The following is a 57671-nucleotide window of genomic DNA, read 5'->3' as shown; positions in this document are numbered from 1 at the left end:
CGCATCGCTAGCGTTGGCAAAGATGGACTGCATCAGGGAAAGCACTTCACTCGACGTACCCATGCGTTCCTCCTTTTGAGACAATCATCCTATCGTTATTGTAAAGTTTCCATAAAAGAAAGTGTATCAGGGAATTCCCTTATCATCATTCGAATTGACATTTTATTAAATTAGAATATTATCTAATTAGACAGATGACAAATATACTGAAAGGAGCTTTTGACATGCCAAGCACCACTCCCTTCCCAGCCCATAGCGCTCGATTGGTTTTTCAGCCCGTCACGGAACACGATTTCCCCGAGCTGCTGACGGTGTACAATTCAAACCCCGATTATATGGAGTTTGCCTTTGGACAACGAGTCGTCACTCTACAGACAGTAGCAGATGACCATCAAGATAATCTGAAGTTTGCGGACTCCTACAGCTTTTCGATAAGAGAAGTACACGGTACCGAGATCATCGGGATCGCCCAGTTCATTTTGTGCAACCCACGAGATGGCCACCCTTGGCTAGGCCTCATTATGCTGCACAGTGAGTACCAAAGTCACGGCTACGCCAAGGAATTTCTGGATACCTTGCTAAGCTGGTACCAGGAGAATGGCTATACCTCCCTCCATTTGGCTGTTCTGGAAAAGAACAAGCGGGTCATCCCTTTTTATGAAAAGTACGGCTTTGTCGCCTATGAGGAGCGAGAGCACGAAAAGCTCGGTCTGGTCATCTGTATGGCATATCCTATTCAATCATGACAGGAAAAAACCCGCTGCCTAACAAGCAAGCAGCGGATTAGAAAAAAGGGACGGCAGCTGCCATCCCTTCTCTCACTTATTCTACTACGATTTTCTCAGCCGCAGCGATTGCCGGCAGGCTGCGCGTCATCATTGGGCTATAGAATGCAAATACTTTACTGTCTTCTTTCAGTTCTTCTGGCTTGAGTACTTTATTGTCTTTTGCGCTCACAATAACTGTTTTTTCGCTAATCGTCAGCATGATTTTTTCTTGAGATTTTGTTGTAATCGCTTGACCCTCTACGAGCATTTTGTAGGTTCCTTCTTTGTCAGAGGAGATGCTTGCTACTTTGCCCGCTGTTCCCAATACTTCCTCAGCTTTCAAGCTGTCTTTCACTACGATGCTGATTGCACCGGATTGAGGCGGCAAGCTCATAGTCATGAATTTTTGGGATGTTCCCTCAACTTCCATACCCAGCTTCAAATCTTCTGGCTTCAGTGCTTTTCCTTGTGCATCTGTAATTTTTGTCTCTTCATTCAGATGGAGCATGATGCCTGTTTCATAGCCACCCAGCATCACGGAGTATTGGCCTTTATCGGACTTGGTGATGCTTGTAATGGTACCTGTGCGCACTGGTGCTACATCTTCATCTACGATTTCCTGATCGGGTACATCTACGACGATTTTCTCAGCCACAGCGATTGGCGGCAGGCTGTGCGTCATCGTCGGGCTATAGAAAGCAAATACTTTGCTGTCTGCTGTCAGTTCTTCTGGTACGAGAACTCTATTGTCTTTTGCACTCACAATAACTGTTTTTTTGTTAATCGTCAGCATGACTTTTTCCTGAGAGTTTGGTGTAATTGCACTCCCCTCTACGAGCATATTGTAGATTCCCTCTTTATCAGAGGAGATGCTCGTTACTTTGCCCGCTGTTCCCAATACTTCCTGAGACTTCAAGCTGTCTTTTACTACGATGCTGATAGCACTAGTTTGAGGTGGCAAGCTCGCGGTCATGACATTTTCGATGGTTCCATCTACCTGCATGCCCAGCTTCAAATCTTCTGGCTTCAAAGCTTTGCCTTCTGAATCTGTGATTTTTGTGTCTTCGGTCAGATGAAGCAAGATGCCCGTCTGGAAGCCGCCTAGCATCACAGAGTATTGACCTTTATCGGATTTGTTGATTTTTGTAATTGTACCCGTGCGAATCGGTGCTACATCTTCATCCACGACTGTCACTGCATCATCCGATACATTCACTTCTGCTTGCAGAATTTCATCTACGAAAGCAACTGGCACATAAGTGCTTCCGTTTATCATACGTGGCTCTGCACCCAGCGTTTTGTACATTTTCGCGTAAGGATAGCGATCCTCACCAGCTTTTGCATAACTAGAGATTGCACCTTTTTGTACCTCGGCAGCTTGCAGTTGATTGTTCCAGCTCACTTTAAATCCGAGTGATTCCGCAACTGGACGGAGCGGAACAAGTACGGTTTGCTGTCCTTTATCTAAGATCGCCGCTTCTGCGATTGCTTGACCGTTTACGTTTAGGGAAAATCCTTTTACTGGTTCGGAGGTTGCAGATACCACGCTTGTTCCCAAAACGGCCAGTGCCGCGATTGTCATCATGCCTGTACGGATTGTTTTCATGTTTGTTTACGCCTCCAATGTTCTTGCTTGTTTTAGTGTGTCTATTCATTGGACGGCACCCTTTCAGAAACGTTTCATAAAAATTTTCATAGATGTGTAAATCGTTCCCGTATAAGCGAAAAACATCACGACTGGCTTGGGTTTTGGTTGTTTCGAGGCATCGGCACATCGGGCTTGCCAGACGGGTTGTTGTACAAATACGCAGGCACCTTGCCGACAATCAGTGCCTCGGAGACCGGGATTTGTGTAGTGACCGTCTGCTGCTTGGTCGCAAACGGGATAATGACCCGCAAATCGACCTCGACGTGAATGTAGACAGTCACCAGCACCATGTTGATTCCGGCTTGCTTCAGACCTGTTTCCAGCTTCGTTTTGACGGCACCAATCGGAACGAACGTCACCGGAATATCAGGCCCAATGTGCTCCAGAAAGACGTTTTTGGTAGCCAAGCCTAGTGGTATGGTCGTCTGGACATGCTCCTGCTCGAATTCCTTCAAACGATTTTGGATACGGGCTGTCGTTTCCCCCACAATCCGGGAATACTCTTTAAAGTTAAAATTCACCGCTTTGATGCTGCCATTCTCGTCCTTTTCCATGATGACAACTTCGTTGACGTCTACACCCTGTTGGGACATACGCTTGGTGACTGCATCGGTAATGGCGAGCTTGGCGACCTGCTCTGCCTTGGCCTGAGCAATCAACATCAACGTCGGCTCTACCCTGCGTTCCACAACGATAAACAAAACAATCAACACCACAATGATCATCAGTATCCCGGCAAAAATTCGCCTTCTACGTCTTTTCCATCCTCCCCTTCTCAAGCGCACGATGGCTCCCTCTCCCCTTTTGCGGCTCGGTTAGTCAGGACGAACCGTACGCATAGCTGGGCGTTTTTCTTTGCTTGTACGCTGTCTACCGCTGGTAAGCACCCCACCGATTCCCGCGACAAACGTTGGAACTCCCGCCGCGACCAAAATTAATGCCCAATCGCGCAGATTTAGATCCGTTGTTTTGAAGATCGGCTGGAGTGCATCCATGTACACGACACCGATCACGAGCACAATCGACGAAAGCACGGCCCATACGAGGTATTTGTTTTCAAATACATTGCGGTGAAAAACGCTGTATTGACTCCGGCAATCGAAAACGTGAATCAATTGTGCCATGACCAATGTAACGAAAGCGACGGTCTGGGCATGCACCAGATCATTTGGATTCTCTTTGAGAGTCAGCCAGAATGCCAAGAGCGTCATCGCCCCGATGAGAAAGCCGCGGCTAACAATTTTCCAGCCCAATCCCCGGCTAAATATGTTTTCGGCCTTATTGCGTGGCTTCTGATACATCGTGTCTTTCTCCGCCTGATCGACGCCCAGTGCCATTGCCGGTAAGCCATCTGTCACGAGATTGACCCACAAGATCTGGATCGGCACCAAAGGCAAAGGAAGCCCGAGGAGCATGGCAAAAAACATGACGAGAATCTCGCCTACGTTGGACGCCAGCAAATAGCGGATGAATTTTCGAATGTTGTCATAGATGTTGCGGCCTTCCTCGACGGCAGCGACAATCGTGGCGAAGTTATCGTCGCGCAGCACGAGATCGGCCGCTTCCTTCGTCACATCCGTACCGGTAATCCCCATCGCGATCCCAATGTCTGAGGTCTTGATCGCAGGAGCATCATTGACACCGTCTCCGGTCATGGCGACAACATGTCCTTGGCTTTGCAGGGCACGGACGATCCGCAGCTTGTGCTCAGGAGACACACGGGCGTAGACAGTCACTCGCTCCGCATACTCTGCGAGCTGCTCATCTGACATGTTGTCCAGCTCACGTCCCTCCAGCACTTCTCCGTAGCCACGCGTCAACCCAATCTGCCGGGCGATTGCTTCTGCTGTCACCTTGTGGTCGCCTGTAATCATGACGGTCTTGATCCCTGCTTGATGGCACAGATTGATTGCTGGACGCACCTCTTCACGCGGCGGGTCGATCATCCCGGCCAATCCGACAAAGACGAGATTGTTTTCCAATGAACCGATCGGCTGTCCAGGTCGATAGCCTTGCAGCGTCTTATAGGCGAAGCCCAGTACGCGCAGCGCTTTGCCAGCCATCCGTTCCGTTTGCTCCAGTACTTGGTGACGAAGTGTCGCGGAGAGTGGAGTGAGCTCTCCCTTCCACAAAATGTGTGTCGATCTCGCCAGCATTGCCTCCGCCGCGCCTTTCGTCAGCAGGGAATACACACCGTCCGTTCCCTTTTCGACGATCGACATCATTTTGCGGTCAGAGTCAAAAGGGAGCTCCTCCACACGCTGGCCCTGCTGGTTACTACGCTCTGTATTGCCGCCCAATGCCTTCGCGGCAAGCACCTTGAGAGCACCTTCTGTCGGGTCGCCTACGACTTGCCAAAAGCGTGACGTCTTGCCCATCCCGAGCAGATTGCGCGTGCTTTGCTCCTCGCATGTCAATCGGGCGTTGTTGCATCGGTCTGCGATTCGGATCATTTGCGAGAGCGCTCCGTCTCGGGCGGGCGATACCATTTTCCCCAGATAGTGAAAGGCTCCCTCTGGTGCGTAGCCGCTGCCGCTCACCTCATACGTGGAATCGCTGTGCCACACTTGGGTAACCGTCATTTTATTTTGAGTAAGGGTCCCTGTTTTATCGGAGCAAATGACAGAGGCGCAGCCCAATGTCTCGACCGATGGGAGCTTGCGTACGATCGCATTGCGGCGGATCATTCGCTGGACGCCAAGCGCAAGTGCAACAGTCACAATCGCCGGCAAGCCTTCCGGAATCGCCGCCACTGCGAGACTCACCCCGGCGAGGAACATCGTAAACAGCTCATGACCATGCCAGACACCAGCAGCGATGACGACAATCGTCAACAGCAGTGCGACGACCACGAGAATCTTGCCCATTTGCTCCAATCGCAACTGCAGAGGGGTTTCTGCTTCTTCCGCTGTATTCATCAAATGCGCGATTTTCCCGATTTCCGTGCTCATCCCTGTCGCTACAACGATGCCGCTCCCTGTTCCTCCGGTCACCATCGTGCCCATGAACGCGAGATTTTTTTGGTCGCCAAGCGGTACAGTGGACGCCTGGGCTGTCTCCAGTCTTTTCACGTTTTTTCCGACGGGGACAGACTCCCCGGTCAACGCAGACTCCTCCACCTCCAGCCGATTGGCCGAAAGCAAACGCAAATCTGCGGGAATACGGTCCCCGGCCTCCAATTGCACCAGATCACCAGGTACCAGCCGCGAAGCCGGTATCATGGAAATGTGCCCGCCCCGGATGACGCGCGCCATCGGGGATGCCAGCTCCTTTAGCGCTTGCAAGGATCGTTCAGCCTTGGCCTCCTGAATAAAACCGAGGATACCGTTAATGAGGATGATCGCGATAATCGCAATCGCATCCAGGTACTCTCCGAGGAAGTAAGAGATCAACGTTGCAATGAACAGGATGAGTACCATAAAATCCTTGAACTGATCAACAAAGACCGAGTAGAGAGGCTTTCGCTTTTGTTCAGCCAACTGGTTGGCACCTTGTTTAGCCAGTCGCCGCTCCGCCTCCTGCTGAGTCAACCCTTGCGCAGCATCACTATGAAGGGCTTCGGTCACGTCGGCCGCCGCCAGCGTGTACCATTTTCGAATTGGCTGTGTATCCACCTACATCTCCTCCATCCACATCTCACTCCTTTTCATGTGTATGCAGACGAGCTAGAAAATAAAACAACCCGTCCATTTATCAGGACGGGTTCGATATTTTTGGTATAAAAAACTATTTCAAGCTTTTGGCTACGCCAATGCAAATCAACAAAATCGGCGGCAGCCATGTGAGCCTCGTCAGCCATCTGGCTTTTCCGGCTCGCCTGCCGAGGGCAATTCCTACCACAAGTAGCAAGGCACTCATCACCGCGATACAGAGAGCGACGAGCAGTGGCGAGTATCCCAAAAACGTAAGGCTGATGCCTGCGCCGAAAGCATCCAAAGACAAGGCAAGCCCCAACATAACGGCCTCCCAGCCCATAATATGCCCAGATCGGTCAGCGTCGGCTTTGGAGGGATCTTTTAAAATCTGAATCATGACACCAAAAATGCGGAACTGCGACAATAATACGATGGGTTCCTGCTCTTCCTGTTTTTCTGCGGCTACAACGGCGTTGCTGCCCTCGGTAGCAGACTCCTGAGCCTCTGTCCCCGACCGTGTCGCAATGAGCCGCCACAGAGTAAACAAACCCATAAGGATCAAGACTGCGGCACCAATATACTTGCCAATCTCGGGTGTTAACCATTCGGTAAGGGATGAGCCTACGAGCATGACACCATATACAACAGCAAACGAACATCCAGAAACGACGACGAGTGACAAAAAGGGCATTCTCATGTTCCGTAAACCATACGTCAATCCTACACTGACACTGTCCATGCTGATGGCCAGGGAAACGAGCAGGAGTGCGAGCCATCCGCTCATATGTGGTCACCTCTTTCCCATTGCCTATTAGGTATACGCGAAAAGCTCTGCTGATGTGCCAACAAACGAAGAAGGTTTGATTACGAATCTTGAAAACGATCATTGCCTTCTGACTTGAAAACTGCTACCATTAAATTAAACAATGTTTAAAACGTTGTTTGACAGAATGAATTGCTTCCAATAAAAAGGAGGTCGGTCATGTCACCAGTAGATAAAAACAGCGAAACGAAAACGAAAATTTTGCAATCGACACTGGATTTAATCAAGATGGAGGGCTTCGAGAGTGTGACGGTGCGGAAAATCGCAGCGGATTCCGGTACCAACGTAGCTTTGGTTAACTACTATTTCGGTTCCAAGGATAAGCTCATCAATGAAGCCCTCAGTGCATTTTTAGGTGGCTTTACAGCTACATTTAATATCTTGGATAACACATCCCTGCTTCCCCAAGAACGACTCAAGCAGTTTTTAATGAGCTACGTCCAGATCATCGAGCAATATCCCGAGCTGGTTTCACGAATTTTCTCGCTTGGTGGTGCTGTCTTTACCTCTCAATATGAGTACGGCCAATTTCTGAAAAGCATTGGGTTTGTGAAGATTGAGGAAGTTTTGAAGGAAATTACCCATGAAGAAAACCATGAGATTCTCATGATGATGATCATGCAGCTGTTCGGAGCGATTTTTCTGCCAGCCTTGCTCAAATCGATATTGTCTACTGGCGCTGGCATCGAAGTCGCTTCCGTAGAGCAACAGATTGATTTGTTATTCGCACGCTATTTTCATGAAAAATAGGAAATAGGGGGAGAAACAGATGGGCTTTTTGCGAAAATATTGGTCTGACCTCGGTGTGTTGATGGCAGTAGGCGTTGGTCTGTATGTCATGCTGCAATGGAGCACCATTCCTGCTATCGAGCGGCTGTTGTGGCTAAGCTTCATCGCCATCCTTGTTCATCAGTATGAAGAGTACCGTTGGCCAGGGTATTTTGCCGGACTTTTTAATGGTTTGATTTTCAAAAGCAGCCATCCAGAGAGATACCCGCTGAATCCACAGTCTGCGATGATCATCAACCTCGTCATTGCCTATGTCTTTTATCTGGTTCCCCTCTTCTTCCCGACGGTCGTCTGGCTCGGTTTGGCCCCGATTCTCATGGGCTTTTTCCAGTTTATCTGGCATGGAATTTTTGCGAATCTGAAAGCGAAAACCATCTACAATCCAGGCTTGTTCGCCGTGATTTTCCTCCACATTCCGATCGGGGTATGGTATATCCGGCACATCATCTCCACTGGCATGGTAACCACATTAGATTGGATGATAGGTACGGTCTACTTTATCGTTGCGGTGTACATTCTCATTGTGAAGGGTAATATGTGGCTGAAGGACGAAAACTCACGTTACGCCTTTTCTCGTCAACAGTTGGGACCGTACATTCACAAATCATAGAGTCAAAAAGAAAAGGAGTGAACCTGAGGGATCACTCCTTTTGCTACTCAAACCTGGCTTATTTTCTATCTTTTCCGGAGTCTTCTCGTAGGGAACTTTCCACGATTCTCTCCATTGGTCTTTCTATTCTTCCGTCTTGTAGGCAATCCTGCTGGAATGGTACGTGCCTTTCGCGGTCTGTCTGTTGATCTAGTAGGTAACACGGTCAGCGTGTCACCCGTCCTAGCATTTACTTGACTCGTACTTGCCGTAAGCGTGATCGTGAAGTTGTAGTTGAACACGCCAATAAAAAAGCGTCTAAACCCTAGATTTCTGCAAGTTGTGCATCCCGTGTTCCAACACCAATGAAAAGCAGTACGCGGGACTTGAGTAAAGTAGTTACCCGACCACCTACGTCCGCCACCCTCGGCATAGTAATAGTAGGTACGCCCCCCAACATATCCACTCCGAACCAGTCTCGTCTGACCTGGCTCTATGCGATACCAGCCTCGCTTCGCATAGTTGACTGGACTACAGGAAAAATTCAAGTAAGCGTAGGCAACAAATACAGTTGCATTTGTATTGTTGCGAAAATAGAGACCCATCTTCATCACTCCGGTTTTTATATGGTTTGTCTTACGATGTATCATATGAAGACGACGAAAAAGTGAAATGGACAAACGTGGACATGCAACAAATTTAGTGCATCTATAACCTTTCAATATTTCATACGATCTTTCCATACATAGAAAAAAGAGGCCACTGTCGGCCTCTTCCCTGTCTGTGAACTATTTGATTTCAAAAGGTACTTCCCACTTCACGTCATGTTCCACCATATAGGTAGCGTAGGATACCGTGAGCTTTTTCGGTTCTTGCTTTAAGAGCGGAATCGAGATCTCACCTTTGATCTGTACCCGTCCGTCCTTGTCTCTGGTGCTTTCAGTACTCACTGACGCATAGTAAGTCTTCCCATTTTCATCCTTTACAGACCAATCGTGGTTCTCGACTATGCCTTTTCCTAATGTACCCTCTATGGTCATTACAGCCTCCCCTAGATCTTCGCCGTTACCTGGCTCCCATGCAAAAGAAGAGAATGTAAAGGTACTGCCTGTTGTCTCATCCTTGAAAGTCGCAGCTTTCTTGTCTAGTTCTGTTGGAACCAGATCAAATTTAGGCGAAGCCAGTTTTTTCTCATAAATTTTCTGAAGCTCAAGCTTTAATTTTTGTTCTCCCTGTATCGGGCCAAATGTATGCCACCAATTCAAGACATCGCCCTCTGCTTTTTCTTCCGGTTCTTCTTCTGTTCTTGGTGTGAAAAGAACATTCTCCTTTTTATCAAGCCCATCATCCAATGATTTCATATCCCAAGCTGCTACCACTTCCCCTTTTTCATTGGTGATTTCGTACATCATATTCTCTCCCAAAAAAGCAGGTACGCGCTCTTTTTCTGTGATAATGGCGCCTCGCGGATTTTTCCGATCGTACAGGATCGACGTTCGTTCAACGTCCAAATAAGCTGATTTTGGAGAAATAGTATTCAGCATGACCCGTGTTGCACTTGGGGAAAATTCGATATTTTTCAGTTCAATCCCTAGACCTTGTGGCGATTGAAAAGCCGTATCCTGGAAGACAACCGTTTTCGTCGCTTCCTTGGCTTTCTTCATATCGATCGGAACTTCCAATGACCATTTTCCTGTCTTACCTGCGATTTCTGTCTGTTCTAAATGTAAGGTCAGTTGGTCGGGAATAGCCTCAGATGATTCGAAGATTTCATTCAAAAATCGCTCTGTGATGAAAAACTCTCCATGACTTCCCGAATTATCTCCTCCATCATCCTCGAACCAATCCTTCCCATTCTGATCAATCAGTTTCGCATTCAAAATATGATCTTCAATCTTCTTGCCGCTCTCGTCGTATACATCATAGATGACTGCGATCCTCATCGAGTCAGCCAACAGCTCTTTTGCTTCAACCGTAATTCCTTGATCGGTTGCCTTCTGCTCCAGCTTTTGGACAAGGCCTTTATTGACAGCATTTTTCATACCGCTATCCGAATCCTTTTCAATCTGGAACAAGCTATTCACATAATTCGCAAACGTCGGTGAAACGACCGTTCCTGTCACCACCAACGCCGTAAGTCCTGCTACTACCAATCCTGTCTTCTTCACAATATCCCAACCCCTTTGTCTTCTGGTTCGGGAGGAGCGCTTTCGCGTAGAACGTGGGGGAACTGCATCAGACAGCTTATCCATGACCTCATCTGTAAACGCATCGGGTACAGGAGCCTCCGGAATGTCAGGAATGTCAGGAAAATCCTCTTCCTGCATGCCTTCTACCCACTCTTGCAGGTGCTTCTGGCATTGTGGACAATTTTCCACATGTTGCTCCAATCCTTTGCTCTCGGCAGGGGCAAGCTCATCGTTTACGTATAGCTTCAATTGATTAAACATGAAGCATTTCATAAATAGCTCCCCCTCCCATCGTTTTCGTCAGGCTGTCCTTCATCTTTTTGCGGGCGCGGAATAATCGCATCTGAACGGAGCTCTCCGAGAGGGTCAGTCGTTCGCTGATTTCCCGATACGACAGACGATGGATATAAAACAGGACAAATACCTCGCGATACTCCTCATCCAGCAGCATGATGCTGCGTTCCAACTCGGCGTCCCGTTCCTTTTTCAACAAAGTCGTCTCAGGTGTGTCTGGGTCAATCAGCTGCTCCTCATCGATTTCTACCTGTTCTGTCCGTTTGCGTTTTCGCATTTCATCGAAACAATGATTGCTCGCAATTCGATACAGCCATGAAGAAAACCTGTACTCAGGCCGATAGTCGTGTAAACGATAAAAGGTTTTGATAAACACATCTTGAGCCAAATCCTGTGCGTCTGGCATGTTGCCGATCATCCTGTACAAATAGCCCACGATCTTGCCCTTGTATCTGTCGACTATTTGTCTGTACTGCTCATGATCGCCAGCCAGGATTTGCTCGATTAGTTCCTGATCGTCCGGCATTTTGCTACTCCTCCATCTATCACAGATCAAGCCAGCGGGGAATGCTGCGCAGCTTCCGTTTTGGTTGATTCATTAGCTAATACGGATGAATTGGAAAATCCTTTCTCTTTTTATAAAAATATCATTTTTTCATCCCCGGAACTGAAAAAGAAGAGGCCTGTGTCTGCCTCTTCCTTTACCTTCAAGCTATTTGATTTCAATCGGCACTTCCCAGTTCACATTGCGATGTTCGACCGTATACTCAGCATAGGATACTGTGAGCTTTTTCGGTTGCCGCTCCATGCCTGGAACCTCCAGCTTGCCTTTGACGTGTATGCGTCCGTCCTTGTCCCTAGTGCTCTCTGAATTCCTCAGATAAGAATGATAAACCTTACCATCCTCATCTTTGACGAACCAAAACTCGGTGCTAACCACGTCTTTTGCTAATGTACCCTCTACGGTGATCACAGCCTGAGCTTTTTTTTCCTCTCCATGAGCCGGCTCTAGCGCGAAGGAGGAGAACGTAAAGGTATTACCGACTTCATCCTTTACGGTCTCTTTCTGCTTAACCAGTTCGGTTAGATTGAGCTCCATTTGGGGGTCGGCAAGTTTCCCTTCATAAATCTTTTTAAGTTGAAACGTTAACTTTTGCTCACCTTGAATTGGGCCAAAAGTTTGCCACGACTTCATTTTGTCGCCTTCCGCTTTACCTGTGGTACCAGATACCTTGAGAACATTCTTCTCATTTCTAATGCCTTCATCCAATGATTTCATATCCCAAGCCGCAACCACTTCTCCCTGCTCATTGGTAATTTCATAAGCAATTTCGTCCCTAATTAGAAAATCAAGCAAATAGTCCGGCTTCATTCCAATAGTCTTGCCTTGCTCCTGATTCTTCTTATAGTATTCTACTTGTTGATTCCTCTCCTCTTCAGCCGCAGTAGTGTACTTGGTCTCCATCATGACTCTGGTTGCGCTCGGAGAAAACTCGATTTTTTTCAACTCCATTACGAGTCCTTTTGCTGACTCATACGTAGCTTGCTGGAAGTCGGCGGTTTTGGTCGCTTCCTTTGCTTTCTTCATATCGATCGGGAATTCCAGTTCCCACTTTCCTTCTTTCCCTGCAATTTCTGTCTGTTCTAATTTAAGGACCAGCTGATCGGGAGTAGTATCAGAGGACTCGAAAATATCGTTTAAGGCCAGCTTTGCGATAAAATAATCTCCATGTCTAGCCATAACGAGTCCACCATTTTCCGCGGTCAAACCTTTCCCAGTCGGATCAATCAATTGAGAATCCAAGAAGTGTTCATCTATATCAATTTGCTTGCCATTCTGGTCGTACATGTCATAGATGACCGCGATCCGCATCGAGTCAACCATCAACTCTTTTGCTTCAAAGGTAATACCTTGGTCGGTTACCTTTTGGTTCAGCTTTTGGGCAAAGCCTTTATTGACGGCATTTTTCATACCCGCATCCTTCTCAATCTGGAACAAGCTATTCACATAATTCGCAAACGTCGGCGATACAACGGTTCCTGTTACCACCAACGCTGTAAGTCCTGCTACTACCAATCCTGTCTTCTTCATAATATCCCAGCCCCTTTGTCTTCTGGTTCGGGAGGAGCGCTTTCGTGCCGTACGTGCGGGAACCGCTTCAAACAGTTTACTCATGACCTCATCCGTAAACGTATCGGGTACAGGAACCTCCGGATAGGAAGAAAATTCCTCTTCCAGCATGCGATCTACCCACTCTTGCAGCTTTCTCTGACATTGTGGGCATTGCTCTGCATGCTGCTCCAATCCTTTGCTTTCGGCAGGGGGTAGGTTACCGTTTTCATAGAGCTTCCATTGATTAAACATGAAGCATGTCATAAACATCTCCCCCTCCCATCGTTTTCGTCAGGCTTTTCTTCATCTCTTTACGAGCACGGAACAATCGCATCTGAACAGCACTCTCCGTGAGAGACAATCGCTCGCTGATTTCCCGATACGACAGACGCTTCAAGTAATGCAGAACGAACACCTCGCGATACTCCTCATCCAGCAGCATGATGCTGTGTTCCAGTTGGGCGTCCCGTTCCTTTTTTAACAGGGCAGTCTCTGGTGTCTCTGGATCAACGATCTGCTCTTCTACGATAGTGGCCTGCTCCGTCCTTTTTCGTCTTCGCATTTCATCGAGACAATGATTGCTCGCGATTCGATACAGCCATGAAGAAAACTTGTGCTCAGGCCGATAGTCTTTCAATAAGTAAAAGGTTTTGGTAAACACGTCTTGAGCCAAATCCTGTGCGTCAGGCATGTTACCGATCATTTTGTACAAGTAGGTAACGATCTTGCCCTTGTACCTGTCGATAATCTGACTGTACAGCTGATGATTGCCAGCCAGGATTTGCTCGATCAATTCCCGATCATCCGGCATTTTTACTACTCCTCCATCTATAACCGATCAGCCTTTGGGGAATGCTGCGCAGCTTCCGTTTTGGTTGATTCAACACTAATACGAATTTGCTGGGAAATCCTTTCTCGTTATTTTTGAAAAATTTTATGTTCCTGTCAAAGCTTAAAGCTTGTGGATTGAGTCGGCATAGTGGAGGAGAAGAAAAAGCACAGTTCTCTTCGACTCTGACACGCCAGCGTGGGGGATTGACTGTCCGTCTCCACTGCAAAAAGAGGACCGTCGAGCCAAAGCCACCCTACGGGCGGACATTTCTCAAGGAAGAAGTGTTCGACAAGCGTGGTCCTCTTTTTGCAGTTCCGACTGGGTAGGCGTTGTCAAGGTCTGCGAGCCCTGTGCTTTTTCTTCTCACCGCTTTCTTTGCTCATCGGTACCTTTTAAAACTTGGGAAGATCCAAAAAAGAGCCCGACAGCCTGAACGAAATCAGGACTGCCGAGCTCACTTGCTATCAAATCTATTCTTTTTCGCATGGGAGGGCTTTAAGCACGTGCAGATAGTGCCCGGGCGAGCAACTCTACCAGCCTCTGTGCATACTCGCCAGTGGTATCCCTTGCCCCTGAGAATTCCGTCACTTCCATACTGGTCACGCGCGAATCTCGTAGAACAGTCGCAAGCAATTCCTCTGCTTCCGAAAGGGACAATCCAATCTCACTTGGCGAGTAGGCAGCCGGCATCGCGTCTTTGTGCATGACATCCACGTCGAAATGAACGAGGATTTTGGCGTCAGGCGGGATGGATTGGAGCATATGAGAAACTCGATCCACTATGCTTCCTTCTGTGAGCCGGGCCAAGGTCATGACGTCAACGCCGAAAGTCTCTCCAGGCATCTGCTGGCAGCCGACCAGGCGGATTCGCTCTGCATCCCAGCCGCTTGGCTCGATCCATTGTCCGTGATCCTGAAGCAAAAACCACAATCCCATCCCTGCTGCCCCAATACAGCGAGAAGCCGATGGCACTACCGCATCCAGATGACCATCAATCACCAGCAGATACGCTTTTTCCTGATACAGAGCCTGATGAGCCTGTGCCGTAGCAACGATCAAGCTGCAATCTCCACCAAGCATCAAGACGAACTCATCCGCATCGAGCCACTCCTGCGCGTTCTTTTGCAGACAATCCCAAAACATACGCGGAGCCGGCCAATTGCGAACTGGGGGAATATTATGGCGAGGCAAATTATCGGGGAGAAGCAGATTTCCTACGTCCTGTACATCCAAGCCATGCTGCTGCAACTGCTCGATCAATCCTGCTGTACGAATCGCGTCCGGAGCCAATTCTGTACCAGAGACATACGCCCCTGTGAAATGCGGGATTCCAGCCACTTTTACTTTGATAAAAAGTCCCTCCCAAGGAAATTTATCGTATAAATTTCCCTAAGAGTATATCACAGCTTGGTTTGCAATAATTGGATAAGATCACTGACGGACGGCCGCAGCCAACGATCTGGCAAGGAAGCTTTTTCCCCGCGCAGCAATTGGCAGGCAAGCGCATTCGGATGGGCATCTGCACTTAAAAAATACACTTGTTGCACAGGCTGTGGGAGTGCGTCCATGACCTCTACGCATTTGCTAATGTAGGTTTGCAGCGCATCCCGATAAGCTGGAGTGGTTAGCGCTGCGCCACACCACACATCAATTCCGGTCAACGCCTTGGCATGGGCTGCATCCAAGCTTTTTGCGAGCGAGCAGACAACGAACAACAGCTTCTCTGGCGCCAGCTTGAACCTCTTCTGATACTGCTTGGCAAAACGGGCAAGAGTCGCATTCCAGGACGGCGTATTGTAGCTGCCGAGATCAGGGATGCATTTAAGCGCTCCTACAAGTTGATCCTCTTTTTTCATAAACAAGATACCGTCGATCACTTGAAACGAAAGCTCGGACAGCTGCCCGGACAAAAACTCACCCACCCGCTCATGCATGACGCGAGAGATTCGCTGCGAGGATTTGCGCTTCAGCTTTTGCCGTATGCGCACCTCTTCTTCCTCCAGGTAGACGCGTATCAGCCTGGAAAACAAATCTGCCTCCGTAGTTGGCTGCTGTATCAGGCACTCCAAACGGCTATAGGCGTCTGCCACGCTATGGTCCCATTGCCCTTCTTTTTCTGCGCCCATCATTATCCTCCCTCACATCATATCGGGTGCGTGATCGGCCACGACCAGCACATCCATGTGTCGAACTTCCCGCAATAATCGCTGGATGACCGAACCTTCGAGAATTTCCTTCCAGCGAGTCCGCGCCGACTGCCCGATGACGACCTGTGTCGTTCCTTTTTCGTTCATATGCCAGACCAGCTTGGTGAAGACCTTGCGTCGGGAAGGGGCTTCGTATCGTTCGAAACGACCTCCAAGTCGCTCTGTTAGTGCCTTCAGCTTCGCCAGCTGCGTCTCTTGCTCTTCTGTCAGCGACGGGTGATCCTGCACGTAAGCTACATGCCAGGACGCCTTCAAGCGATAGGCAATCCGAAACCCTCGGCGAATCAATCGTTCACTGTCTGCGCGCAAATTCACACAGACAAAAATGACTTCCTGTTGCCGCCAAGGCCCGCGCAGCGTTCGGCGCTCCCACGCCTCCAAGCGTTCATCGACGTCGTCTGCCACTTCACGCAAGGCCAGCTCTCGTAAGGCAATCAAATTCCCTGTTTTGAAAAAGTTGGTCAGCGACTGCTCAACCTTTTCCATCGCGTAAATATTGCCCTCCCGCATCCGCTGACGCAGTGCTTTGGGTGAAATATCAATCAGCTCTACCTCATCTGCCTGATGCAGAATATGGTCCGGCACCGTCTCTCGCACGCGGATTCCCGTAATTTGCTCGACGCTGTCGTTTAAGCTCTCGAGGTGCTGAATGTTCATCGTGGATATGACGGAAATACCCGCAGCCAAAATCTTCTCGACATCGTGGTACCGCTTCTCATAGTCACTCCCCGGCACATTTGTATGTGCCAGCTCATCCACCAGCACGACCTCCGGATTGCGCCGGATGATTTCGTCCGTGTCCATTTCTTCGAGCGTCACGTTTTTGTACGGAATGCGTTTGCGCGGGATCAGAGGAAGTCCCCCTACCTGCTCAATGGTTTCTTTTCGTCCATGCGTTTCCAAAAGCCCAATCACCACGTCGATGCCATTTTCGACGAGCTCGTTGCCTTCTCTAAGCATCGTGTACGTCTTGCCGACGCCAGGAGCAGCTCCTACATATACTTTTAGCGTCCCGCGCTTGATTTTGCCAATCTCCTGCTGCATCTCCTCATCGGAGAGACGTCGGTACGGATTGGCCGTTTTCGCTCGTTCCCGCTTGGTCGGCATGACGCGCTCACCGTCCCGCTCGGAACGATCCGCCACGATCAAGATATCGATATTTTTCGTTTGCCGAAGAATCTTATGGACGATGGAGCCATACCATATCTCTTCCCAGCGCGTACGCTTGGACTGCCCCATGACGATTCGGGTCACGTTATTCTCCATCGCGTAGGCGACGAGCTCGTTGGCTACTTCCTTGTCTCGTACAAGCGTCTGCTCTTCGAAGGTACCTCCGACTTTGTCCACGAGCTTTCCGATTGATCTCTTAAAAGTCGCTTCTTCCTTCGTCAGCTTCTTGGATAAAGGGAGAAAACAGACGACCAAGAGCTCTCCGCCGAGCCGCTTGGCAACCTGTTGTCCGCGCCGAACCAATATCGAGCCGTTCCAATGATACTGGGCAGAAACCAGCACCTTCTCTGTGGCTCCTGAAGCCCCTACCATGCCGTGTTTCTCCCGATAATCCTCCAAATCCTCGTTTACGCCCGTAGCTACGAACCGAAGAGCGAGTTCCCGCAGCATATGCAGATTGTCTCTGCGAAACAACGGATGCTTGGTCCGCGTCGGGTTGCGATCATCTTCTTGCAGCCTTTTCAGAATGGCTTCTGGCGTGACGTCGAGCAGCTTCACCTCGTCTGCCATGGCAAGCGTATCCTCTGGGACACACTGATCGATCCGCACCTCTGCCTTCGTCAGTCGCTCCGCCATCTCTTTCATCCCGGCCAATTCGTATATGTTGACCGTCGCAATCACACTAATATTGTGATTCAGCAAATACTGAACATCGTCCAGGCAGGTTGGTCGCGGGGCATCTGGACGATTGCGGTGAGCCAAGCCGTCTACGAGCACGACTTCCGGATCTCGTTCGATAATGGCTGCAACGTCCAGATCATGTCTCGCTTCCCCTAGGGAATACCAGATGATCGGCTGGATTTGCTCCAAGCCCTCCCGCTTTTGCGCCAGCTTGGGATGACTGGCCTCACCTGATCCAGCTACGATCACATCAATCCCTTTTTTCTTAAGCGTCTGCCCTTCCATCAACAGATGATAGGTTTTGCCTGAACCACTGACTGCCCCCAGAATGATTTTCAGCCTGCCCCGGTGCATTCTGGAGATGGACTGCAAGATTTCCTCCGGGGACTTTCGCCGAAACTGCTCTACCATCTCGCAGCCCTCCTTCATTTTTTACTTCTTCAATTCGTCCAAAGCCAAATTCAGCTTCACTACATTAACACGCGGCTCTCCGAGTACACCCAAGCTTCTTCCCTCTGTATTCGCTTCAATCAAAGCCTGTAGCTGTACCGGTTCGAGATTGCGCGCCTTGGCTACACGCTCGACTTGAATCTGAGCAGCTTTTGGCGAGATATGCGGGTCCAGACCGGAAGCGGAGTTCGTCAGCAAATCTGCCGGGATGTCTTCCTGCTTCACGCCAGGATTCGCTGCCAGAAATGCGGCGATATCCTTTTGCGTACGTTCGATCAACGCAGGGTTCGATGGCGCGTAGTTGTTTGATCCAGATCCAGCCGCATTATTATCAATAGAAGAAATGCGTCCCCAGAAGTACTTCGGTTCGGTGAAGGTCTGCCCAATCAGCTCGGAGCCAACCACCTTGCCGCTTGCATCCGTGATGAGACTACCGCTTGCTTGTGCAGGCATGACAACCTGTGCAATACCTGTCATCGCCAGCGGGTAGGCGAGACCACATATCAGCAGTAAAACGAGGCTGAGACGCAAATTTTTCAATATCATATCGTTCACCTGAGCTTTCTTTTTTCAATATGAGTTATACCAGATTCAATCCGACCAAAATCAAGTCAATCAGCTTGATTCCCACGAACGGAACGATAATTCCACCCAAGCCATAGATCACCAGGTTGCGGCTGAGCAGCTTTGTCGCGCTCATCGGCGTGTATTTCACACCTTTCATCGCCAGCGGAATCAGGATCGGGATGATGATCGCATTGAAGATCAACGCGGACAAAATCGCACTTTGCGGTGTAGCCAGGCCCATGATGTTGAGCGCACTCATTTGTGGGATCGCCAGCATGAACATCGCAGGAATGATCGCGAAGTATTTCGCTACGTCATTGGCGATACTGAACGTCGTCAATGCCCCGCGTGTCATCAAAAGCTGTTTGCCAATCGCCACGACCTCAATGATTTTGGTCGGGTCAGAATCCAGATCGACCATGTTCGCTGCTTCCTTAGCCGCTACCGTACCCGTATTCATCGCCAAACCGACATCGGCTTGTGCGAGGGCTGGCGCGTCATTCGTACCGTCACCTGTCATCGCGACCAGCTTGCCTGCCGCTTGTTCTTTGCGGATCAACGCAATCTTGTCTTCCGGCTTGGCTTCTGCTACGAAATCATCTACACCTGCTTCGCGGGCAATCGTTGCAGCTGTCAGTGGATTATCTCCCGTGCACATCACTGTGCGAATACCCATGCGGCGTAGCTCTTCAAAACGTTCGCGCATACCCGGCTTCACAGTATCTTTCAAATAGATCAAACCGAGGATCGAATTTCCTTCTGCTACAGCCAACGGTGTGCCGCCAGCCGTTGCAATCCGATTTGCTTTTTCATCCAAATCAGCAGGGATTTTTCCCCCTTGCTCGACCACGTATTTCTTGATGGCGTCGACGGCTCCTTTTCGGATGAGTACGCCGCTTGCCAGATTCGTCCCGCTCATTCTTGTTTCAGCACGGAACTCCACACCTTCGGAACCCGGCAATTCAAGTTCAGCAGGTACCAGACCTTGTTTTTTCGCCAGCTCGACAACAGAGCGTCCTTCCGGTGTTTCGTCATGAACGGAGCTTTGTGCAGCTACTCGGTTCAATTCCGTGCTTTTGCTGTTGCCTACGGTGACAAACTCGGCAGCCATCCGGTTTCCGTGCGTGATCGTTCCTGTTTTATCCAAAATAATCGTATTGATGTCTCCGGATGCCTCGACTGCCTTCCCGGACATGGCAATGACGTTAAACTGTGTGACCCGGTCCATACCTGCAATCCCAATCGCTGACAAGAGTCCGCCAATCGTGGTCGGAATCAAGCAGACGAGGAGAGCAATCAATGTCGCAACCGGAATGGCTGCATTCACATAGTTGGCGATCGGCTGCAAGGTCGTGCAGACGATCAGGAATATCAATGTCAAGCTGACCAAGAGCGTATTCAATGCAATTTCATTCGGGGTCTTCTGTCTTTTCGCACCCTCTACCAACGAAATCATGCGATCCAAAAACGATTCACCGGGATCAGTCGTCACGCGGACACGGATGCGGTCACTGACGACACGCGTACCTCCTGTGACAGAGCTGAAATCGCCGCCTGCTTCTTTAATTACCGGAGCAGATTCCCCAGTAATGGCAGACTCGTCGACAGACGCGACACCCTCAACGATTTCCCCGTCGGATGGAATCAGCTCGCCTGCTTCCACTATGACCAAATCGCCTTTTCGCAGTTCTGTGGAGCTGACGACTTGAATGCGACCATCTTTCCCTACTTTTTTTGCTTGCGTGTCCTGCTTCGTTTTTTTCAAGCTCTCCGCCTGTGCTTTGCCGCGCCCTTCTGCCAAGGCTTCTGCGAAGTTTGCAAACAAAATTGTCACGAACAGGATAAAGCTGACGACGCCGTTGTACAGCGGGTCCGAAGCTCCCCCGAACAAATTAGGAACAAACGTCAGAAGAAGCGTAATGAAGAACCCGATCTCTACCACGAACATGACTGGATTTTTCATCATCACACGCGGGTCCAATTTTTTGAAAGACTCGACAAAGGCCCGCTGGTACAAATCTTTAGGAAGCGCAACCGTGCGCGTTCTACTCATGGAAAATTACTCCTTTGCCTCTAGTATTCATTTTCAATTTGAAGTTGAACTACCTCTTATTAACGGATTGTGAGCCACTCGGCGATTGGGCCAAGTGCAAGCACAGGCAGGAATGTCAGTGCACCTACGATTACCACAGTCGCAATCAGAATCACTGTGAATACACTATTGTCTGTGCGAAGTGTACCCATTGTTTCTGGTACTGGGGTTTTTGCGAGCAAGGAGCCTGCTACCGCCAGCATCGTAATGATCGAGACGTATCGACCAAACAGCATGACGAGTCCGGTAGAAATGTTCCAGAATGGTGTGTTGTCACCCAATCCTTCAAAACCGGAACCGTTATTGGCTGCTGAAGAAGTGTACTCGTACAGCACTTGTGAAATCCCGTGGAAGCCTGGGTTCGACACTGCGGATGAACCCATTTCAGTTGCCAGTGCAATAGCAGTCGGCGCCAAAATGATCAGGGGATGAGCGAGAATCGCGATGGCGATCAGCTTCATCTCTTTTCCTTCGATTTTGCGACCGAGGAATTCAGGCGTACGCCCTACCATCAAGCCCGCCAAGAATACAGCCAAAATCGCATACATCAAAATGTTGATCGTTCCGACACCATCACCGCCGAATACGCAGTTCAGCATCATTTCGCCGAGCGGAACCAAGCCGCCAAGTGGTGTCAATGTATCGTGCATGTTATTCACTGTTCCTGTCGTTGCCGCTGTTGTTACGGCAGTGAACAAGGCGCTTTGTGCGATACCAAATCGGACTTCTTTTCCTTCCATGCTGCCCATCTCTTGTGACAGGCCAGCCCGTTCCAGCGCAGGGTTGCCACTTACTTCATTGGTGTATGCCGTAATCAGGAACGCCAGGAACATCACGAACATAGCTCCAAAAATAACCCAGCCTTGCTTGCGGCTCTTCGACATGAAGCCGAATGTGAAGGGCAGTGCCGCCGGGATCAAGAACATCGATAAAATCTCCATCACGTTCGATAGAGGAGTCGGGTTTTCAAATGGATGCGCAGAGTTTACTCCAAAGAATCCGCCTCCGTTTGTTCCCAAATGCTTGATCGATACGAGTGAAGCGACCGGACCGCGTGCGATTTGTTGCTCCGCTCCGCTAAGGGTTGTCGCTGTTGCAGTCGGCTCCATCGTCTGCGGCACGCCTTGGGACACCAAGAGCAATGTCACAACAATCGCCAGTGGAATCAACACCCGTGTATGAGCTCGTACCAGGTCAACGTAGTAGTTGCCGATGCTGCGCTGTCCAGTCAGCCCACGCATGAAGGCCATCACGACCGCGATCCCTGTCGCTGGCGTCGTAAACATCAGGTAAATAATGACCAGCATCTGCGATAGATACGACAATCCGCTCTCCCCGCTGTAATGCTGAAGATTCGTATTCGTCAAAAAGCTGACAGCCGTGTTAAAGGAAAGCAACGGCTCCATCGCCGCAATTCCACTTGGGTTACCAGGCAGCATTCCTTGCAAACGAAGCAAGAGATAGGCAATGGCTACCATCGAAATGTTGCTGACCAGAACAGCCATTGCGTACTGCTTCCAGGTCATATCTGATACGCGAATGCCAGACAGCTTGTATATCGCTCTTTCTACCCCGCCAAAAACGCTGTCCAGTCGAGTCGTCTCCAGCGAAAAGGAGCGCGCCAAATATTTTCCCATCGGTATGGCGAGCACGAAAAGCACCACCAAAACCAACGCTATTTGTATAAAGTCCACGACAGTTCCTCCTACTCCCTCTAAAAAATGTTTCCAATTGAATGAATGGTTCGATCAGCCTCTAGTATTTTTCCGGGTAAATCAACGCGTGGCACAGGTACATCGAAAGCCCTGCCACAATCAACAGCAACCAGATCATTTCTCTTTCCCTCCCTGTTCTCTTACCACGGCGTCACAAAACTTGATGAGTGCAAAAAATACACCGAATGAAAGCGCCAAGAGCAGTATGGAAACCACGTCCATGCAATGTCCCTCCTTTTTTTGTACTGACTATCCCGTAAAGTCTGGCCGACTCGTCTCTCTCGCTTCCCCTGTACAGGCCTTCTTTTTTGAAAAAAACCTGCCATGAAGGAAAAAAATAGACCAATGCTTACGATTTCCCCGAAAGATCGCCACATTTTGACCGAACGGAAGATGAACAGACGAATGAAGTCGCCCGCATCCCGCGGCAAATAAAACGATCCTTTGTATCGGAGAAAAAGTACTCATTGGTCTACCTAACGCCCAGCCGACTTGAAGTTGCCTTCTTTGCGTTTTGTCTCCCGTTTCCTTTTTCCGAAAACAGCTATTTACTTGTAAGTAAAAACGGTCATTAGCCGTTTTTGAGCAAAACGAAAAGACCTGCATTACATTCGAGTCAACCCTTGTCGTCCGAAAAGGATAACAAAAAGGCCTCCTCAAATAGGCGGTCTTTAGACCTCCCTCGCTTTAGCCGACGAAGTTAGCTGACGGGTAGGATGGCGAAAGAGTTTCTCATCCCTCCCACGATTCATGCGTGGGATTAACCCCTACTGATTGGGTCCTCCGTTCCCGAGTGCCTCGGGATTTGGCCATATTTGCAATTGTTGGTTACGAGTCTCATTATACGTCCGGCATAATCGGATGTTAATGTCCTATTTCAGTCTTTTTCACACGATTTTTGCGTTCTTTATCCGTGTAAGCGATTTATACCTATCAGGCCTCATCCGATCATGATATTTCATCGTTTTTCTTCCTTTTTCATATTATTTTCCCCATACGGCAAGAGCAGTCGCATCCGATTGTTGCATCCACTCTTCCAATTTCTCAGCAGGTAATGGCTTACTGCAATAGTAGCCCTGCATTTCATCACATTGCTGCTCACGTAAAAAGGCCAGCTGAACTTCGTTTTCCACCCCCTCAGCCAGCACGTTCATCTGCAAGCTGTGGGCCATGGCAATGATCGACTTGGCGATGACGGCATCTTCGTTTTCTGTAATATCATTCACAAACGACCGATCGATCTTCAATCGGTTAATGGGAAAATCGCGCAAGTAGCTAAGCGAGGAGTAGCCTGTCCCAAAATCGTCGATGGAAAGCCAGATCCCGAGATTTTTCAGCTCATGCAGGATTCCAATGACCCGCGTGGCGTTTTGCATGACGGCACTTTCCGTGATCTCCAGCTCCAGGAATTGCGGCTGCATCTGCGTTTCTTGCAACACCTGCTTGATCATGCCGACCAAATTCTCCTGCTGAAATTGGCGGGCCGAAAGATTCACCGCTATGCGCAGGGGAGGAAAGCCTGCTTCTGCCCATGCTTTGTTTTGCTGACAAGCTGTCCGAAGCACCCATTCCCCAATCGGAACAATCAATCCCGTCTCTTCTGCCAAGGGGATAAATTCCGCTGGAGAGACCATGCCCCATTCAGGATGCTGCCATCTGAGCAGAGCCTCCACCCCGACCACTTGATTTGTTTTACAATCGAGCTGTGGCTGATAATGCAGGCAAAACTCATGGCGTTCCAACGCTTTGCGCAGCTCCTGCTCGACTGCCAGCCGCTCCGCCACATGAAGGCTCATCGTGGACGAGTACAGGTTGTACCGATTCCTGCCTTTTTCTTTGGCACTGTACATGGCGGCGTCCGCATGCTTCATGAGGGTTTGCGTATCCTCCCCGTCTCTCGGAAAAATACTGATCCCGATACTGGTCGTGACAATGCATTCCCGATCCTCCACCTGAAGCGGCGACTGCAAGGACGCAATGATCCGATCCGCCAACGCAACCACCTCTGTCTCATCAGAAATCGCAGGAAAAATCATCGTAAACTCATCCCCGCCCATGCGAGCCAGTATGCCTGCCGAGCCGACATTTTCCTTTAATCGATAAGAAAGCGACTGGAGCAAGCAGTCCCCGAAATAATGCCCCAAGGAGTCGTTGATGTATTTGAAACGATCCAAATCAAAAAACAAGATCGCCATCATCTGCCCTTGCTGCTTCGCCTGGGATAGCGCAATCGTCAGCTCCGCCTCGAAAAGTCGACGGTTCGGCAAATCAGTCAGCGCATCGTGGTACGCCATGTGATTGATCGTCTGTTCTGCCTGCCTGCGATCCGTCACATCGCGGATAATCCCGCGCAGTCCCGTGACACCGCTCGACTTTTCACTGATTTTCACAATGGAGCCCTCGACTAAACGCCTCTGACCGTCACGCTGGACAAACGCCCAGTCAATTTGCTGGACAGGCGTCCCGGTATGCGACACCCACCGAAATGCGTGCTTTAGCTTCAAGGCATCTTGTTTGCCCACATACTCCTGATAGCTTGCTCCCAACAGCTCATGTACAGGTGCGCCAAGTATTTCAGATAGTGCAGGATTCACAGCGAGGAACCGACCTCGCTCGTCCAGCTCGTAATAACCGTCTTTGATGCTCTCCAATATCGAGCGAATCTTTCTTTCCTCGTTCTCCCAATACGTTTGCACCAGCTGATGCGTATCACAGGCGTACCTCAGGGCCGTGCGATAACAGATTGCCATGATGATCAAGACAGGCAATAAAGCGGCCAGCCATACACCTCCACGCGTTTCCTCCGTCAAGAAGAGCAGCGACAAGACGATTACAAGCACGAGCGCAGCAACTGCAGTAGCCAGATGTAACGCCATTTGTTTTTGTCTCTCGATCCGTTGCTGCTCTAGCCATAGTCCCATTCCCATCACCTATGTCTTGAATCTGCGAATCAAACTTTTTTGTTGGTGAGCCAGCTTGCTGAGTGAATCAATGCACTCACGAAACGCCTCCACCGCACTGTTTTGCTGATAGGCCGCTTGTGCCACTTGATCAGCCCGCTCGGATGCCGTCTTCGCGATTTGTGCCAGCTGACCCATTTGGGCTGTCACCGTCACGGTTTTGCCCGAGGTATGATCCAGCCCTGTCGCGACTTGATTAATGTGCAAGGCTACTTGCTGAACCGCCAGACCGATTTTTGCAAAAGCATCTCCCGCTTCCTTTACGACCGTCACACCAGAAGCGACCTCTGTATTTCCGCCTTCAATGGACCCTACAGCCCGGGCAACATCTTGTCGCATCTGTTCGAGCATATCGGCAATCTGCTCCGCTGCCTGCCTGGATTGATCTGCGAGCTTTCTCACTTCCCCGGCTACGACAGCGAAGCCTTTGCCTGACGCTCCTGCACGCGCAGCTTCAATCGCGGCATTGATTGCCAAAAGATTCGTCTGATTCGCCATCACCTTAATGATAGCCACACACTCTTCAATCTCCCTTGATCGAGTGTCCAGCTGCGTCACGGCTTTCTCTGTCGTGGTAAAAGCAGCCGCAATGTCTGCCATCTGCTGCACCGTTTTCGCGATGACCTCCGTTCCCGTCTCGGCCACCGCAGAGGCGCTATTGGCTGATCCGAAGACATGCTGCGAGTACTCCTCCATTTGCTTCACAGCTTCTTCTACGTGTTCCATCGAATCGACTATTTGATCGGAGCCCTTCATTTGCTCCCCAGCGCCATCCACCAGCTCTTGCATCGCTAGGACAACCGATCGGCTGTTTTCTGTTGCCTGCAAGGCATTCGTCGCCAGCTCCTCGGAAGCGTTCGCGACATGATCTGCTCCCGTACTGATTTGCCCGATCAAATTGCGCAAATTACGCGCCATCTGGTTAATCGCTTGCGCTACCTGCCCCACCTCATCCCGCGTGGCGATCTGGATCTCTGCTCCTGTCAAATCTCCTGCCGCCATTGTCTCTGTCGCATCGGCAATGACACGAATGGATCGGCTAATTTGGCCAGAAATAATCCAGCCCAATCCGATGATCAAAACAAACATCACAACACTCGTCACATGAATGTAGGAAAGCTCTTGGAGCACTGTCTCTTCTACTTGCCTAACCGCTCCTTCTCCCTGGCTCACGGTGGCAGTATAGCGGGCATTGATTTCCACCAGCTTTGTGTAATAGAACTGCCCTAGCACTCCAATTAGCAGGGCCGCAGCGACAAAGCCGCACATGATTTTGGAACGCAACGATACGTTCACGTAAGTACACCTCCGTATGTCATTCATAGCTGTTTGGTTACCAGAACAGTTGCAGTCCCATATCAATCAGCTTAATTCCGATAAAAGGAAAAATGATTCCACCTACGCCGTAAATCAACAAGTTCCGGACGAGAAGCTGGTTCGCATTCATCGGCACATAACGCACTCCCCGCAAAGCCAGCGGGATTAACAGCGGGATAATGATCGCATTGAATAAGAGTGCGGATAGAACAGCACTGGACGGGGACTGCAGGTTCATGATGTTCAAAAGCTGCATCTCGGGTACTTGCTCGACCAGCATCGCTGGGATGATCGCAAAATACTTGGAAAAGTCGTTTGCGATACTAAAGGTCGTCAATGCGCCGCGAGTCATGAGCAGTTGCTTCCCGATGGAAATGACCTGCAAAATCTTCGTCGGGTCTGAATCGAGATCGACCATGTTGGCCGCTTCCTTCGCTGCGGTTGTCCCGCTGTTCATCGCGATACCTACATCGGCTTGAGCCAGCGCTGGCGCATCATTCGTGCCATCGCCGGTCATCGCAACCATTTTTCCTTGTGCCTGCTCTTCCCGGACAATCCTAATTTTGTCCTCCGGCTTGCTCTCGGCGATGAAGTCATCTACGCCTGCTTCTTTGGCGATGGTGGCCGCTGTCAGTGGATTGTCGCCTGTGCACATCACCGTCCGAATGCCCATTTTCCGCAATTCTTCAAAACGCTCGCGAATCCCCGGCTTCACCGTATCCTTCAAGTAAATCAGGCCAAGAACCTGACTGTCTTTACATACAGCGAGCGGAGTACCGCCTTGCAGCGAGATTCGCGCGCTTTTTTCTTCAAGATCTGGCGGAACCATGCCACCGCGCTCTCTGATATAGGCACTGATGGCGCTAACTGCTCCTTTTCGATAGTGGACGCCTTTATAATTCAATCCGCTCATGCGCTCCTCGGCAGTAAACGGGATAATCTCTCCTTCGTACGCTTTGACATCGCAGACAACATGGTTGGCTTGGGCAAGCATCATGACGGAGCTTCCCTCTGGCGTATCATCGAACAGCGAAGTGAGCACAGCGACTTCCATCAGCTCCTTCTGGTCGACTCCTGCTACGGGAACGAAATCTGCTGCCAGTCGGTTTCCGTACGTAATCGTACCTGTCTTGTCCAAAATGATCGTGTTGACATCCCCGGCCGCCTCTACTGCCTTACCTGACATGGCAATGACACCAAAGCGCGTGACACGATCCATCCCCGCAATGCCAATGGCCGATAACAAGCCGCCAATCGTGGTCGGAATGAGACATACGAGCAAAACGACTAAAACGGAGATATCCAGCTCGATCCCCACATACGCCGCAATCGGAACAAGCGTAACGACGACAATCAAAAAAATAAGCGTGAAGACGATAAGAACTGTATTTAAGGCAATTTCATTCGGGGCTTTTTGACGTTTGGCCCCTTCAATGAGCATAATCATCCGATCCAAAAATGAGTCCCCAGGGTTCGTCGTAATTTTCACAACGATAGAGTCACTGATGACACGTGTCCCACCCGTTACAGACGTCTGGTCACTGCCCGCTCTTTTGATGACCGGAGCCGACTCGCCCGTGATTGCAGATTCATCGATCGAGGCCAAGCCATCGATAATGTCACCATCCCCTGGGATGATATCTCCTGTTTCGACCAAGACTCTATCACCTTTGCGCAGTTCGCCAGATGAAATCACCTGCACACTGCCATCTGATTTGAGTCTCTTGGCCTCCGTATCCCGCTTGGCCCGTCGCAATGTATCTGCTTGTGCTTTCCCGCGGCCTTCCGCCAATGCCTCAGCGAAATTCGCGAACAACACCGTGAATAATAAAACGGAAAAGACGACTGTATTCCACCCTACTTGATCCTCCGTACCAAAATACTTCGGAAACAACAGCATCAGCAAAATCAAAACCGTTCCGAGCTCTACGACAAACAGCACCGGATTTGACATCATGACCAGCGGATTCAGCTTGCGAAAACTATCAAGCAGGGCCTTTCCTATCAATTGTTTCATAGCTCCTCCACATGCAATAACGCATAGATCAAATAAAGAAAAATACCAACAGCAAAAATGGAGACGATCACCACAGGAATGTTTTCCCCCTCTTTTTTCGTAGGTTGACAGCCCCAAGACGGCTGAGTAATATTAGGCACAATGATAAATTATGGGAGGTATGGCGTTTGGCCATCTCTAACAAAAAAAAGCTGGAAGCAGAAATCAGCGAAGCATTCATAAAATTTCAGCGCGATCTGATTGGACGAGGTCCGCAGGAAGCCAAGACCTACATCGTTGGTGATATGGTCATCGCAAGGTTCAAAGGTGTTCTCACCGTCGAAGAAAAGCATCTGTCCAGTCACGATAAAGGTCGCCGCATCGTCAAAGAAATGCGCGAGATTCTCCGTGAGATGTACAGCGAAGAATCGGAAGAAATCGTAGAAAAGCTGACAAGCTGCAAGGTACTATCGAGTCATAGCGACATCAGCACGAAAATGGGTGAACGGATCGAGGTTTATGTATTGGACAAGGACCTCGAAAAAATATTGGGCTGATTTTACGAAACGCGGCTCCGCCTTATTTGCAGGCGGAGCCTTTTCCATTCCCTCTTACCCACTCATCTGTTCAGCTAACCAGCCGTAGCCTTTATACCCGGGCTGGCTCACGATGACGTGATTCGCCCCGAGCGCCTTGTATAACATCGCGTTCCGATGCTCCTGCGTCATCACAAAAATCCGGCAGGTACCCAGCTGCTTGAACAGTGTAATGAAGTCACGTCCCTCTGCCCACTCATCGGGAAAGATGTAAACGGAATGATAGAGCAGCAAGGATTCCTGATCGCGGTAGCACTCGTCAAATGAGATGGGCAAAAAACGCTGAATCGTCTTGTCTCCAGGCCCCGCTGTCATTGAAAAGGCACCGGGATTCCTTCCCCAAAAAGCAGGCAAACTGTCGCAGCATAGTGTCTGGACAAAAGAAGTGAACGCTTCCCCCTTACCAATCACTAGATAATGTTTCATAGCAGCGCCTCCCTTTCCCTTATTGGAGATCCTCGATGGACGAGATGTTCATGTACGAAGGAACCACAAGTCCGATTTTGGTTCCGTCGAGATTCGGACCCAAATCCTCGATTTGCCCACCGAATTTTTTCAAATAGCTCGCATCTGTAGACGGCAGCCAAGCTGCAACCATTCCATCTACATCCCCAATGGCCACTCCTGCCCACATCGGTCCAGTCTGCACTTGGCTCAATTCGACCTCATAACCCAGCTTCTGCTCCAGCACATGCTCTACGACGTGCGTGCTGGCAATCTCAGAATCCCATGCTACATAAGCGAGGGTCAGCTTCTCTTTTTGGACAGGCTGGATGCCCTCCACCCATTTTGCTACTTTGGCTTCGTTGTTTTTCACCCATTCCGCGGCGGCCACTTCCGGATCTTTTCCTTCAATCATTTGGACCATGACCGACTCCATATCGGCTGGCTCCCACCAGAACTTATCCAGAAATTGATAGGCAGCAGGCTTTGCCTCTTTCAGCCCTTTGCGCACGATGGTATGGATTTGTTCCGCTCCGCCAAAGCCGTTCTTCGGGTCCGCCAAATATTTCAAATCCATCTTTTTAAACATCCAATGCGGCGTCCAGCCCGTAATGATAATCGGTTCTTTCGCTTCATACGCCTTGATCAAAGCTGCTGTCATTGCTGCATCGGAGCCTTCGACGAGCTGCCACTTATCTAAGCCGTACAGGTTCATAACCTCCTCTGTCTTTACCATCGAGCCTGATCCTGCGTCGATTCCGATGATTTTGTAGTCGAGTTTTTCTCCTAACGCGTTGTCCGACGTCTCAGAAGGAACTGAACCGATCACCGTTGCTGTCGATATTTGTGTGTTTGTGCTTTGACTAGAGCAGCCTGCCAACCAAGTGGTAGCTCCCATCATCACTGCCAGTAAAGCTGGAACCATTTTGTTCATCATGTGTTTCTCTCCTTTTTTCCTGCATGTTGCGTAAGTCTATCCAAGACGATAGCGATGATCACAATGGAAAGCCCCGCCTCGAATCCTCTTCCTATATCCACTTGCGAAACGGCGCGATATACGTCTGCCCCCAAGCCTTTCGCCCCGATCATGGCCGCTATGACCACCATCGACAGAGCGAGCATGATGCACTGATTGACTCCCGCCAAGATCGTCGATTTCGCATACGGCAGTTGCACTTTCACGAGCTTTTGCCAGCCAGTTGCGCCAAAGGCTTCCGCCGCTTCCTCCATTTCTGCTGGTACCTGACGTATGCCTAAGTTCGTGAGACGCACGATTGGCGGCAGAGCAAAAATAACGGAGGCAATAACTCCCGGCACCTCTCCCAAGCCGAAGAAAAAGATCGAGGGAATCAAGTAAACAAAGGCTGGCATCGTCTGCATCAAATCCAGGACTGGCGTGACCAGATTGCGAAACGTATCGTGTCTCGCACAAAGAATGCCCACCGGAATCCCGATAGCGATCGAAATAATGGTGGCAGTAAGGACGAGTCCCAATGTCTCCATCGTTTCATCCCAGTATCCCAAGTTGTGGATGAGGGAAAGTCCGATCACCGTAAAAACCATGGACGCTCTCCCTGAAAAAACCCATGCGGCTGCCCCCAGCAACAAGATGAGAATCAGCGAAGGTATCTCTGCCAAAACCGTGGAACAGTAAGTCACCATCGTGGAAATGACGATAGACACCGGATCAAACAATACCCCTTTGTACTGGCCCAGTACCTCCACGAACCCTTCCATCCACTGGCCAATCGGCAGCTTAGGCACGCCATCCATCACTCATCACCTCTGCTCTCTGGTGCTCTTGGACATTGACTTTGCCTACTAGCCCGCCCAGCACGGCTCCTTTTACAATGACACCCAACAAACGCTGCTGCTCGCCCACTACCGCAATCGGCACGTGCAGGTCTGCCATCATCGGGAACAAACTGTGCAGGCGTGCGTCAGGTGAAACGGTAGGGAGGTCGGTTTTCATGATCGCCGAAAGCGAATCCCCTGTACCGATCGCGAGTGATACGTCATACGCGGTAATCAAGCCGAGAAGTGTGCGCTTTTTGTCCACGACATACAAGCTGGACACGCCGTTATCCATCATGAGTTGCAGCGCCACTCGCGCCCCTTTGTCAGGCGTGATCGCTTCTGCCCGTTTCATCACATTTTCAGCAACGAGCACCCTGGACAGGTCGGCATCCTCGACGAACTTCCGTACGAATTCATCCGCTGGGTCTGCCATGATTTCTTCCGGGCGGCCAATCTGGATGATCTGCCCGTCTTTCATAAAGGCAATCCGATCGCCCAGTCGCAATGCCTCGTGCAAGTCGTGTGTAATGAACAAAATCGTCTTTTTCATCGTCATCTGAAGCTCTAGCAGTTCATCCTGCATGTCTTTTCGAATGAGCGGGTCCAGTGCACTGAACGCTTCGTCCATCAAGAGAATGTCTGGATTATTAGCCAACGCCCGCGCCAATCCGACCCGCTGGCGCATACCTCCGCTCAATTGATCCGGGTACGCATTTTCCCACTCGGTCAATCCAACGAGAGCGAGTGCTTCCCGTGCTTTTTCTTGCCGGAGCCCTGGCGGTACTTGTTGAATCTCCAAACCAAACTCGACGTTTTCCCGTACTGTCCGCTGTGGAAACAAGGCGAAATTTTGGAAAACCATCCCGAGCTTCTTCCTCCGCACCTCGCGCAAAGCCGTTGCCTTCATGTCCACGATCTCTTCCCCATCAATCTCGATGCTTCCGCTCGTTGGATCAATCAGTCGATTGCACAGTCGAATTAAGGTTGATTTGCCACTGCCAGACAGGCCCATGATGACGAAGATTTCACCTTCCTCGACTTCAAAGCTGACCTGATTTACTCCGATAGACTGGCTGGTTTGCTTGTAAATTTGTTCTTTCGTACGTCCTTCCGCCAGGAGCTTCAAGGCCAACTCGGGCTGCTTGCCGAATACTTTTGTCAGTTGGTGGACTTTCATTTTGGGCATGGTATCCCTCATCTTTCGTTTATTTCGTGAATGAAAAAAGCCCGCGAAGTTTCCACACTTCAGCAAAACCAAGCAAGTACGCTTGATTTTTACTTGTGTTGAAAATCCGCAGGCTTACGTAATACCTGGCGTCCATTTTTCAGGACTCCCTGTACTCTGTCTTCCTGATTTCGATTGTCATCGGTTTATGCCTTACCGACTGCCTCCCCGTGATCCACACCGTTTCCTTCACGTCTGTATCGCGTAAGCTGCTCGTCGGTATTTCCATAAAAAATAGGCCGATACATCCTTTTTCTCCAGAACAAAGGTCCCAAAGAAAAAGCCTGCATCGGCCTATCACACGCCCGCAAGGATTGTCCTTGTTGCGCATTATATGCCTAGACTTTATCTATCCATGACCTTCCCTGCTTTGGCCGACGAGGTTAGCTGACGGGTAGGATGGCAGAGAAGACATTTCCTCATCCCTCCTGATTACTCAGGATTAACCCCAAAAGATTGGTTCCCCCGCTTCCGAGAATCTCGGAACTAGGCCGTATGTGTTTTGTTGCTTATTTGATCGTGATTTTGATTTGATTATACGCTCGCTTCCAGTTATTGTGAACGTTCGTTTCGCTTCATTTTAAACCGATTACGGCTTTCTTTATGAGGCGGATTGGATTAGCTATCTCACGCTCATTCAATTTCGCCATTTTGCTTAAAAATCTCTGTTTTGCTGTTGTGGTGGGGAGGAAACAGGAGAAAGCGCTCAGCTTCTTGGAACACCTGCTGGGAAGCATGTGGTGCCCGGCTCCGTGAAAAAAAGCGAAACCGCGTCCAAAGTAGTCCATTCAAGATGTGTCTCAGAGGTGGACGCTAAAGGCAGTTTCTCTTTTTTTCACTGCGCCTCGGTAGGTGTGTCCAAAGATCTTCGCTTATTTCTCCTGTTTCCTCTACGAGCTGTTGGGGTACTACATGCTTTTAAAGACTTCTTGAATGATCTTTCAAGATGTAGAAAAAAGCCGCTTGGGAAGAAGCACATTTCCAGTCCTAGCGCCTCTGGAGCCCTACTTAGTGGAGAAATGAATGGCGGGGGTTTTCAGCTTTTACCACATACAAAAACGTTGTAACGTTTTCAATTTTGAAGCGCTCCCGACATTCATTTCGGAGCGGACAGTCAATCCCACAGTAGGGCGTAATCCGAAGCGTAGACTGGAAATGGGCTTCTTCCCCTCCCCTACAGCCACTTTTACCACCACACCAAAAAGCTCCCGCCTCAATGAATCAGGCAGGAGCTTTGCTTTTCAAAGGCACAATGATTAAACGACGTCGTAGCCTTGGTCTTCAATAGCTTCTTTCACTGCATCGAGAGTCAGGTTGCTCTCATTGTAGGAAACATCAACCTTTTTATCAGCCAAGTGCACTTTGCCTTCTGCACCCAGTTCTTTCAATGTGTTCTCGATACGCGCTACGCATTTGTTGCAAGACATACCTTCTACGTTCAATGTGATATTTGCCATGATCAATCTCTCCTTAGATTTTTATAGTGTATGAGTAAGGCGGACAAAGCCGCTTGTTACTGTTGATTACAGCTTTACTCGTTGCAATCTCAGTGCGTTGAGTACGACGGACACAGAACTGAAGGCCATTGCGGCTCCAGCCAGCCATGGAGCGAGGAAGCCGATTGCAGCAATTGGGATGCCCAATGTGTTGTAGGCCAATGCCCAGAACAGGTTCTGCTTGATGTTGCGAATGGTGCGTTTGCTCATCTCGATGGCGTCTGCCACACTGGTCAGTTCGCCGCGCATCAGGGTAATATCGGCTGCTTCCATCGCCACATCTGTACCTGTACCGATTGCCATACCGACGTCAGCGGTAGCGAGTGCGGGAGCATCGTTGATACCATCGCCGACCATCGCGACTTTTTTGCCTTGCTCTTGCAGTTTTTTTACTTCTGCGGCTTTACCTTCAGGCAGGACTTCTGCGATGACGTGATCGATTCCCGCTTCACGGGCAATGGCCTCGGCAGTTTGACGGTTGTCACCCGTCATCATGATCACAGTCAATCCCATCGCTTTCATGCGCTGAACAGCTTGCTTGGAGGTTGGTTTGATCGTATCCGCTACGGCAATCAAGCCAGCAAGCTTTCCTTCGACAACTGCGAGCATCGCCGTTTTGCCGGAGCGCTCCAGTGCCAGCATGGTATCAGACACGGATTGGTAAGAGATTTGATGTTTTTCCAGCAAGCGGCGGGTACCGACGAGTACTTCTTTGCCAGCAACGGTTGCCCGGATACCGAAACCAGGAATGGCTTCAAACGAATCGGTATCAGTCAAGGTGATTCCTTTATCCGCAATACCGCGAACGATGGCTTGAGCCAATGGATGCTCAGAATTTTTCTCAGCGGCACCGACCAAAGAGAGCAGCTCTTGTTCTTCGATATCGATAGCAATGACGTCTGTCAGTTCTGGCTCGCCTTTGGTTACGGTCCCTGTTTTATCGAGGACAATCGTATCCAGATGGTGAGCAGTCTCCAGATGCTCCCCGCCTTTGAACAGGATGCCCAGCTCAGCTGCGCGTCCAGAACCGGCCATGATCGAGGTCGGTGTAGCCAAACCGAGGGCGCATGGGCAAGCGATTACGAGTACAGCAATTGCTTTCTCCAAAGCCTCACCGAAGTTACCAGGTATAACGAAGAAGTACCAGATTAAGAAGGTAAGAATAGCAATTCCTACTACGATTGGGACGAAAATCCCGGAGATGCTGTCAGCTACACGTTGAATCGGTGCTTTTGTTCCTTGTGCTTCTTCCACTACTTTAATAATTTGCGCCAGAGCCGTTTCTTTTCCTACCTTGGTTGCCTGGACTTTCAAGAAGCCGTTTTTGTTCAAGGTGGCGCCGATGACGGTATCGCCTGCGGCTTTATCCACCGGAATACTTTCACCAGTCAGCATGGATTCATCAACTGCGGACTGTCCTTCCATGACGATACCATCGACAGGGACTTTGTCCCCCGGCTTCACGTGAACGACGTCGCCCAGTCTCACTTCTTCTACAGGAATGGTCATTTCGACGCCATCCCGTACGACTACTGCTGTTTTTGCTTGCAAGCCCATCAGCTTGCGGATCGCTTCCGAAGAGCGTCCCTTTGCTTTCATCTCAAACAGTTTACCCAACACGATCAAGGTGATCAGTACCGCACTCGTTTCAAAGTACAGCTCGAGCATATGGCCGCCATGAGCACCGATGGAGTTGATCGCGACCCATAAACTGTAGAAATAAGCAGCCGAGGTACCGAGGGCAACCAGGACATCCATGTTGGCACTCTTGTTGCGAAGGGCTTTGAAAGCTCCGACGTAAAACTGTGCGCCGATGATAAATTGTACCGGTGTTGCCAACGCTAGCTGTACCCACGGATTCATCAAGATTTCAGGCAGCCAAATAAACGAGGTGAAGGAAAAGTGACTCACCATCGACCAGAGCAGCGGGAGCGACAGAATCGCGGAAATCCAAAACTTGCGGGTCTGACGTTTGATTTCTTCCTGGCGATGATCTACTTTTTCTTCTTCTTTTCCCTCTTCCTTACGAGTCGCTTGATAACCCAGCTTCTCTACCTTTTGAATAATGTCAGTCACACTTACCTGTGACGAATCGTACTCGACGGTGGCTGTTTCCATCGCCAGGTTCACGTTTGCCTTCAGAACCCCAGCTGTTTTGTTCAAGCCTTTTTCGATCCGGGTGGAGCAGGCCGCACATGTCATTCCAGAGATGTTTAGCTCCACTTTGTCAGTGACGACGCCGTAGCCGAGCGATTCAATTTTGGAGCGGATGTCGTCGATGTTCGTTTTCGTTGGATCGAACACGACTGTGGATTTTTCCAAAGCCAGATTGACGTTGGCGGTCTCCACTCCGTCCATTTTTCCTAAACCCTTTTCGATGCGCAGTGCACAAGCTGCGCAAGTCATCCCTGATATTGCGACTGTTGCCTCTGCTGTTTTGGCACTCATTCTAATCCCTCCAAATACCCTTGAGGGGTATATTTTATCGTATCGTTTCCCTTACGTTGTTTCCTGTTCACACCCTTACTATACAATACCCCCTAAGGGTATATCAAGTGCTTTTTTCAATTTTTTTCTAAATGGGCTTCAACCAAGAGAAAACAGCCTAGTTGTCCTCTAACCTCAGTGCCGGGACGAAGCCCTGCCACATGTTTTCCAGTCGCCTTTTTCCTCACTTCGTTCGGGCGGTCTCCTTCCAAACATATGGCAGTACTTCTTAACAGCAAAGTGTTCGTTCCCGCTTTTTTTATCGTTTTACAAGTAACGCAGAGAAGCATTGCATCCAAGATAATCTTTTGGGAATCATCTGAGAGGAACTTCTACATAAGAAAGAAATCTTTTTAAGCTTCTTGAAAGGACCTTCAAAATGTTTATATCAACAGCTACGCAGGAAGAAGCGCATTTCCAGTCCTAGCGCCTCTGGAGCCCACCCTAGCGTAGGAATGAATGGCGGGGGGTTTCAGCCTCAACCTCTGCGAATGCATCTTCGAGACTCTACTTTTGAGGCGCTCCCGACATTCATTTTGGAGTGGACAGTCTAATCCCACAGCGGGGCGGAGGCCGAAGCGTAGACGGAAATGCGCTTCTTCCCCTCCACTACAGACACTTTCATAAACAAAAAATGCGTGGTGGTCCTCTTACTTTAGTGCCGGGACGAAGCCCTGCCACATGTTTTCCAGTCGCCTTTTTCCTCACTTCGTTCGGGCGGTCTCCTTCCAAACATATGGCAGTACTTCTTACTAGCAAAGTGTTCGCCATGCTTTTACACCGTTTTGCGGGTTAACACCAGAGAAGCATTACGTTTACGTTAGTCTTTTAGCTTAGTCATTAGAAGGATTCTTTTATATAAGACTGCTTGAACCCACTTTCAAGATGTTAACAACAGCTACGCAGGAAGAAGCGCATTTCCAGTCTAGCGCCTCTGGAGCCCTCCCCAGCGGAGGAATGAATGACGGGGGTTTTCAGCCTCAACCTCTGCAAATACCTCTTCGAAACTCTACTTTGAGGCGCTCCCGACATTTATTCCGGAGCGGACAGTCTTACTCCTTGCAGGGCGTAGGCCGAAGCGTAGACGGAAATGCGCTTCTTCCTCCTCCACTACAGCCACTCAAAAACATGAAAAAAAGCCCCCAGTATAACCGGGAGCAAATTGATCGATCTTTCCTCTCTCTTATTTACCTTGATTCGCTTCTTTCTGATAAGCAGCCGCAATTTTCGCTGCTACCTCAGCATTGTGTTTCACCAGCGCAATATTCGTTGCCAAGCTCTTGCCTTCTGTCAGCTTTTTCACTTTATCGAGCATGAAAGGCGTTACCTGTTTACCTGCAATGTTGTTTTCTTTTGCTTCTGCGAGTGCTTTTTGGATCACAGCCTCGATTTCCTGGTGGTTGAGTGCATCGGATTCTGGTACTGGGTTCGCTATGATCATACCGCCTTTGAGGCCCAGATCCCATTTGGTGTTCATCATCTTACCGACTTCTTCCGGTGTATCGATGCGCATGTCTACGCCAAATCCGCTTTCGCGAGCGAAGAAGGATGGGAATTCTTCCGTGCGGTAGCCAACAACTGGCACACCTTGCGTTTCCAAATATTCGAGTGTGCGGCCGATATCGAGGATCGATTTTGCACCTGCGCATACTACCGCTACATCTGTTTGTGCCAGCTCAGTCAGGTCAGCAGATACGTCCCAAGTGATTTCGCCTTCACGGTGTACCCCGCCGATACCGCCAGTTGCAAACATGTGGATGCCAGCCATCTCAGCTGCGATCATGGTAGCTGCTACTGTAGTCGCACCGATTTTTCCGCTAGCCAAAATGTAAGCGAAGTCGCGACGGCTTACTTTTGCTACATTTTTGTTCGTCGCAAACTCTTCCAGCTCGCTGTCAGTCAAACCGATTTTGATTTTGCCGTCCATGATACCGATCGTAGCTGGTACGGCACCGTTGTCGCGAATGATTTGCTCTACTTCTTTTGCCATCTCAATGTTTTGTGGGTATGGCATACCGTGCGAAATAATGGTCGTCTCCAGAGCAACTACCGGCAGGTTGTTCTCCAGTGCGTGGCGTACTTCCTCAGTAAAGGTCAAATATTGTTTCATCTCTTATCGCTCCTTCTCGAATTGTTCTACGGCCAGTTCCAATTGTTCTGCTTTTAATAGAGGAGATACGGACTGCTCTGTTTGCAATGTCAGAGCTGATGCTGCCAATCCAAGGCGGCACGCTCTCTGGAAAGACTCTCCGTTTACAATGCCATACAAGAGTCCCGACGCGAACGCATCTCCTGCACCCGTTACATCTACTACTTCCGTTGGATACGGAGACATATGCTCCGCAACGTCCTCGGACTGATAGTAAATTCCTTCTTCACCCAAGGTCACGATGACGTGCTTAACGCCTCGTTCCCTGATTTTGCGGCAAGCCTCGGCGCATTCTTCGATCGTCGTGATCTTCATGCCAGCCATCAGCTCGGCTTCTTCGCGATTCGGCAAAATCGCTTCTACTCCGTCCAATTGCTGTGGGAGCTTCTTTGCTTTAATTGAAGAGACCGGGTCAACGAAGAGCAGGATGTTTTCCTCCCGGCAACGTTCGATGATGTAGGCCAAGCAGTCCGCCGGAATGTTTGTATCGATGAAAACCACGTGGGCTGCTGCAATGTGCGACCATTTTTCCGCGAACATCTCTGGTGTGAGAGCATCGTAAATATCCATGTTCGCCAAGGAAACAACCATTTCGCCATCAATATCGAGAAGCGCAGTATACGTTCCCGTCCGCTGTGTAGGCAGTCGCCACACTTGGCTGATGTGCACCCCGTGCTTTTTCGTCTCCTGCAAGAGCCACTCGCCTTCCTTGTCCTCACCAATACTGGTGATGAGTGACGTATTGCAGCCAAGACGTCCGAGGTTCTCCGCGATATTCCGTGCCACCCCTCCACACGATTCCATAATCGTTACTGGATTAGATGAGTGGAGACGCACCTGTTGCTTGCCGCGTGCTTTGCGGTCCAGGTTGGCCCCACCGATACAAGCAATCATTCCTTCATCACGAAGCACATAAGCCCGTCCTTTGATTTCCCCGCGTTTGGTCAACTGCGCGATGTAGCCAGCTACCGCTGAACGTGAGATGCCAATCAGATCAGCCAGCTCCTGTTGTGTGATAAAAGGATTTTGCCGGATATGATGAAGGATCTGCATGTCTTTTTCCACGGTCATCCTCCTTTCTTCTGTTTCGCTTTCACAGCTCGCTTACAAACAAAAGTTTATCACAGGGACATTTGTTTGTACAGGCGTGTTTTTCATTTTATTTATCTCAATTTGACAAATCTGAATGCGAGATGTAGGATTATCTTAAATTAAAGATATCGAAGTTTCGATGAAAAGGAGGGTCCATATGTCTGACAAAACACTGCGAAATGATCCCCTCGATCTTTTTGTAGTATTATCGAGGTCATACAACTGGGTTACCGCTCACTCCAATCGTCACATTCGCCAGCATGGACTTAATCCAACCGAATTCGGGGTTCTAGAGGTATTATTTCATAAAGGTCCTCAACCATTGCAGCAAATTGGCGAAAAAATATTGATCTCCAGCGGAAACATCACGTACGTTGTGGACAAACTCGAAAAGAAGCAACTGCTTATTCGCAAGCCCTGTTCGGCAGACCGCCGTGTCATTTATGCGGAACTCACGGAAAAAGGGCATCAATTTTTGTCTGATATCTTCCCTTCTCATCAACTCTCAATTGAGAAAGCGATGGAAGGTCTCACACCAGAAGAACAGCGACAGGCAATCGAACTGCTAAAAAAGTTGGGACGCACTGCTCAGGCTACTTATTAGATGAGCAGTCCCCTATCTTCACCACAATCGTTTTAAAAAAGTGTTGACAAATGATCTTAAACGTAATAATCTTAAATTCAAGATTTACACATTAAAAGTTAGTGACTTACCAAATGAAAGGGGAATAAAATTTCCATGAGTAAAGTACTTTTTATTAAAGCGAATGATCGCCCAGTTGAGCAGGCTACAAGTGTAAAGTTGTACGAAGCTTTCACCAAAACATACAGAGAAACACATCCAAATGATGAAATCGCAGAATTGGATCTGTTCGCAGCTAACCTCCCTTACTATGGCAATGACCTGCTCACTGCTATGTGGAAAGCAGGAAACGGTATCGAACTGACTGCTGAAGAGCAAAAAGGTGCTGACCTGGTAAACAAATACCTGAACCAATTTGCTGATGCTGACAAAGTAGTAATCGCATTCCCTATGTGGAACTTCACGGTTCCAGCAGTTCTGCACACGTATGTAGACTACCTCTCCCAAGCAGGCAAAACATTCAAATACACTGCTGAAGGTCTAGTTGGTCTGATGGGCGACAAAAAAGTAGCTCTGTTAAGCGCACGCGGTGGCGTATATTCCGAAGGCCCTATGGCTGAAATGGAATTGGCTAACAAATACATGCGCACTGTTCTTGGCTTCTGGGGCATCAGCAATGTAACGGAAGTGATCGTAGAAGGTCACAACCAATTCCAAGACAAAGCAACTGAGCTCGTTGCAGCTGGTGTAGAAAAAGCAGTAAAACTGGCGGAATCCTTCTAAGGCCCGCCAGCCTTTTTGGACAAATATCTTTAATTAAAGATACATTAAATTAAAATAATTAAGGAGAGATGAAAAGTGTTGGATACTGGATTGTTATTGATTCGTTTGGTCATCGGTTTGACGTTTGCAGGTCATGGTGCGCAGAAGCTGTTTGGTTGGTTTGGCGGTTATGGTTTGAAAGGAACAGGCGGCTGGCTGGAGTCCATCGGGGTGAAACCTGGCGTAGCGATGGCCTTTGTAGCAGGATTGGCTGAGCTCGTTGGTGGTCTGATGTTTGCGGCAGGCGTAGGTATCTGGGCAAGCTCTATTTTGCTCGCGTTCACAATGCTGGTTGCCATTCTGAAGGTGCACGGTCAAAATGGATATTGGGTCACACAAAACGGATTCGAATACAACCTGACTTTAATCGCAGTTGTTATTGGTGTGGCGTTGATTGGTCCAGGCGCATACGTTTTGTTTTAATTGGTGACTCCTCACAACCCGTAAGCCAGCAATCGCATTAAGGGAGGAAACATCAGATGGAGATCCGCGTCTATACACAGAACGAGCAAGCAAAAGGACATTTTGGCGACGGTGAAATCGTAGAGAGCAAACCAATTGGCTTCCCACATGAAGGCTCCGTTGTCAAACGGGTAGGACCACTTTTTTACTGGGCATGGGCAAAATCACTGAAGACATTTGAAATTCCGCTGCACCCTCACTCCGGCTTTGAAATTTTGTCGTATGTCCTCACAGGGACAGTCGGACATCGGGACACGCTCGGAAATCTACAAGAGGTGTCGACAGGCGGCGCGCAGATCATGCAAACTGGTTCAGGCGCGTACCATGCAGAAGAGCTTGGCAAGGATACGGAAATGTTTCAAATCTGGTTTGAACCGCATCTCGCGCAAACGACGAAGCAACCTCCGACTTACTATCAGTATGATCATGAGGAGTTTCCGTCTGAGGAAGTAGATGGTGTGCAAGTCAAACACATCATCGGATCGTCTACGCCCATTCAGTTGGTCACGGATTCCTTGATGAGCGATATCACGATTCCCGCTGGAAAAGCGTATGAAAAAGAACTCCCGGCTGGTTACGCTCACGCAGTTGTCGTGGTGGAAGGGAACGGGAGTGTTGTAGAGAAAGCAACTGTCAGCAATAACCCCACCCCAGCAACCAAAGGTGACTTTGTCGTCCTCTCCTCCGAGGAAAGCAGCACAGCCATTTACCATGCATCAACGGATGCTCCGCTTCGACTCGTGTTGATTCAAGTACCGACTGAGGTTGATTACCCACTCTACCGTAAATAGTCTACGATTCCAAATGCTCTTATCCTACCATCAAGCTCGACCGTCACATTTTTGTGACGGTCTTTTTCGTATAAACTCCGCCTCCTCATGAGACATTAACGAGGAAATCGTTAACAATTTTTGGTGCCGATCAGAAAGGACGTTGAACGTGGAAGATATCGTGATGACTCGAGCCATATTCGGGACGACTATGGCCTTTCACATTATTTTTGCGACCTTGGGTGTTGGTCTCCCGCTCATGATCTTGCTGGTAGAGCTTCTCTTTTGGCGGACGCGTGACCGCGATTATGAAATCATGGCCAAGCGCTGGACAAAAGCCCAGGCGATCTTGCTAGGTGTAGCGATCCCTTCTGGAACGATTGCAGGTGTCCAGCTTTCCCTGCTATGGCCCGGGTTCATGGAGATTGTCGGTAAGGTGATCTCGCTGCCTTTTCAGATCGAAATATTCGCTTTCTTCGTGGAAGCCTTATTTATGTCCATCTACGTCTATGCGGCTCATCGCCTTTCCCGCAACATGCGTCTGTTGAGCTTGTTCATGGTTTTGCTTGGTGCGACGGCCTCCGCGATCCTGATTACGAATGTCCATGCTTTCGAAGGCACTCCCACTGGCTTTCGAATGGTCGATGGACAGATCGTCGACGTGGACCCGTGGAAAGCTTTTTTCAATCCCAGCTTTATCGTGACGGCAGGTCATGTAACTGTCTCTGCTTATATGACGGGGGCTTTCATCGTCGCTGGAGTGGCAGCTTGGAAAATGCTGCGCGCCGAAAAAGGCAGTCGCGTTTATTTGTATCATCAAAAAGCACTCTTGGCCGGTTTGATCGTGGGTGGCACCTTTTCCCTTTTAACCGCCTTGAACGGTCATGAATCCGCACAGCTTTTGCATAAATACCAGCCGGAAAAGCTGGCCGCTGCCGAAGGACTTTTTGAAACACAAGCATACGCCCCACTCGCGATTGGCGGCTTTACTGATCCCGAGACGAAAGAAGTCAAATACGCGATCGAAATTCCTTGGGCGCTCAGCTTCCTTGCAGCCAATCGCTTTGACGAGGTTGTTGTCGGTCTGGACGATTTTCCACAGGAGCTGTGGCCCCCGCTCTACGTCCATACGCTGTTTAACGGGATGGTCATCATTGGCAGCTTGTTGATTTTCGTCGGGTTTATCGGCTTCGCTTGGAAAAAGCTGCTGAAACGCTCTCAATTTCCGCGCTGGGTTCTCTGGGTATTTGTCACGAGTGGACCACTCGCCTTGTTGGGCATCGAATTCGGCTGGATTTTTGCCTGCACAGGACGCCAGCCGTGGGTGGTTTATCGTGTAATGAAAACAGTAGATGCCGCTACCCAAGCAGCAGGCATCTCTACACTGTTCTGGATTTTCCTCACGGTGTACGTGTTCTTCGCGATCGTCACCCTGCTCGTATTCCGTAGCTATTTTGGTCGCCACCCTTTGGAGCTCGAACCGCCAGAACAGCCGAAAGTGGACGGAGGAACGCTATGACCGACACGATTATTGCCATAACGCTGCTCTGGATTTTCGTCGTCATCTATTCCGTCGCGGCCTCCTTCGACTTCGGTGCAGGTTTTTGGTCGATGATCTATTTGAATCGGGAAAAAACCAAAGCCACCCAAATCGCCAACCGCTACCTCTCGCCCTCCTGGGAGGTCGTGAACGTCTTTATCGTGTTGATTGTCGTCGCGCTCGTTACCTTTTTTCCTGGCGCGACCTACACATTGGGGAGCCTGCTGCTGGTTCCCGGATGTCTCGTGGTGTTATTGATGCTGATTCGCAGTACGTTTATGGTGTTTTCGCATCTCATTTACAAGTATGACAAGATGCTCAGCATCGTCTCCGGCATTACCGGGATATTGGTGCCGGCTCTGTTAATCAGCGTGCTTCCTGTGACACAGGGCGGATTGTCTCGAACGATAAATGGTGTGGAGTATCTCGATTGGGGACTGTTTTTGACCAGCGCGCACGTCTATTCTTTCATTGGTCTTGCTGTCAGCAGCACACTCTTCCTCTCGTCGCTGCTTCTCGCGGACTACTCTTACGTCGCAGGTGAAAAGCAAGCCTTCTCCGTCTACCGCCGGGATGCGGTGCTTCTGGGTCCAATTACGTTGCTTGCAGCATTGGTTACCGTGCTCACGATGCAACTGGAGGCAAAATGGCTGTATGACCGCATTCTCGACTATTTGCCGTGGCTGATTGCATCGGCGGTCTGTTTTTTCATTAGTTATATATCTCTCTTGCTGCCCCAGGACCGTCGATACTTCGGCATTCATCTTCCGCGGATTGCGGTCATTGTCGCCACAACGCAATACCTGCTCGCCAGCTATGCGTACGGTGCAGCGCGCCTCCCCTACATCGTCTATCCCCATGTGACGATTGAGTCCAGCTTTACACACCCTGATACGTTCCACGCTCTGTTCATTTGTTATTTGGTCGGATTTGCGATTCTCGTACCCGGTTTTATTTATTTCTGGCGTCTGTTCATGAGGGACGAGCAGTATGTACGGCAAAAATAGCATTTTCGCTATACGAAATAGCAAAGAGGCTTCGCCCCATTGCAATGGAAACGAGAAAAACCCGCCAAGGCTTCAACGCCCGAGCGGGTTTGTTTCTCCATTATTCATTCGACTAAACCAATGCTGGCTTTTTCGCAAGCATCGTGCCTTCCTGCGCGTAACGTACGTGCCAGGAGAATGCCTTTTCCAGTACATGTGGGGTGTGCCCGCCACGTGTGAGTGCTTCCTCGTAGTACGCCATCAATTGATCGCGATACATCGGATGCGCACAGTTCTCGATAATTTTGATCGCTCTTTGACGCGGAGCCAAGCCGCGCAGGTCAGCCAAGCCTTGCTCGGTCACGATAATATCTACATCGTGCTCGGTATGATCCACATGAGAGGCAAACGGGACGATGCTCGAGATGTTTCCACCCTTGGCAATCGACTTGGTTACGAAAATGCCCAGACGTGCGTTGCGGGCAAAATCACCAGAACCGCCGATTCCGTTCATCATTCGCGTGCCCGATACATTGGTCGAGTTGACGTTGCCGTAGATGTCCGCTTCAATCGCGGTATTGATCGCAATCAGGCCGAGGCGGCGAATCAACTCTGGATGGTTCGAGATTTCTTGCGGACGCAACAGCAGCTTGTCACGGTATTGGGCGAAGTTGTCGGTGACATGCTTCATCTTGTCAGCCGTCAACGTGATCGAACAGCCTGAGGCAAACGAAATTTTACCTGCATCAAGCAAATCAAACACCGCATCCTGCAAAACTTCCGAGAAGACAGTCAGATCCGTGAACTCCGAATCCAAAAACCCGTTGAAAACCGCATTGGCTACCGATCCGATTCCCGATTGCAAGGGTGCGAGATTGTTCGGCAAACGTCCCTCTTTTACCTCCTGACGCAAAAACTCGATGAGATGCGCGGCAATCTGTGCCGTTTCTTCATCCGGCTCCACAATCGTCGAGGGAGAATCCAACTGATTCGTCAAAACAATCCCTTTTACTTTATTCGGGTCGACCGGAATCCCTGCTGTGCCCATTCGCTGATCCACAGACGTGAGTGGAATCGGTTCACGCTCTCCCTGCATAGCTGGTGTGTAAATATCATGAATGCCTTCCAGCTCCACCGATTGAGCCATGTTCAGCTCAATGATGACATGCTTGGCATTTTCCACAAAAATATTGGAGTTCCCCACGGACGTAGCCGGAATGATCATGCCCTCTTCGGTAATTGCAACCGCTTCCACAATCGCGTAATCGATAGCGTCTATCGCTCCCTGACGAATCGCTTCCGCTGTATGGGACAAATGCTGGTCGACGAACATCATGCTGCCATCGTTGATTTTTTTGCGCATGACCGGATCTGCTTGAAAAGGCAATCGCTTGTTGATGATCCCCGCTTCCGCCATCACGGCATCCACATCGGAACCGAGTGAAGCTCCTGTATATACATTTACGCCAAAAGGCTTGTTCTCTTTTTTCGTCAGCTCAGCCAATGCGAGCGGCACGACCTTGGCATCACCAGCACGCGTGAAACCACTTAACCCGATCGTCATGCCATCCTCAATCCATCCTGCTGCTACCTCAGCCGTCACGATTTTATCTGCCAGTCGTTTATCGCGTAAGCGCTCCCACATCATTGTGACCTCCCATGCCATCTTTGTTGCCTTTACACTAGCATATGGAATCTGAGCGGGCACTCGATTTTCAACAAAACAGAATATTTACGCGGCTATTAAGAAAAAACGACAGCGAACCATTCTCATTTATCAGATATTTTAGAAGCCAAGCAATTGCCGAAACGAGCTGGCGTACGACTGGCTCACGGGAACTCTCGTCTTTTGCTTGTCCTTCATCTCCAACAAAAACGTAGAATGAAAATGTGGATGAATAAAGCCGATCGATTCCATATTGACGAAATAAGACCGATGACAGCGCACAAATCGCTCTTGCGGGAGAAGATACGTAAGCTCTGCCATGTTGTATTTGTTCGCATACGATCCACTAGCCGTATGCAGAATCGTTTTCCCGTCATGAGAGCTGATATAGACGATCTCCGTTAACGGAATGGGTAGCCAGCCGTCCTCCCCTTTTCCGATCAAAAACGACAGACGCTGCTCTGGATTTGTGAGCGGAACGTTTTGAGGCGGATAGATAGCGGTAATACAGCCCATGATCTGACCATTGCGCACTAATGGAAGCGAGAGTCCATAGTACGGCACGCCAAAAATACGACTCTCCACCTGATGCCCCACTTTTCCCATTTCCATGAGCGCTTGATGTGTAGCCGAGCCTATGGGAACGAGATCCCCTGGCGTAATTTTCAAATCAATATTGGAACTCGGCTGATAGTACAAATATTGTGCGCCGTCTGAGATCGCAATCGATACCCCGTCTGGCACGACTTCCCCAATCATTTGCAGCACCTCTGGAACCAATCTGTCCTCCATGCTGATTCCTCCTGCTCCTGTTATTGCTTTTCTATCTTCTCTACCTTCTATTAAAACACATTTCCCTGCCCGCAAATCAATCCTTGTCTTTCCTCTGCATACAAGCGAATCCATCCGATGACAGCCAGGCATTGTGCTATCATGAGATTACAAAACATTCACGATTGTTTGAGCAAAGGCGGTGCAGCATGGACCACACCATTGTCTTGATTGCAAAAGGAACGGACACTCTCGAATTTTTGTTGAAAGAACTACGGGCTTATTTCGAGCCGTATTGCAAAGTTATCGGTTATGCCAGCCATGAGCACATTCCCGATTTAAGCGGAGTTGATCATGTCTTTATCACGACCAAATCCCCGGAGCTGTACACAGTCGCCCGTCAAGCTGTCGCTGACTCCGTACCCATCACGGTTTTAAACCGTTTTTTCGAGCTGCGCAAAATGAAAGCGCTGATGCAGATCCCCCCGGGGACGACCGTCCCTGTTATGAACAATTCGCCCGTTTCCGCACAGGAAGTCATCCAAAATTTATTAGAGGCGAACGTCGATCATTTGAATTACGTTCCCTTTCACCCGGGTTGTACATTTGATGATCTCGAATTTCAATACGCCATCATTATGAGCGTTCCTGACGTACCTCTTCCTCCTCATGTGGAGGTGATCGATCTCGGTTTTCGCAAAATCAGCATTCATGACCTGATTGATACCGGTCGCAAGGTAGGCGTGCCCAGTGAATGGGAGCGCGAGTACTTGTCTGCCTTCATCGTAGAAATGTCTGAGCTCGCGAAAATGCTCGGCACCTCCTACGCAGAAGTACAGAAGCTACACAGCCAGCTGCAATCTACCTTTCAGGCAGTCAAAGACCCTGTGATCGCTTGTAACGAAGAAGGTCTGATCACGTTTATAAACGATGTCGCCGTTGAGTTGTTTTGTCCACATGCATCCTCTATTGTCGGACAACCGTACACGGTGTTGAAGGAGCACAGCTTGCTGCAACCCTTTTTTGAGCAGGAAGATCAGGAGGACGCCCTCGTATCCATTAATCACAAGCAATTTATCGTCAGCAGTCAAAGCATCCGCCGCAGTCATGAGCATCTAGGCTTCGTTTGTACGCTAAAAGACGTGACCGAAATCCAACGCTTGCGAACAACCCTTACCTTGCGCGGTCATACAGCCACCTACTCCTTTTCCGATATCAAAGGACAAAGCCAACCATTGCTCCAAGTCATCGAGCTCGGCAAAAAGATGGCAAAAAACAATCAAACGATCCTGTTGACAGGCGAAAACGGTACGGGAAAAGAGCTATTCGCCCACGCCATTCATCAGCACTCGCTACGCAAAAACGGCCCCTTTGTCGCGATCAACTGTGCCTCCTTGCCGGAAAACCTGCTGGAGAGCGAGCTGTTCGGCTACGAAGACGGTGCCTTTACAGGTGCACGAAAAGGCGGAAAGCCCGGATTGTTTGAGCAAGCGGACGGTGGGACGATTTTTCTCGATGAGGTTGGGGACATCTCTGGGGCTATTCAAGTCAAGCTGCTTCGTGTGCTTCAAGAAAAGCAGGTCATCCGCGTAGGCGGCACGGGCATTCTCTCTGTGGATTGCCGCATCATCGCTGCTACCAATCGCGATTTGGAAGACGCTGTTTCCCAAGGTAGCTTTCGCGAGGATCTGTTCTATCGTCTGGCTGTCCTGCCGATCCAGATTCCTGCATTGCGCGAGCGAACCAGTGATATTCCCCTTCTCATCGATGAGCATCTGGAGCAGCAAGGCATTCGCAAAACATGGTCGTCAGAAGTAATGGAGCTATTCTATCGCCATGACTGGCGGGGGAACATTCGCGAACTGAAAAATGTCGTCGACTATGCCATTACGGTAAGTGAGCACCTTGTCATCGGCATTCAGGATCTCCCCAAGCGATTGACGGATAGCTTGTTTCAAAAGCAGCAGACGGCTTCTGTCCCCAAATTGGACGACAACCGCGACCTGGATATTTTGTATTGCTTGCATCATTATTACGTATCGAACAAACCAGTCGGGCGCTACCAATTGGCGCACTCCCCTGAACTACAATCCGTAGGCTGGACAGAGAGCGCATTGCGCCACAAGCTAAAACTGCTAGAACAGCAAGGATTCGTACGTTCAGGTACGACCCGACAAGGAACCTCCATCACCCCCGCGGGTATCGAGTTGCTGCGAAAACACGGGCGGATTTAGTTTCCGCCCAATGAATAATAGGTTGCATTAGGCTGAATAAAACCTAATAAATATTCCTAAAGCTCATTGTATTCCTTTACCTTACCTATGAAAATCCACTGAAAACGCTTATATTCGGGAAATTTCGACACTTGGCACGACCCTTGCTTGTCATAAACAAAAAAAGCGAGGTGACCTCATGTCTACACATCCATTGAAACCTGCAAAGAAACGTTTTTCTGTGCCGCATACGTATGCCATCCTCTTTATCATCATCATTTTGGCAGCTCTAGCTTCCTACGTGCTCCCGGCCGGTGAGTTCGACCGAGTCAAGGACGCTGCCTCAGGCAAAACCATCGTCGTCAACGGCAGCTACCACCCTGTAGAAAGTGATCCGGTCTCGTTCTTCGACATGTTCAAAGCGATTCCAGAAGGGATGCAAAAAGGCGCGCAAATCATTTTCTACATCTTTATTGTAAGCGGTGTATTCGGAATCATCCGCCAGACCGGAGCGATTGAAGCCGGGATCAATAAAGGTGTCCGACACCTAGAGGGTCGGGAAAAGCTGCTCATTCCAGCTTCCATGTTCCTCTTTTCCATCGGTGGCTTCACCATGGGTATGGCAGAAGAAAGCATCATTTTCGTTCCAATCGGTATCGCACTGGCACGTGCAATGGGCTTCGATGCCGTAACAGGTACGGCCATGATCACTATGGGGGCAGCAGCCGGCTTCATGGGCGGGATGATCAATCCATTCACAGTTGGGGTAGCGCAGTCGCTCGCGCAATTGCCGCTCTTCTCTGGACTTATCTTCCGTGCTGTTGTGTATGTCTTCGTGCTCGCTTTTGCTATCTGGTACGTCATGCGCTATGCGTATCGCGTCAAAGCAGATCCGACCAAGAGTGTGCTTTATGGCGTAGAGAATCACGCGAGTCAAGAACAGGCAACAGTAGACATCCCGGACCTGAATACGCGTCACAAGCTCGTGTTCCTGGTAATGGTCTGTGGCCTCGCCTTCAACGTATACGGTGTTTTCAAGTACGAATGGTTCCTGACAGAGCTTACCGCTTCCTTCCTGATCATGGGGCTAGTTGCTGGTCTCGTCGGAGGTTTGTCGGTCAATACGCTGTTTGATTCCTTCGTCGCTGGTGCAAGGGCTGTTACGTTTGGCGCGCTGATCGTCGGTTTTGCCCGCGCTATCACTGTCGTCTTGGAAGACGGAAAAATTATCGATACCATGATTAACAGCCTGACTTCGTCGATTGGTCATTTGCCAGATGCCGTAAACGTCATCGCCATGTTTGTGATTCAAGCCTTTCTCAATCTCTTCATTTCTTCCGGTAGTGGACAGGCAGCCACAACTATGCCCATCATGGTGCCAATTGCGGACTTGCTCGGCATCCAACGTCAGATAGCGGTTCTTGCCTTCCAATACGGTGATGCGGTAACCAACTCCATTATCCCGACTTCTTCTGCGTTGATGGGCTATCTGGCTGTTGCAGGCATTCCGTATGAGAAATGGGTCAAATTCATTTGGAAGCTGCTAGCAGGTTGGGCCGTGATCGCCTCGATCGCGCTCATTGTAGCCGTGACAATCGGCGTTTCTTAACAAATAAGCTTCTCACATGGAGGAACCATGCGCACAACGATCAAACAATTGCAGCCCGCCATTTTTTCTCTATACGAGCATTTACACCAGCATCCAGAGATAAGCTGGGAGGAAGTCCAGACCACCTCATTCATTGCTGACATCTTGAAAAAACACAATTGCCACGTCACTACCTTTGACGACGTGACGGGAGTTGTTGGTGAATGGGGCGATCTGTCACCTGGAAAATTGACTGTAGGCGTACGGGCAGATATGGACGCACTCTGGCAAGAAGTGAATGGCGTCTTTACCGCGAACCATTCCTGCGGACACGATGCGCATATGACCATGGCAGTAGGCGTCCTCATGGTCTTGCAAGCAATGGACGTCCAGCTACCTGGGCGCCTGAAGCTCATTTTCCAACCAGCGGAAGAAAGCGGAAATGGCGCGCTTGCTATGGTGAACAAGAAAGTCGTGGACGATATTGATTTTCTGTACGGCGTACACCTTCGTCCGATTCAGGAAATCCCGCGCGGCACAGCTGCTTCTGCCATCCTGCACGGAGCAGCGGGTACGATATTCGGGCAAATCAAGGGTGCCGATGCTCATGGCGCACGGCCACACCTCGGAGTCAACGCTATCGAGGTAGCCGCTGCGATTGTCGAGCAGTTAAAAGGCATTCACCTCGATCCGCTCGTCCCTTATTCCGTCAAAATGACGCAGCTTGCAGCCGGCAGCAAAAGCAGCAATATCATTCCGGGCTCAGCGCAGTTCCACTTGGACCTGCGGGCACAGACGAATGAAGTCATTCACGCCTTATTTGCCCGTGTCGAGCACATTTTGCAACACGTTTCCCGTCTCTATGAAGTTGAGCTGTCTTACGAGATCACCGAACGCGTCTATGCAGCCGAAGTGAACGAAGAAGCGAGACTGATCATGGCGGATGCCATTACCCAAGCCTTGGGAGCTGAGAAGCTCGAACCGCCGATCCAGACACCTGGCGCGGAGGACTTCCACTACTACACCAAGGAACGACCACAGCTTCGCGCGACCATGCTTGGTTTAGGCTGTGGCCTGACACCAGGACTTCATCATCCGCAGATGACTTTTGAAAAAGAAGCACTGCTAGACGGCATCGAGATTTTGGCAAGAACGGTACTGAAAACGTTTGAGCGACAATCCATATGAACGGTTGAGGAGAGATGAACATGAAAATCGAACGCGTGGACCTGCAACGAATCAAAATTCCGTTGAATTCCCCTTTTGAGACGAGCATGGGAGTCGAGACCCACAAGGAATGCATTTTGGTGCGTGCGTATAGCGGTGCCCATGTCGGCTTCGGCGAAAGCGTCGCGATGGACGTCCCTGTTTACAACGAGGAAGATGTCGATACGGTCTGGTACATGCTCGAAAAGTATTTGATCCCGCAGCTGTTTTCACGGGAGATCGAGCATCCTGATGACGTATCCCGCCTCTTCTCCTGGATGCGCCGCAATCACATGGCCAAAGCCGCTTTGGAAGGTGCCGTCTGGGATTTGTACGCCAAAATGAACGGCCTCTCCCTCTCCCAAGCATTGGGCGGAACTCGTACGACGATTGACGTCGGCGTGAGTATCGGAATCGAGCCGACCATCGAAAAACTGCTGCAACGCGTAGAAGGCTTCATCCGTGACGGCTACAAAAAGATCAAAGTAAAAATCAAGCCGGGCTTTGACGTCGAGCCAATGCGTGCGATCCGCAACACATTTGGACCAGATGTTCCGCTGATGGCGGACGCAAACTCTGCGTACACACTGGCGGACATGGAAATGCTGAAGGCTTTGGATGGCTTCGGTCTGATCATGATTGAACAGCCCTTGGCCCATGACGACATCATCGACCATGCGACCTTGCAAAGGGAACTAAAAACGCCAATCTGCCTCGACGAAAGTATCCATACAGTAGAAGATGCCCGCAAAGCAATCGAGCTCGGCAGTTGCCGGATTATCAACATCAAGATCGGTCGCGTAGGTGGTCTGACTGACGCCAAGAAGATTCATGACCTGTGTGCAACACGCGGCGTACCTGTATGGTGCGGAGGAATGCTAGAGGCAGGGATTGGACGCGCGCATAACATCGCGATGGCCTCGCTTAGCAACTTCACGATTGCCGGCGATACATCCCCTTCCAATCGCTACTTTGCTGAGGATATCGTGACACCTGTCATCGATTTTGCAGCACCTGGCATGCTGGCTGTACCGACAACTCTAGGAATCGGTTTCGACATCAACGAGTCTGCTATTCGTAATGCCCTGATCGAGCATAAAAGCTACTATGCCAATCGGGAGTCTACTACGACTGTCATTCCGACCTGGTAGACGACACTCCTTCGAAGTGAAAAAAGAACAGAGAGTGCCCATTGGCCTCCCTGTTCTTTTATTTATGTGATTTGATTAATCCGTAATAGTCAAAAGCTTGCACAAATTACGCTCAGCATGAGCTCTCTTCTCTGGCGGAAACCGCTTTAGCAGATCCAGTGCAGCATACGGAAGCTTCAATGCATGAGGATCGCTGTATGTTCTTTCCCAGTATAGCGGTGAAAAAATTTCCTCGAACGCTGGCTCCTTCACCTCATCCTCCAAAGTAAACTCAGGAACATGGCGATTCAAATAGATTTGAAGACGATGATTTTCGATACCTGGCTTCACAATATCCTCATACCCGAATCTCTCCAAATCCGTCAACGCATGAGCCTGTGTGATGTTATGGACGACCTCGCTCGCCAAATGATAGCGTACTCCGTTAATATCACGTGGCGGTATCACCAAATGCAGTTCGTTAAACGCCCGCTCTGCCATCTCTGCGGTTGTATCGTAAGGCGCAACTTCGTCTTTGACATCGTCAATGGTCATTCCATGGTAATTCTCGATGCCCCAATAACGGTCTTTCCTGTCTTCTGTCGTCGCTTGGAGAATCTTGACCAGGCCATTCACCACAGTCGGAGTGATCATATCAGGGCGTTCGCGCAGTGCTTTTAATGCCAACACACCCAGTGCCAGTCCATGCCCCGAGGTCCGAAGCTGCTTCACATTTTGCTGGAGGCCATTGATTACATGCTGTAACAAGGAGGGGTCAGCTTGCTCGTCTTGATCTAGTGGAACAAACCAATCAGGTTTTTGCTTGCGGAAGGACTCGCATGTCCGCTCAATACCCTCTTTTACATGTTCAGGGAGATCGTGCTCACGATCCATGAAGTACCCTGCCAATAAGGCTGCCCCATAATGACCATCAAACCATCCTGCTACAGCTGCACGTGCCATTCCCGTAATGCCAAGCTCCAAGTAAGAATCAAGTAAACGCATATAACTTCCTCCTTTTTCCATTTATGTACCCATAATATAACATACATTTTTGTTTGTAAAGTATGATATTCGAGTTTTTCGCACATATAAAAAGACCCCGTATATCCGGAGCCCTTTATCTACTAGCTATCATTTTCCTTGCTTAATCCAGCTTGAATTCTACTTCGTCTGTTTCCGGCCGATAATCGACAATCAACCCTTTTCCATTCATATACCACAGCTCATCTTTTTCCATATAAAATGTGATGCCATCCTCTACTGTCGAAATGCCGATTTCATTCGGCAACTCTTTCGCTATCCCCATCGAGAATGAATCCTGAACCGTACTAACGCCTCCATACCGGACAAAAAAACGAATGCTGTCTCCTTCTTTGCATCCCCATTCTTCCCGAAACCATGCTACCGCTGCTTTTGTGATCGTCATGTTCATTAGTACGCCACTCCTCTCTTCTCTTATAGTTTACCTCAATTTCGAGATATTTGAAACATAAAAGTATGTTAAATGGATTTGCTCCCCCATTTGAAAAAAGAACCGATTCCCTACGGCTGGGAAAACGGTTCTTTCCATTTGTCTAAGGCTTTATTGGAAGTGTTACCAAAAAACTCGTTCCGATACCGACCTCACTGCTGACCTGAATTTTTCCGTGGTGCGCATCCACGATCCATTTGGCAATGGAAAGCCCCAAGCCTGTCCCTTCTGTCGCTCGGGAGCGCATTTTATCCACCCGAAAGAAGCGATCAAATAAATACGGAATATCGTCTTTGGAAATCCCGATCCCACTGTCTTTTACAAGAATCGAGACGCGACTGCCTTCCTTTTTGCAAGCAACATAAATCCGGCCGTCCTTGTTCGTGTACTTCAAGGCATTGTCCAGCAAGATGACCATAAGCTGGTGCAGGCGTTCTTGGTCCCCCACCATCTCAATGGGTTGCTGGATGTCTGTTTCAAGACGAATTTCCCGTGCGATGGCAAGTTGTGCAAAAACTTGGGTGCATTTCATCGCTACTTCGTCTAAGCGCAGCGTTTGATTCATGATCTGCAGCTCGTTAGAATCACTGCGCGCCAGCGTGAGCAAATCCGAGACGAGCTTGCTCAAGCGCTTGGCTTCCTGCATCCCAATCATGATTTTTTCGCTTTCCTGCTCAATCGTATGATCCGGGTGTCTGAAAAGCCTCTCCAGATTGACCCTGATGGCTGTCAGCGGCGTCCTCAGCTCATGAGAAGCATCGGCAATAAACTGCTGCTGCTTTTCCCACGAGACTTGAATCGGGATTAATGCCTTTCGCGCCAAAAACCACCCAGCCACGATGGCAATGACAATACTAATAATGTCGCCGATCACCACTACATACAATAGGCTGTCCAGCATGTTTTGCTCAGGTGCCAGATTATAAATCAGTTGAAACTGGTACGCGGTCTGTATCCGATTGCCTACCACGACCTTTTTCGGAACCGTAACGGTCTGCACGCGATAGACTTGTCCATTCACTGTTTTCGTTTCGATCCCGTCTGCTTTTCCGTTATGCTGGAATTCTGCATATTCCTTTGGCTCCAGTCGTTCACCAAATGCAGTCCCGATGACACGCCCAAAGCTATCCCAGACGAGTAAAACATATCGGCGATCCAGATCGTTAAACTTTTTTCTCTCCTGACGGTTGTATGGAAAAGGGTCGTCATTTATTCGATGGAGACGGGGCAAAGAATCTACCGCCAGCCTTTGACTGACTTTGGTCATTTCTTGATCCACCTGCGAATAGAGACGGTACTTCATCGTGTAGTAGACTGCGCTCCCCAACCCGTTCAACAAGAGAAGCACGACTACTACGTTTAACGTTACGAGTCGAATCCTCGTTTTTTGAAACATCATTTGTCTTCCTTTTTCAAAATGTAGCCCACATTGCGGATCGTTCGGATGAAGCCTTCATAAGCACCCAGCTTCTTGCGCAGGTAGTGGACATACAAATCAACCACTCCGTAATTCGCTTCTGAATCAATTCCCCATACGCGGTCAAAGATTTGTTGGCGCGTCAATATTTGCTCCCGATTTTGCAGGAAGTACTTAAGCAGTTCGTACTCCTTCGTCGTTAACTTCATCGGCTCATCATCAACAAAACCATCATATTCATTTATCTTCAGCGATAGAGGACCATACGCCAGCTCGCCTTCTGTGTTATGTTTCCCTTGTCGGCGCAAGAGGGCTCTCACTCTCGCCGTTAGTTCTTCAGCCGCAAAAGGCTTGACCAAATAATCGTCTGCTCCGGCATCCAATCCCTCGACTCTCGACTCTACGCTATCTTTTGCCGTTAAAAACAAAACCGGCGTCATTATACCTTTTGCACGCAACGTTCTCACCAGTGAAAGACCATCCATTCCTGGCATCATAATGTCCAGGACCAACAAATCGTAGATGCCGCGTTCCGCCAATAACAAGCCGTCATCTCCGCGCTCTGCCGTATCCACCTGATATCCTTCATCGGTCAGGACTCCTGCAATTGTCTGAAGCAGCGCTTTTTCATCCTCCACTGCAAGAATAAGCATATTGATCCCTCTTTCATTTGAAAAAGCTGTATGTCATTCAGCATAGCATAATCGACTGGAATCACAATAATGACCACGCTCGCCGATCTCGGCTGTGCACACGCTCCTCTTATTAGAACATGAATTTTTTTGAATCAGATTTGTCGGTACTGGCGGAAATACAAAAAAAGCTGCATTCTCCATTACTTTTACAAGTAATCGGGAATACAGCTTTTCGCCTCATTCCTTCAAAACTGAATACGCATGATCAATTGCTAAGGATTTGTGGAT

The 57671-nt window shown here is 49.5% G+C and carries 48 protein-coding genes and 2 riboswitches (1 of these 50 running past the window's edge); of the genes, 14 read left to right on the top strand and 34 right to left on the bottom strand.

Going from position 1 to position 57671, the window contains the following annotated elements:
• On the bottom strand, positions 1–63 hold the start of the coding sequence (locus C7R93_RS27655) for a PAS domain-containing sensor histidine kinase (RefSeq protein WP_106841802.1). Its footprint begins 1011 nt before the window's first position; the window shows 63 of its 1074 coding nt (coding positions 1–63); it begins with the start codon at positions 61–63; the stop codon falls past the left edge of the window.
• A gap of 161 nt (positions 64–224) precedes the next feature.
• On the opposite strand from C7R93_RS27655, the gene C7R93_RS27650 reads away from it, so the two are divergent.
• On the top strand, positions 225–746 hold the full coding sequence (locus C7R93_RS27650; RefSeq protein ID WP_106841801.1) for a GNAT family N-acetyltransferase: 522 nt from the start codon (positions 225–227) through the stop codon (positions 744–746).
• Positions 747–822: 76 nt separating this feature from the next.
• Here the strand turns inward: C7R93_RS27650 and C7R93_RS27645 are convergent, their stop codons facing one another.
• The 4 genes from C7R93_RS27645 to ytaF form a co-directional block, all read right to left on the bottom strand.
• Positions 823–2373: a copper amine oxidase N-terminal domain-containing protein gene (locus C7R93_RS27645; RefSeq protein WP_106841800.1), complete on the bottom strand. Its 1551-nt coding sequence runs from the start codon at positions 2371–2373 to the stop codon at positions 823–825.
• 125 nt (positions 2374–2498) lie between these two features.
• Positions 2499–3200 (bottom strand): sporulation protein YunB, encoded by a 702-nt coding sequence (gene yunB, locus C7R93_RS27640; RefSeq protein WP_106841799.1) that lies wholly within the window; start codon positions 3198–3200, stop codon positions 2499–2501.
• 30 nt (positions 3201–3230) lie between these two features.
• Positions 3231–6029, bottom strand: a complete 2799-nt coding sequence (locus C7R93_RS27635) for a calcium-translocating P-type ATPase, SERCA-type (RefSeq protein ID WP_106841798.1) — start codon at positions 6027–6029, stop codon at positions 3231–3233.
• A gap of 112 nt (positions 6030–6141) precedes the next feature.
• A complete protein-coding gene (gene ytaF, locus C7R93_RS27630) occupies positions 6142–6834 on the bottom strand; it encodes a sporulation membrane protein YtaF (RefSeq protein WP_106841797.1) in 693 nt (230 codons plus the stop codon).
• Positions 6835–7032: 198 nt separating this feature from the next.
• Here ytaF and C7R93_RS27625 point away from each other — a divergent pair, with 198 nt between their 5' ends.
• Entirely contained in the window at positions 7033–7623 is a 591-nt protein-coding gene (locus C7R93_RS27625; RefSeq protein ID WP_106841796.1) for a TetR/AcrR family transcriptional regulator, read from the top strand.
• A gap of 19 nt (positions 7624–7642) precedes the next feature.
• Positions 7643–8272, top strand: coding sequence for an HXXEE domain-containing protein (locus C7R93_RS27620; protein WP_106841795.1), 630 nt, complete (start codon positions 7643–7645; stop codon positions 8270–8272).
• 65 nt (positions 8273–8337) lie between these two features.
• Here the strand turns inward: C7R93_RS27620 and C7R93_RS27615 are convergent, their stop codons facing one another.
• From C7R93_RS27615 to kdpB (C7R93_RS27540), 15 genes are all read right to left on the bottom strand, one after another.
• Positions 8338–8856 carry a DUF1036 domain-containing protein gene (locus C7R93_RS27615; protein ID WP_106841794.1) on the bottom strand — a complete coding sequence of 173 codons (519 nt, stop codon included), beginning with the start codon at positions 8854–8856 and terminating at the stop codon, positions 8338–8340.
• A gap of 183 nt (positions 8857–9039) precedes the next feature.
• A complete protein-coding gene (locus tag C7R93_RS27610) occupies positions 9040–10713 on the bottom strand; it encodes a DUF4179 domain-containing protein (RefSeq protein WP_106841793.1) in 1674 nt (557 codons plus the stop codon).
• On the bottom strand, positions 10694–11260 hold the full coding sequence (locus tag C7R93_RS27605; protein WP_106841792.1) for an RNA polymerase sigma factor: 567 nt from the start codon (positions 11258–11260) through the stop codon (positions 10694–10696). The genes C7R93_RS27610 and C7R93_RS27605 overlap by 20 nt, the downstream gene beginning before the upstream one ends.
• 186 nt (positions 11261–11446) lie before the next feature.
• Positions 11447–13111 carry a DUF4179 domain-containing protein gene (locus C7R93_RS27600; RefSeq protein ID WP_106841791.1) on the bottom strand — a complete coding sequence of 555 codons (1665 nt, stop codon included), beginning with the start codon at positions 13109–13111 and terminating at the stop codon, positions 11447–11449.
• Positions 13092–13658, bottom strand: coding sequence for an RNA polymerase sigma factor (locus C7R93_RS27595; protein WP_106841790.1), 567 nt, complete (start codon positions 13656–13658; stop codon positions 13092–13094). The genes C7R93_RS27600 and C7R93_RS27595 overlap by 20 nt, the downstream gene beginning before the upstream one ends.
• Before the next feature lie 516 nt (positions 13659–14174).
• On the bottom strand, positions 14175–15017 hold the full coding sequence (locus C7R93_RS27585; protein ID WP_106841789.1) for an arginase family protein: 843 nt from the start codon (positions 15015–15017) through the stop codon (positions 14175–14177).
• Positions 15018–15079: 62 nt separating this feature from the next.
• A complete protein-coding gene (locus C7R93_RS27580; protein ID WP_106841788.1) occupies positions 15080–15805 on the bottom strand; it encodes a hypothetical protein in 726 nt (241 codons plus the stop codon).
• A gap of 12 nt (positions 15806–15817) precedes the next feature.
• Positions 15818–18148, bottom strand: a complete 2331-nt coding sequence (locus C7R93_RS27575) for a universal stress protein (RefSeq protein ID WP_106841787.1) — start codon at positions 18146–18148, stop codon at positions 15818–15820.
• A gap of 21 nt (positions 18149–18169) precedes the next feature.
• Positions 18170–18733 carry a potassium-transporting ATPase subunit KdpC gene (kdpC, locus tag C7R93_RS27570; RefSeq protein ID WP_106841786.1) on the bottom strand — a complete coding sequence of 188 codons (564 nt, stop codon included), beginning with the start codon at positions 18731–18733 and terminating at the stop codon, positions 18170–18172.
• A gap of 34 nt (positions 18734–18767) precedes the next feature.
• The gene (gene kdpB, locus C7R93_RS27565; protein ID WP_106841785.1) at positions 18768–20807 is read right to left on the bottom strand and encodes a potassium-transporting ATPase subunit KdpB; all 2040 of its coding nucleotides are present in this window, start codon (positions 20805–20807) and stop codon (positions 18768–18770) included.
• Between the two features lie 59 nt (positions 20808–20866).
• Positions 20867–22540 (bottom strand): potassium-transporting ATPase subunit KdpA, encoded by a 1674-nt coding sequence (gene kdpA, locus C7R93_RS27560; protein ID WP_106841784.1) that lies wholly within the window; start codon positions 22538–22540, stop codon positions 20867–20869.
• Positions 22541–22601: 61 nt separating this feature from the next.
• Positions 22602–22679 (bottom strand): potassium-transporting ATPase subunit F, encoded by a 78-nt coding sequence (locus C7R93_RS31190; RefSeq protein WP_106841824.1) that lies wholly within the window; start codon positions 22677–22679, stop codon positions 22602–22604.
• Positions 22680–23235: 556 nt separating this feature from the next.
• Positions 23236–23382, bottom strand: a riboswitch (cyclic di-AMP (ydaO/yuaA leader).
• Positions 23383–23544: 162 nt separating this feature from the next.
• Positions 23545–25482, bottom strand: coding sequence for a putative bifunctional diguanylate cyclase/phosphodiesterase (locus tag C7R93_RS27550; protein WP_158264057.1), 1938 nt, complete (start codon positions 25480–25482; stop codon positions 23545–23547).
• Between the two features lie 9 nt (positions 25483–25491).
• The gene (locus tag C7R93_RS27545; protein WP_158264056.1) at positions 25492–26817 is read right to left on the bottom strand and encodes a methyl-accepting chemotaxis protein; all 1326 of its coding nucleotides are present in this window, start codon (positions 26815–26817) and stop codon (positions 25492–25494) included.
• 37 nt (positions 26818–26854) lie between these two features.
• Positions 26855–28855, bottom strand: a complete 2001-nt coding sequence (kdpB, locus tag C7R93_RS27540; protein ID WP_106841781.1) for a potassium-transporting ATPase subunit KdpB — start codon at positions 28853–28855, stop codon at positions 26855–26857.
• Between the two features lie 167 nt (positions 28856–29022).
• On the opposite strand from kdpB (C7R93_RS27540), the gene C7R93_RS27535 reads away from it, so the two are divergent.
• On the top strand, positions 29023–29391 hold the full coding sequence (locus tag C7R93_RS27535; protein WP_106841780.1) for a Na-translocating system protein MpsC family protein: 369 nt from the start codon (positions 29023–29025) through the stop codon (positions 29389–29391).
• Between the two features lie 54 nt (positions 29392–29445).
• Here the strand turns inward: C7R93_RS27535 and C7R93_RS27530 are convergent, their stop codons facing one another.
• From C7R93_RS27530 to C7R93_RS27485, 8 genes are all read right to left on the bottom strand, one after another.
• A complete protein-coding gene (locus C7R93_RS27530) occupies positions 29446–29856 on the bottom strand; it encodes a hypothetical protein (RefSeq protein ID WP_106841779.1) in 411 nt (136 codons plus the stop codon).
• A 19-nt stretch (positions 29857–29875) separates the two neighbouring features.
• Positions 29876–30811, bottom strand: a complete 936-nt coding sequence (locus tag C7R93_RS27525) for a glycine betaine ABC transporter substrate-binding protein (RefSeq protein WP_106841778.1) — start codon at positions 30809–30811, stop codon at positions 29876–29878.
• Complete coding sequence (locus tag C7R93_RS27520) at positions 30808–31647, bottom strand: ABC transporter permease (protein WP_106841777.1); 840 nt, start codon at positions 31645–31647, stop codon at positions 30808–30810. Before C7R93_RS27520 ends, C7R93_RS27525 begins: the two co-directional genes overlap by 4 nt.
• A complete protein-coding gene (locus C7R93_RS27515) occupies positions 31631–32857 on the bottom strand; it encodes a quaternary amine ABC transporter ATP-binding protein (RefSeq protein WP_106841776.1) in 1227 nt (408 codons plus the stop codon). Before C7R93_RS27515 ends, C7R93_RS27520 begins: the two co-directional genes overlap by 17 nt.
• Positions 32858–33252: 395 nt before the next feature.
• Positions 33253–33399: riboswitch (cyclic di-AMP (ydaO/yuaA leader) on the bottom strand.
• A gap of 753 nt (positions 33400–34152) precedes the next feature.
• Complete coding sequence (locus C7R93_RS27500) at positions 34153–34353, bottom strand: copper ion binding protein (protein ID WP_106841774.1); 201 nt, start codon at positions 34351–34353, stop codon at positions 34153–34155.
• Between the two features lie 66 nt (positions 34354–34419).
• Entirely contained in the window at positions 34420–36840 is a 2421-nt protein-coding gene (locus C7R93_RS27495; protein ID WP_106841773.1) for a heavy metal translocating P-type ATPase, read from the bottom strand.
• Positions 36841–38062: 1222 nt separating this feature from the next.
• Complete coding sequence (locus C7R93_RS27490) at positions 38063–38989, bottom strand: pseudouridine-5'-phosphate glycosidase (protein WP_106841772.1); 927 nt, start codon at positions 38987–38989, stop codon at positions 38063–38065.
• 3 nt (positions 38990–38992) lie between these two features.
• On the bottom strand, positions 38993–40093 hold the full coding sequence (locus tag C7R93_RS27485; RefSeq protein WP_106841771.1) for a carbohydrate kinase: 1101 nt from the start codon (positions 40091–40093) through the stop codon (positions 38993–38995).
• A gap of 184 nt (positions 40094–40277) precedes the next feature.
• Between C7R93_RS27485 and C7R93_RS27480 the strand changes: the two genes are divergently transcribed.
• From C7R93_RS27480 to C7R93_RS27455, 6 genes are all read left to right on the top strand, one after another.
• The gene (locus C7R93_RS27480; RefSeq protein ID WP_106841770.1) at positions 40278–40724 is read left to right on the top strand and encodes a MarR family winged helix-turn-helix transcriptional regulator; all 447 of its coding nucleotides are present in this window, start codon (positions 40278–40280) and stop codon (positions 40722–40724) included.
• Positions 40725–40859: 135 nt separating this feature from the next.
• Positions 40860–41486 (top strand): FMN-dependent NADH-azoreductase, encoded by a 627-nt coding sequence (locus C7R93_RS27475; protein ID WP_106841769.1) that lies wholly within the window; start codon positions 40860–40862, stop codon positions 41484–41486.
• A gap of 75 nt (positions 41487–41561) precedes the next feature.
• The gene (locus C7R93_RS27470) at positions 41562–41948 is read left to right on the top strand and encodes a DoxX family protein (RefSeq protein WP_106841768.1); all 387 of its coding nucleotides are present in this window, start codon (positions 41562–41564) and stop codon (positions 41946–41948) included.
• 56 nt (positions 41949–42004) lie between these two features.
• Positions 42005–42778 (top strand): pirin family protein, encoded by a 774-nt coding sequence (locus C7R93_RS27465; protein WP_106841767.1) that lies wholly within the window; start codon positions 42005–42007, stop codon positions 42776–42778.
• 163 nt (positions 42779–42941) lie between these two features.
• Positions 42942–44276, top strand: a complete 1335-nt coding sequence (locus C7R93_RS27460; protein ID WP_106841766.1) for a cytochrome ubiquinol oxidase subunit I — start codon at positions 42942–42944, stop codon at positions 44274–44276.
• Entirely contained in the window at positions 44273–45304 is a 1032-nt protein-coding gene (locus C7R93_RS27455; RefSeq protein WP_106841765.1) for a cytochrome d ubiquinol oxidase subunit II, read from the top strand. The genes C7R93_RS27460 and C7R93_RS27455 overlap by 4 nt, the downstream gene beginning before the upstream one ends.
• 112 nt (positions 45305–45416) lie before the next feature.
• Here C7R93_RS27455 and C7R93_RS27450 read toward each other — a convergent pair whose 3' ends face one another.
• Together C7R93_RS27450 and C7R93_RS27445 are read right to left on the bottom strand one after the other, a co-directional pair.
• Positions 45417–46928: an acetyl-CoA hydrolase/transferase family protein gene (locus C7R93_RS27450; RefSeq protein WP_106841764.1), complete on the bottom strand. Its 1512-nt coding sequence runs from the start codon at positions 46926–46928 to the stop codon at positions 45417–45419.
• 141 nt (positions 46929–47069) lie between these two features.
• Positions 47070–47741 (bottom strand): LytTR family DNA-binding domain-containing protein, encoded by a 672-nt coding sequence (locus C7R93_RS27445; RefSeq protein ID WP_106841763.1) that lies wholly within the window; start codon positions 47739–47741, stop codon positions 47070–47072.
• A gap of 188 nt (positions 47742–47929) precedes the next feature.
• Here C7R93_RS27445 and C7R93_RS27440 point away from each other — a divergent pair, with 188 nt between their 5' ends.
• The 4 genes from C7R93_RS27440 (at position 47930) to menC (ending at position 53878) form a co-directional block, all read left to right on the top strand.
• Complete coding sequence (locus C7R93_RS27440) at positions 47930–49954, top strand: sigma 54-interacting transcriptional regulator (RefSeq protein WP_106841762.1); 2025 nt, start codon at positions 47930–47932, stop codon at positions 49952–49954.
• Between the two features lie 178 nt (positions 49955–50132).
• On the top strand, positions 50133–51542 hold the full coding sequence (locus tag C7R93_RS27435; RefSeq protein ID WP_106841761.1) for a YfcC family protein: 1410 nt from the start codon (positions 50133–50135) through the stop codon (positions 51540–51542).
• Between the two features lie 27 nt (positions 51543–51569).
• A complete protein-coding gene (locus C7R93_RS27430) occupies positions 51570–52709 on the top strand; it encodes a M20 peptidase aminoacylase family protein (protein WP_106841760.1) in 1140 nt (379 codons plus the stop codon).
• A 20-nt stretch (positions 52710–52729) separates the two neighbouring features.
• Entirely contained in the window at positions 52730–53878 is a 1149-nt protein-coding gene (gene menC / locus C7R93_RS27425; protein WP_106841759.1) for an o-succinylbenzoate synthase, read from the top strand.
• A gap of 75 nt (positions 53879–53953) precedes the next feature.
• Here the strand turns inward: menC and C7R93_RS27420 are convergent, their stop codons facing one another.
• The 4 genes from C7R93_RS27420 to C7R93_RS27405 form a co-directional block, all read right to left on the bottom strand.
• Positions 53954–54862: a hypothetical protein gene (locus C7R93_RS27420; RefSeq protein WP_106841758.1), complete on the bottom strand. Its 909-nt coding sequence runs from the start codon at positions 54860–54862 to the stop codon at positions 53954–53956.
• A gap of 142 nt (positions 54863–55004) precedes the next feature.
• Positions 55005–55292: a HesB/YadR/YfhF family protein gene (locus tag C7R93_RS27415; protein WP_106841757.1), complete on the bottom strand. Its 288-nt coding sequence runs from the start codon at positions 55290–55292 to the stop codon at positions 55005–55007.
• Positions 55293–55434: 142 nt separating this feature from the next.
• A complete protein-coding gene (locus C7R93_RS27410) occupies positions 55435–56730 on the bottom strand; it encodes a sensor histidine kinase (RefSeq protein ID WP_106841756.1) in 1296 nt (431 codons plus the stop codon).
• Positions 56727–57401 carry a response regulator transcription factor gene (locus C7R93_RS27405; protein WP_106841755.1) on the bottom strand — a complete coding sequence of 225 codons (675 nt, stop codon included), beginning with the start codon at positions 57399–57401 and terminating at the stop codon, positions 56727–56729. The genes C7R93_RS27410 and C7R93_RS27405 overlap by 4 nt, the downstream gene beginning before the upstream one ends.
• Positions 57402–57671 lie beyond the last annotated feature (270 nt).

Origin of the sequence: Brevibacillus fortis, from assembly GCF_003013395.1 — a bacterium.
Classification (GTDB): Bacteria; Bacillota; Bacilli; order Brevibacillales; family Brevibacillaceae; genus Brevibacillus; species Brevibacillus fortis.
This window is presented reverse-complemented; position numbering and strand designations above follow the sequence as displayed.

Bases quoted from the DNA above. Each gene is read 5' to 3' on its own strand.
- C7R93_RS27650 (WP_106841801.1), top strand. From the start codon at position 225: ATGCCAAGCACCACTCCCTTCCCAGCCCATAGCGCTCGATTGGTTTTT.
- C7R93_RS27645 (WP_106841800.1), bottom strand. From the start codon at position 2,373: ATGAAAACAATCCGTACAGGCATGATGACAATCGCGGCACTGGCCGTT.
- ytaF (WP_106841797.1), bottom strand. From the start codon at position 6,834: ATGAGCGGATGGCTCGCACTCCTGCTCGTTTCCCTGGCCATCAGCATG.
- C7R93_RS27625 (WP_106841796.1), top strand. From the start codon at position 7,033: ATGTCACCAGTAGATAAAAACAGCGAAACGAAAACGAAAATTTTGCAA.
- C7R93_RS27620 (WP_106841795.1), top strand. From the start codon at position 7,643: ATGGGCTTTTTGCGAAAATATTGGTCTGACCTCGGTGTGTTGATGGCA.
- C7R93_RS27615 (WP_106841794.1), bottom strand. From the start codon at position 8,856: ATGGGTCTCTATTTTCGCAACAATACAAATGCAACTGTATTTGTTGCC.
- C7R93_RS27610 (WP_106841793.1), bottom strand. From the start codon at position 10,713: ATGAAATGCTTCATGTTTAATCAATTGAAGCTATACGTAAACGATGAG.
- C7R93_RS27605 (WP_106841792.1), bottom strand. From the start codon at position 11,260: ATGCCGGACGATCAGGAACTAATCGAGCAAATCCTGGCTGGCGATCAT.
- C7R93_RS27600 (WP_106841791.1), bottom strand. From the start codon at position 13,111: ATGACATGCTTCATGTTTAATCAATGGAAGCTCTATGAAAACGGTAAC.
- C7R93_RS27595 (WP_106841790.1), bottom strand. From the start codon at position 13,658: ATGCCGGATGATCGGGAATTGATCGAGCAAATCCTGGCTGGCAATCAT.
- C7R93_RS27580 (WP_106841788.1), bottom strand. From the start codon at position 15,805: ATGGGCGCAGAAAAAGAAGGGCAATGGGACCATAGCGTGGCAGACGCC.
- C7R93_RS27575 (WP_106841787.1), bottom strand. From the start codon at position 18,148: ATGGTAGAGCAGTTTCGGCGAAAGTCCCCGGAGGAAATCTTGCAGTCC.
- kdpC (WP_106841786.1), bottom strand. From the start codon at position 18,733: ATGATATTGAAAAATTTGCGTCTCAGCCTCGTTTTACTGCTGATATGT.
- kdpB (WP_106841785.1), bottom strand. From the start codon at position 20,807: ATGAGTAGAACGCGCACGGTTGCGCTTCCTAAAGATTTGTACCAGCGG.
- C7R93_RS31190 (WP_106841824.1), bottom strand. From the start codon at position 22,679: ATGATCTGGTTGCTGTTGATTGTGGCAGGGCTTTCGATGTACCTGTGC.
- C7R93_RS27550 (WP_158264057.1), bottom strand. From the start codon at position 25,482: ATGGGACTATGGCTAGAGCAGCAACGGATCGAGAGACAAAAACAAATG.
- kdpB (WP_106841781.1), bottom strand. From the start codon at position 28,855: ATGAAACAATTGATAGGAAAGGCCCTGCTTGATAGTTTTCGCAAGCTG.
- C7R93_RS27530 (WP_106841779.1), bottom strand. From the start codon at position 29,856: ATGAAACATTATCTAGTGATTGGTAAGGGGGAAGCGTTCACTTCTTTT.
- C7R93_RS27525 (WP_106841778.1), bottom strand. From the start codon at position 30,811: ATGATGAACAAAATGGTTCCAGCTTTACTGGCAGTGATGATGGGAGCT.
- C7R93_RS27520 (WP_106841777.1), bottom strand. From the start codon at position 31,647: ATGGATGGCGTGCCTAAGCTGCCGATTGGCCAGTGGATGGAAGGGTTC.
- C7R93_RS27515 (WP_106841776.1), bottom strand. From the start codon at position 32,857: ATGCCCAAAATGAAAGTCCACCAACTGACAAAAGTATTCGGCAAGCAG.
- C7R93_RS27500 (WP_106841774.1), bottom strand. From the start codon at position 34,353: ATGGCAAATATCACATTGAACGTAGAAGGTATGTCTTGCAACAAATGC.
- C7R93_RS27495 (WP_106841773.1), bottom strand. From the start codon at position 36,840: ATGAGTGCCAAAACAGCAGAGGCAACAGTCGCAATATCAGGGATGACT.
- C7R93_RS27490 (WP_106841772.1), bottom strand. From the start codon at position 38,989: ATGAAACAATATTTGACCTTTACTGAGGAAGTACGCCACGCACTGGAG.
- C7R93_RS27480 (WP_106841770.1), top strand. From the start codon at position 40,278: ATGTCTGACAAAACACTGCGAAATGATCCCCTCGATCTTTTTGTAGTA.
- C7R93_RS27475 (WP_106841769.1), top strand. From the start codon at position 40,860: ATGAGTAAAGTACTTTTTATTAAAGCGAATGATCGCCCAGTTGAGCAG.
- C7R93_RS27465 (WP_106841767.1), top strand. From the start codon at position 42,005: ATGGAGATCCGCGTCTATACACAGAACGAGCAAGCAAAAGGACATTTT.
- C7R93_RS27460 (WP_106841766.1), top strand. From the start codon at position 42,942: ATGACTCGAGCCATATTCGGGACGACTATGGCCTTTCACATTATTTTT.
- C7R93_RS27455 (WP_106841765.1), top strand. From the start codon at position 44,273: ATGACCGACACGATTATTGCCATAACGCTGCTCTGGATTTTCGTCGTC.
- C7R93_RS27450 (WP_106841764.1), bottom strand. From the start codon at position 46,928: ATGTGGGAGCGCTTACGCGATAAACGACTGGCAGATAAAATCGTGACG.
- C7R93_RS27445 (WP_106841763.1), bottom strand. From the start codon at position 47,741: ATGGAGGACAGATTGGTTCCAGAGGTGCTGCAAATGATTGGGGAAGTC.
- C7R93_RS27440 (WP_106841762.1), top strand. From the start codon at position 47,930: ATGGACCACACCATTGTCTTGATTGCAAAAGGAACGGACACTCTCGAA.
- C7R93_RS27435 (WP_106841761.1), top strand. From the start codon at position 50,133: ATGTCTACACATCCATTGAAACCTGCAAAGAAACGTTTTTCTGTGCCG.
- C7R93_RS27430 (WP_106841760.1), top strand. From the start codon at position 51,570: ATGCGCACAACGATCAAACAATTGCAGCCCGCCATTTTTTCTCTATAC.
- menC (WP_106841759.1), top strand. From the start codon at position 52,730: ATGAAAATCGAACGCGTGGACCTGCAACGAATCAAAATTCCGTTGAAT.
- C7R93_RS27420 (WP_106841758.1), bottom strand. From the start codon at position 54,862: ATGCGTTTACTTGATTCTTACTTGGAGCTTGGCATTACGGGAATGGCA.
- C7R93_RS27415 (WP_106841757.1), bottom strand. From the start codon at position 55,292: ATGAACATGACGATCACAAAAGCAGCGGTAGCATGGTTTCGGGAAGAA.
- C7R93_RS27410 (WP_106841756.1), bottom strand. From the start codon at position 56,730: ATGATGTTTCAAAAAACGAGGATTCGACTCGTAACGTTAAACGTAGTA.
- C7R93_RS27405 (WP_106841755.1), bottom strand. From the start codon at position 57,401: ATGCTTATTCTTGCAGTGGAGGATGAAAAAGCGCTGCTTCAGACAATT.